Origin of the sequence: Streptomyces sp. NPDC051183 (genome assembly GCF_040682455.1) — a bacterium.
Classification (GTDB): Bacteria; Actinomycetota; Actinomycetes; order Streptomycetales; family Streptomycetaceae; genus Streptomyces.
In genome coordinates this window covers 1-57,671 of sequence record NZ_JBFBBA010000006.1, presented here as the reverse complement: position 1 = coordinate 57,671, position 57,671 = coordinate 1, and the positions used below count along the sequence as shown (strand labels likewise).

At 71.2% G+C, this 57,671-nt stretch carries 46 protein-coding genes and 1 pseudogene (1 of these 47 running past the window's edge); 22 read left to right on the top strand and 25 right to left on the bottom strand.

Annotated features, from left to right (window positions below):
• From AB0M99_RS07070 to AB0M99_RS07045, 6 genes are all read right to left on the bottom strand, one after another.
• A protein-coding gene (locus AB0M99_RS07070; RefSeq protein ID WP_365917640.1) for a serine/threonine-protein kinase crosses the window boundary here: on the bottom strand, positions 1-1,466 show its 5' portion. Its footprint begins 259 nt before the window's first position; only the first 1,466 of its 1,725 coding nucleotides appear in the window; the start codon lies at positions 1,464-1,466; its stop codon lies off the left edge, out of view.
• 131 nt (positions 1,467-1,597) lie between these two features.
• A complete protein-coding gene (locus tag AB0M99_RS07065; RefSeq protein WP_365917778.1) occupies positions 1,598-1,951 on the bottom strand; it encodes a DUF6247 family protein in 354 nt (117 codons plus the stop codon).
• Positions 1,952-2,078: 127 nt separating this feature from the next.
• The gene (gene msrA, locus AB0M99_RS07060; RefSeq protein ID WP_365917639.1) at positions 2,079-2,744 is read right to left on the bottom strand and encodes a peptide-methionine (S)-S-oxide reductase MsrA; all 666 of its coding nucleotides are present in this window, start codon (positions 2,742-2,744) and stop codon (positions 2,079-2,081) included.
• 95 nt (positions 2,745-2,839) lie between these two features.
• Positions 2,840-3,979, bottom strand: coding sequence for a hypothetical protein (locus AB0M99_RS07055; RefSeq protein WP_365917638.1), 1,140 nt, complete (start codon positions 3,977-3,979; stop codon positions 2,840-2,842).
• Positions 3,976-5,577: a M48 family metalloprotease gene (locus AB0M99_RS07050; protein ID WP_365917637.1), complete on the bottom strand. Its 1,602-nt coding sequence runs from the start codon at positions 5,575-5,577 to the stop codon at positions 3,976-3,978. Before AB0M99_RS07050 ends, AB0M99_RS07055 begins: the two co-directional genes overlap by 4 nt.
• Before the next feature lie 159 nt (positions 5,578-5,736).
• Positions 5,737-6,843, bottom strand: coding sequence for a hypothetical protein (locus tag AB0M99_RS07045; RefSeq protein ID WP_365917636.1), 1,107 nt, complete (start codon positions 6,841-6,843; stop codon positions 5,737-5,739).
• 80 nt (positions 6,844-6,923) lie between these two features.
• On the opposite strand from AB0M99_RS07045, the gene AB0M99_RS07040 reads away from it, so the two are divergent.
• Positions 6,924-8,081 (top strand): cystathionine gamma-synthase, encoded by a 1,158-nt coding sequence (locus AB0M99_RS07040; protein ID WP_365917635.1) that lies wholly within the window; start codon positions 6,924-6,926, stop codon positions 8,079-8,081.
• Between the two features lie 173 nt (positions 8,082-8,254).
• Positions 8,255-8,716, top strand: a complete 462-nt coding sequence (locus tag AB0M99_RS07035) for a hypothetical protein (RefSeq protein WP_365917634.1) — start codon at positions 8,255-8,257, stop codon at positions 8,714-8,716.
• A 22-nt stretch (positions 8,717-8,738) separates the two neighbouring features.
• Here AB0M99_RS07035 and AB0M99_RS07030 read toward each other — a convergent pair whose 3' ends face one another.
• Genes AB0M99_RS07030 through AB0M99_RS07020 form a run of 3 tightly spaced genes read right to left on the bottom strand, consistent with a single transcriptional unit; the run spans position 8,739 to position 9,979 of the window.
• Positions 8,739-8,948, bottom strand: a complete 210-nt coding sequence (locus AB0M99_RS07030; protein ID WP_365917777.1) for a hypothetical protein — start codon at positions 8,946-8,948, stop codon at positions 8,739-8,741.
• A gap of 41 nt (positions 8,949-8,989) precedes the next feature.
• Complete coding sequence (locus AB0M99_RS07025) at positions 8,990-9,397, bottom strand: sigma factor-like helix-turn-helix DNA-binding protein (protein ID WP_365917633.1); 408 nt, start codon at positions 9,395-9,397, stop codon at positions 8,990-8,992.
• A gap of 60 nt (positions 9,398-9,457) precedes the next feature.
• Positions 9,458-9,979: a MarR family transcriptional regulator gene (locus tag AB0M99_RS07020; RefSeq protein WP_365917632.1), complete on the bottom strand. Its 522-nt coding sequence runs from the start codon at positions 9,977-9,979 to the stop codon at positions 9,458-9,460.
• A 221-nt stretch (positions 9,980-10,200) separates the two neighbouring features.
• Between AB0M99_RS07020 and ilvA the strand changes: the two genes are divergently transcribed.
• From ilvA to AB0M99_RS07005, 3 genes are all read left to right on the top strand, one after another.
• Positions 10,201-11,433 carry a threonine ammonia-lyase gene (gene ilvA, locus AB0M99_RS07015; protein WP_365917631.1) on the top strand — a complete coding sequence of 411 codons (1,233 nt, stop codon included), beginning with the start codon at positions 10,201-10,203 and terminating at the stop codon, positions 11,431-11,433.
• A 189-nt stretch (positions 11,434-11,622) separates the two neighbouring features.
• The gene (locus AB0M99_RS07010) at positions 11,623-12,651 is read left to right on the top strand and encodes an ATP-binding cassette domain-containing protein (RefSeq protein WP_365917630.1); all 1,029 of its coding nucleotides are present in this window, start codon (positions 11,623-11,625) and stop codon (positions 12,649-12,651) included.
• Complete coding sequence (locus AB0M99_RS07005) at positions 12,648-13,505, top strand: ABC transporter permease (RefSeq protein WP_365917629.1); 858 nt, start codon at positions 12,648-12,650, stop codon at positions 13,503-13,505. The genes AB0M99_RS07010 and AB0M99_RS07005 overlap by 4 nt, the downstream gene beginning before the upstream one ends.
• A 72-nt stretch (positions 13,506-13,577) precedes the next feature.
• On the opposite strand, the gene greA is transcribed toward AB0M99_RS07005, so the two are convergent.
• Together greA and AB0M99_RS06995 are read right to left on the bottom strand one after the other, a co-directional pair.
• Positions 13,578-14,075, bottom strand: a complete 498-nt coding sequence (greA, locus tag AB0M99_RS07000; protein WP_365917628.1) for a transcription elongation factor GreA — start codon at positions 14,073-14,075, stop codon at positions 13,578-13,580.
• 192 nt (positions 14,076-14,267) lie between these two features.
• On the bottom strand, positions 14,268-14,684 hold the full coding sequence (locus tag AB0M99_RS06995) for a DUF4307 domain-containing protein (protein ID WP_365917627.1): 417 nt from the start codon (positions 14,682-14,684) through the stop codon (positions 14,268-14,270).
• Between the two features lie 120 nt (positions 14,685-14,804).
• On the opposite strand from AB0M99_RS06995, the gene mca reads away from it, so the two are divergent.
• Complete coding sequence (gene mca / locus AB0M99_RS06990; protein ID WP_365917626.1) at positions 14,805-15,686, top strand: mycothiol conjugate amidase Mca; 882 nt, start codon at positions 14,805-14,807, stop codon at positions 15,684-15,686.
• A gap of 2 nt (positions 15,687-15,688) precedes the next feature.
• Entirely contained in the window at positions 15,689-15,916 is a 228-nt protein-coding gene (locus AB0M99_RS06985) for a hypothetical protein (RefSeq protein ID WP_365917625.1), read from the top strand.
• Between the two features lie 84 nt (positions 15,917-16,000).
• Here the strand turns inward: AB0M99_RS06985 and AB0M99_RS06980 are convergent, their stop codons facing one another.
• Positions 16,001-19,297, bottom strand: coding sequence for a tetratricopeptide repeat protein (locus AB0M99_RS06980; RefSeq protein WP_365917624.1), 3,297 nt, complete (start codon positions 19,295-19,297; stop codon positions 16,001-16,003).
• Positions 19,298-19,454: 157 nt separating this feature from the next.
• Between AB0M99_RS06980 and AB0M99_RS06975 the strand changes: the two genes are divergently transcribed.
• Positions 19,455-20,804, top strand: a complete 1,350-nt coding sequence (locus tag AB0M99_RS06975) for a DUF4344 domain-containing metallopeptidase (RefSeq protein WP_365917623.1) — start codon at positions 19,455-19,457, stop codon at positions 20,802-20,804.
• A gap of 43 nt (positions 20,805-20,847) precedes the next feature.
• On the opposite strand, the gene AB0M99_RS06970 is transcribed toward AB0M99_RS06975, so the two are convergent.
• The 4 genes from AB0M99_RS06970 to AB0M99_RS06955 form a co-directional block, all read right to left on the bottom strand.
• Positions 20,848-21,387 carry a hypothetical protein gene (locus AB0M99_RS06970; RefSeq protein WP_365917622.1) on the bottom strand — a complete coding sequence of 180 codons (540 nt, stop codon included), beginning with the start codon at positions 21,385-21,387 and terminating at the stop codon, positions 20,848-20,850.
• Positions 21,388-21,476: 89 nt separating this feature from the next.
• Entirely contained in the window at positions 21,477-23,462 is a 1,986-nt protein-coding gene (locus tag AB0M99_RS06965) for a hypothetical protein (RefSeq protein WP_365917621.1), read from the bottom strand.
• A complete protein-coding gene (locus AB0M99_RS06960; RefSeq protein WP_365917620.1) occupies positions 23,459-24,622 on the bottom strand; it encodes a 5'-methylthioadenosine/S-adenosylhomocysteine nucleosidase in 1,164 nt (387 codons plus the stop codon). The genes AB0M99_RS06965 and AB0M99_RS06960 overlap by 4 nt, the downstream gene beginning before the upstream one ends.
• Entirely contained in the window at positions 24,623-25,366 is a 744-nt protein-coding gene (locus tag AB0M99_RS06955; protein WP_365917619.1) for an NUDIX domain-containing protein, read from the bottom strand.
• Positions 25,367-25,707: 341 nt separating this feature from the next.
• On the opposite strand from AB0M99_RS06955, the pseudogene AB0M99_RS06950 reads away from it, so the two are divergent.
• Positions 25,708-25,791: pseudogene (locus tag AB0M99_RS06950) on the top strand (DUF255 domain-containing protein); the annotation flags it as partial.
• Between the two features lie 27 nt (positions 25,792-25,818).
• Here AB0M99_RS06950 and AB0M99_RS06945 read toward each other — a convergent pair.
• The gene (locus AB0M99_RS06945; RefSeq protein ID WP_365917618.1) at positions 25,819-26,226 is read right to left on the bottom strand and encodes a PIN domain-containing protein; all 408 of its coding nucleotides are present in this window, start codon (positions 26,224-26,226) and stop codon (positions 25,819-25,821) included.
• Positions 26,223-26,495, bottom strand: coding sequence for a hypothetical protein (locus AB0M99_RS06940; protein ID WP_365917617.1), 273 nt, complete (start codon positions 26,493-26,495; stop codon positions 26,223-26,225). The genes AB0M99_RS06945 and AB0M99_RS06940 overlap by 4 nt, the downstream gene beginning before the upstream one ends.
• Positions 26,496-26,699: 204 nt before the next feature.
• On the opposite strand from AB0M99_RS06940, the gene AB0M99_RS06935 reads away from it, so the two are divergent.
• From AB0M99_RS06935 to AB0M99_RS06915, 5 genes are all read left to right on the top strand, one after another.
• A complete protein-coding gene (locus AB0M99_RS06935) occupies positions 26,700-28,760 on the top strand; it encodes a thioredoxin domain-containing protein (protein ID WP_365917616.1) in 2,061 nt (686 codons plus the stop codon).
• 231 nt (positions 28,761-28,991) lie between these two features.
• Entirely contained in the window at positions 28,992-30,296 is a 1,305-nt protein-coding gene (locus tag AB0M99_RS06930) for a glycosyltransferase (protein ID WP_365917615.1), read from the top strand.
• A 110-nt stretch (positions 30,297-30,406) separates the two neighbouring features.
• Positions 30,407-32,011 (top strand): phospholipid carrier-dependent glycosyltransferase, encoded by a 1,605-nt coding sequence (locus tag AB0M99_RS06925; RefSeq protein ID WP_365917776.1) that lies wholly within the window; start codon positions 30,407-30,409, stop codon positions 32,009-32,011.
• A 6-nt stretch (positions 32,012-32,017) separates the two neighbouring features.
• On the top strand, positions 32,018-33,196 hold the full coding sequence (locus AB0M99_RS06920) for a glycosyltransferase (RefSeq protein WP_365917614.1): 1,179 nt from the start codon (positions 32,018-32,020) through the stop codon (positions 33,194-33,196).
• Positions 33,197-33,219: 23 nt separating this feature from the next.
• On the top strand, positions 33,220-35,637 hold the full coding sequence (locus AB0M99_RS06915) for a galactose oxidase-like domain-containing protein (protein ID WP_365917613.1): 2,418 nt from the start codon (positions 33,220-33,222) through the stop codon (positions 35,635-35,637).
• Between the two features lie 72 nt (positions 35,638-35,709).
• Here the strand turns inward: AB0M99_RS06915 and AB0M99_RS06910 are convergent, their stop codons facing one another.
• Entirely contained in the window at positions 35,710-36,327 is a 618-nt protein-coding gene (locus tag AB0M99_RS06910) for a hemolysin III family protein (RefSeq protein ID WP_365917775.1), read from the bottom strand.
• A gap of 292 nt (positions 36,328-36,619) precedes the next feature.
• Between AB0M99_RS06910 and AB0M99_RS06905 the strand changes: the two genes are divergently transcribed.
• Positions 36,620-38,461 carry a phosphoenolpyruvate carboxykinase (GTP) gene (locus AB0M99_RS06905; protein WP_365917612.1) on the top strand — a complete coding sequence of 614 codons (1,842 nt, stop codon included), beginning with the start codon at positions 36,620-36,622 and terminating at the stop codon, positions 38,459-38,461.
• Between the two features lie 26 nt (positions 38,462-38,487).
• Here AB0M99_RS06905 and AB0M99_RS06900 read toward each other — a convergent pair whose 3' ends face one another.
• Genes AB0M99_RS06900 through AB0M99_RS06885 form a run of 4 tightly spaced genes read right to left on the bottom strand, consistent with a single transcriptional unit; the run spans position 38,488 to position 43,053 of the window.
• A complete protein-coding gene (locus tag AB0M99_RS06900) occupies positions 38,488-39,150 on the bottom strand; it encodes a hypothetical protein (RefSeq protein ID WP_365917611.1) in 663 nt (220 codons plus the stop codon).
• The gene (locus AB0M99_RS06895; RefSeq protein ID WP_365917610.1) at positions 39,137-40,768 is read right to left on the bottom strand and encodes a substrate-binding and VWA domain-containing protein; all 1,632 of its coding nucleotides are present in this window, start codon (positions 40,766-40,768) and stop codon (positions 39,137-39,139) included. Before AB0M99_RS06895 ends, AB0M99_RS06900 begins: the two co-directional genes overlap by 14 nt.
• Positions 40,765-41,952 carry a toxic anion resistance protein gene (locus AB0M99_RS06890; RefSeq protein ID WP_365917609.1) on the bottom strand — a complete coding sequence of 396 codons (1,188 nt, stop codon included), beginning with the start codon at positions 41,950-41,952 and terminating at the stop codon, positions 40,765-40,767. The genes AB0M99_RS06895 and AB0M99_RS06890 overlap by 4 nt, the downstream gene beginning before the upstream one ends.
• A 12-nt stretch (positions 41,953-41,964) precedes the next feature.
• Positions 41,965-43,053, bottom strand: coding sequence for a hypothetical protein (locus AB0M99_RS06885; RefSeq protein ID WP_365917608.1), 1,089 nt, complete (start codon positions 43,051-43,053; stop codon positions 41,965-41,967).
• 143 nt (positions 43,054-43,196) lie between these two features.
• Between AB0M99_RS06885 and AB0M99_RS06880 the strand changes: the two genes are divergently transcribed.
• The gene (locus AB0M99_RS06880; RefSeq protein WP_365917607.1) at positions 43,197-43,622 is read left to right on the top strand and encodes a hypothetical protein; all 426 of its coding nucleotides are present in this window, start codon (positions 43,197-43,199) and stop codon (positions 43,620-43,622) included.
• A 260-nt stretch (positions 43,623-43,882) separates the two neighbouring features.
• Here the strand turns inward: AB0M99_RS06880 and AB0M99_RS06875 are convergent, their stop codons facing one another.
• On the bottom strand, positions 43,883-44,167 hold the full coding sequence (locus AB0M99_RS06875) for a winged helix-turn-helix domain-containing protein (RefSeq protein ID WP_365917774.1): 285 nt from the start codon (positions 44,165-44,167) through the stop codon (positions 43,883-43,885).
• Positions 44,168-44,497: 330 nt separating this feature from the next.
• Here AB0M99_RS06875 and AB0M99_RS06870 point away from each other — a divergent pair, with 330 nt between their 5' ends.
• From AB0M99_RS06870 to AB0M99_RS06860, 3 genes are all read left to right on the top strand, one after another.
• A complete protein-coding gene (locus tag AB0M99_RS06870; protein WP_365917606.1) occupies positions 44,498-45,649 on the top strand; it encodes an ISAs1 family transposase in 1,152 nt (383 codons plus the stop codon).
• A 390-nt stretch (positions 45,650-46,039) separates the two neighbouring features.
• Entirely contained in the window at positions 46,040-53,158 is a 7,119-nt protein-coding gene (locus AB0M99_RS06865; protein ID WP_365917605.1) for an amino acid adenylation domain-containing protein, read from the top strand.
• 311 nt (positions 53,159-53,469) lie between these two features.
• Positions 53,470-55,656, top strand: a complete 2,187-nt coding sequence (locus AB0M99_RS06860; RefSeq protein WP_365917604.1) for an ABC transporter ATP-binding protein — start codon at positions 53,470-53,472, stop codon at positions 55,654-55,656.
• A gap of 37 nt (positions 55,657-55,693) precedes the next feature.
• Here AB0M99_RS06860 and AB0M99_RS06855 read toward each other — a convergent pair whose 3' ends face one another.
• The gene (locus AB0M99_RS06855) at positions 55,694-55,963 is read right to left on the bottom strand and encodes a DUF5132 domain-containing protein (protein WP_365917603.1); all 270 of its coding nucleotides are present in this window, start codon (positions 55,961-55,963) and stop codon (positions 55,694-55,696) included.
• A 485-nt stretch (positions 55,964-56,448) separates the two neighbouring features.
• Here AB0M99_RS06855 and AB0M99_RS06850 point away from each other — a divergent pair, with 485 nt between their 5' ends.
• From AB0M99_RS06850 to AB0M99_RS06840, 3 genes are all read left to right on the top strand, one after another.
• Entirely contained in the window at positions 56,449-56,712 is a 264-nt protein-coding gene (locus AB0M99_RS06850) for a DUF5132 domain-containing protein (protein WP_365917602.1), read from the top strand.
• Positions 56,713-56,757: 45 nt separating this feature from the next.
• Positions 56,758-56,973, top strand: a complete 216-nt coding sequence (locus AB0M99_RS06845) for an MbtH family protein (protein WP_365917601.1) — start codon at positions 56,758-56,760, stop codon at positions 56,971-56,973.
• Positions 56,974-57,299: 326 nt separating this feature from the next.
• A partial coding sequence (locus AB0M99_RS06840; protein ID WP_365917600.1) for a transposase family protein occupies positions 57,300-57,671 on the top strand: 372 nt, incomplete at its 3' end.

Here is a 57,671-nt window from a genome sequence, read left to right as displayed (position 1 = left end):
CTGGACGCCTGGGGGGTCGAACGGGCCCAGCCGAACTCGGTGTGGCCGCCCATGACCACCCTCGTGCCGCCCTCGACGGCGGTGCTGGCGAGGCCCACCTTGAGCCCGTCGCCGACGTTGGTGATCGCGCCCCAGCCGTCGCCGCCGCAGCCCTGCGGGGCGGTCGGGGCCTGGGTGGCGGGCGGGGGAGCGGGCTTGTTGCCGGAGCCGCCGGGGCCGGTGGAACTGCCGGTGCCGCCGGTGGGCTGGGTGCCGCCGGAGCCGCCGGCGTTGCCCTGAGCCGTGCCCGGAAGCGGGCCCGGGGTCTGGCCCGCTGCCGGGCTGCCGCCGTCGGGGGAGGGCACCGAGCCGGGGCTGGCGGCCGCACTCGCCGCGCCGCCGGGTGACGCCGAGCCGGCGGGGGCCGCCGTGGACACCACGGGACCCGGGCCGGGCGCCTGCGCGTCGTGCCGATCGGCACCCCGGTCGATGTACAGCGTGGTGCCGACGCCCACCACGACCACGACGGGCATGAACAGTGCGACGGTCCGGCCCCGGCGGGCGCGCAGCGCGGGCGCGGATGCGGGTGCGGCCGCGGGCTGGTGCACGGTCGCGGGTACGGGTACGGGTACGGGCGAGGGCGGTACGGGTTCCGGCTCCCCGGCGGCGGCGCGGCGTGCCGCGGCGGCCATCACCGCGGCGTCGGGGTACCGGTCCTCGGGCTGCTTGGCGAGCGCGCGGGCGACGAAGGCCCGTACCGCTTCAGGGAGCGGGGCCGGAAGCTCCGGCGCGGGCTCCCGGATGTGCTTGAGCACGACCTCCAGTACCGAGGAGCCGGGGAAGGGCGCCTCGCCGGTGAGCAGTTCGTAGCAGACGACGCCGAGGGAGTAGAGGTCGGACGCCGGGACGGCCGCGATGCCCTCGGCCTGCTCGGGGGCGGTGTACAGCGCGGTACCGAGCACCGCGTGCGAGGCGGTGAGACGGGTGCCGCCGGTGGAGCGGGCGATGCCGAAGTCGGTGACGGTCACGCGGCCGTCGGGGCGGAGCATCAGGTTCGACGGCTTGATGTCGCGGTGCACGATGCCGCGCCGGTGCGCGACGTGCAGGGCGTCCAGCGTCTGGGCGGCGATGTCCAGCACCTCGGCGACGGGCAGGGTCCCGCGCTCCGCGCGCACGTCCTCCAGCGGCCGCCCGTCGACGAGCTCCATGACGATGTACGCGGCCGCGTCCCGGGCTTCGCCCTCGCCCTCGCCGTAGTCGTGGACGTCCACGATGCCGGGGTGGTTGAGCGCGGCGAGGATCTTGGCCTCCCGCCGGAAGCGCGCGGCGAACGTGGGGTCGTCCAGCAGCGCCGGCAACAGGATCTTGACGGCCACGTCCCGATCCAGCACCCCGTCACGGGCCCGCCAGACCTCCCCCATGGCCCCACTGCCGAGCCGCTCGCCGAGCGTGTACCGCTCCCCGAGCACGGTCCCCTGATCCCACATGTCCCGTCCCCCCGCACCCCTGGCCCGCCCAGGTCCCCCAACCGCAGTCTGTCAGAGTCGAGTTGACACCCGAATCCCGGGCATCACACCGCGTCCGTGATCCGGGTCGTACTCCCAGCGCCAGTCGTGGCTCACGGCCGGTGGGCGGCGAGGGAGGCGTGGGCGGCGTCGAGGTTCCGGCCGATCTCGGCCGCAGCCCGGCGGGCCTCGGCGGCGTCGCCCGTGGCGGCCGTGTCCTCCCAGCGGCGCAGCTCCTCGGCGAGGTGGGGCTGCCGTTGGATCTGGACGTACGCCGCCCACTGGGCGATGAACCGTTGCAACGGGGCGAAGTCGGAGCCCAGCCGGGACTGGTCCGCGGCCTGGTCCAGCTCCCGCGTGAAGGCGGGCAGCGCCGCCGGGCAGATCTGCGCTACAGCCTGCCGCAGCGCGGTCACGGTGGACGGCGGCTGCGGGATGAGCGGCTGCCCGGCGGTGGACGTGGTCACGGTTGCTCCCATGGGCGGGATTCTGGGTCCCTGGCGCCGGCGTACCCAGCGGAACCGTGGCGCTGCCGCCCGAAGGGGTGAGCCCCGCCGAGGGTTCGGCGGGGCGGGGGTCGGGCTCCTGGCGGGGTCAGCCCTCGGCTCGGGCCACGCCGATCGGGCAGGAGACGCCCGTGCCGCCGATGCCGCAGTAGCCCGCCGGGTTCCGGTCGAGGTACTGCTGGTGGTAGGCCTCCGCGGGCCAGAACGGGCGCTCCGCGGCGGGGAGCACCGCCGTGGTGATCGCGCCGTAGCCCGAGGACGTGAGGACCCGCTGGTACGCGTCCCGGGAGGCCTCGGCCGTGGCCTGGTGGGCGGGGGAGTGGGTGTAGACCGCCGAGCGGTACTGGGTGCCGACGTCGTTGCCCTGGCGGAAGCCCTGGGTGGGGTCGTGGGACTCCCAGAACAGCTTCAGGAGCGCCTCGTAGGAGACGAGCGACGGGTCGAAGACCACGCGGACGACCTCGGTGTGGCCGGTGAGGCCCGAGCACACCTCCTCGTACGTCGGGTTCTCGGTGTGGCCGCCCTGGTACCCGGCCAGGGTGGTCCACACCCCGGGGGTCTGCCAGAACTTGCGCTCCGCCCCCCAGAAGCAGCCCAGCCCGAAGTCCGCGACTTCCAGGCCCTCCGGGTACGGGCCGGCCAGCGGGTTGCCGAGCACGGTGTGGCGCTCGGGCACGGCGAAGAGAGGCTCCGCGCGGCCCTTCAGGGCCTCCTCGCGGGTGACGAGCTCGGGCGTGCGGCGGTACGAGAACATGGATTCCCTCCTTGGTAGTCCTCACAACGGCCGGGGGCGGGCCGGGATTCCCCGACCCGCCCCCGACCCGCCCCCACTCCGTCCGTGCTACCCGTTCAGAGGCCCGGCGTGGCCACGCCCACGGCCCAGTCGCGGGCGTACAGGTACCGGCGCTTCGGCGATCCCGCGTAGGACCACGGAAGGGCGCCGATGTACCCGTCGATGTGGCGGAACTGCTCGACCGCCTGCTCGTCGCGGTCCTGCCAGAACAGCAGGTACGCCAGCAGGTGCCGCATCCGCGCCGTCCCGGGGTGATCGTCCCCGGCCGCCGCCAGGTCCAGCAGCGCCGCGTCCACAGCGGCGACGATCTCCGGCTCCTTGAAGAACGTCTCGGCCGCCAGGTCGCTCTCGTCCGTCTCCTGCTCGAAGTACGCGATCAGCGGCAGCAGCGACATCAGGTCGCCGGGCTCCCCGGCGGCAGCCGACTCCCGGGCGAAGGCGAGCGCCAGCTCGTGCGAGCCGCGCCACTTGCGGCACCAGTACTGCAGCCCGCTGATGTGGGACCACAGCACCTTCGGGTCGCGCTCGACGACCTGCTCCCACAGCTCCCGGTACCGCTCGTGCGAGTAGCCCAGGCCCTGCCCGATGGGCTGCTCCACGATGTACGGGGTCGGGTCCGCGGGGTCGGCGAGGCGCTGGGCCTCGTGGGCCGCCTCCTGCGCCTTGATCAGCAGTTCGTGGAAGAGCCGGAACTGCTCCTGGGTGGTGCGGCTGCCCGACTGGCCCCCGCGTACGTTCCACGCCACCATGATCGCGGTGTCGGCGTCGACCAGGGCCGCCGTCGGGTCCGTGGGCCGCGCCGTGCGCCAGGCCAGCAGCCAGGCGTCGTCCTCGGCGGCCGCCTCGGCCAGCGGGCGGACCCGCTCCATGCGCTCGTGCCAGTCCTGCCCGGCCGCCTCGATGTACGCGGCGCCCGCTTCCCAGTCGCCCGACCGGACCGCCTCCAGGGCGGCGGCCCGCTCCGGCGGCACCGGCGCGGGGTTCTCGGTGTCGAGGTCGGCTTCCGCCACGAAGCCCAGCGCGACGACCGCGGCCGCCTTCGCGGCCGCCTGCCCGGCCTCGATCGCTTCCGTACCGGCGTTCAGCGTCCCGATCTCCGCTTCCAGCCGCTTCGCCTTGCGGATGTAGTAGACGCCCCGCAGGACCTTGAACGCGCCGGCCAGCAGGAGCAGGCCGAGGATGTAGAGACCGATCACGGGGCGAGCACCAGCTTTCGCAGAGGTTCGGTGTCGGGCCGGTCCGCCACGGCGGACTCCAGGGCGGCGGTGAGCTGCTCCTCGAAGCCGTCGGCCGGGTAGCTCAGCGTCGCCGAGTCGGCCCAGGACAGCTTCCAGTGGGCGCTGCCGCGAGCCGTCAGCTCGGCGGTGACCAGCTGGTTCAGCGCGCGCCGCAGCACGGGGCGGGCGAACTCGCGGGCCGTGCGGCCGGTCGCCGCGGCCGCCTCCTCGGACTTCGGGAAGCGCTCCGCGATGCGCCAGCGCACCGCCGGGTCGGCGTCGATCGCGGCCAGCAGCGCGGCCAGGTCCGGCCCCGCGCCCTCGGCGGCGAAGGCCTCGCGGATCTCCTCGGCGCCCTCGCCGACGTACCGGGTCATGCTCTCCTGGACCAGGTCCGCCCAGTCCACCCGCTTCAGCGCGAGCGCCTCCGGGGTCAGGACCGCCTGCTCCAGCGCGGCCATCGACGCGTCCGCGTCGGACAGCAGGTCCAGTGACGGGCGGGCCGCCCGGCCGCCGCGGCCGTCGTCGGGCAGGGCCTCGATGCGGGCCACGCGCTCGGCGAGCGCGGGGTGCGAGTCGTACGGGGAGGCGGGCTCGGTCGACAGCTCGCGGCGCAGGTCGTCCAGCTCCGCCGAGCGGGCGTCGAGCAGGTGGCGCAGGCCGCCGAAGACCTGGCCGGGCCGGGGCAGCAGCTGCGCGCCGACGCCGAGCGTGGCGTAGGAGTCCATGTAGAAGTCCTGCGCGGGGCCGATGGCGTTGAGCTCGCGCAGCGCGGAGGCGGCCGAGTCGCGGCCGGCGATCCGGACGGAGGCGAGGTCGGCGGCGAGCTCCTGGCGGCGGGCGCCGGCGAGGGTGGCGCGCTGGTAGAACTTCCCGTACGCCGTGTAGAGCGAGGCCATGGCGCGGTACATGGCACCGTCGCCGGTGGTGTCGATCTCCTTGGCCTTCTTGCCCGCGGCGATCCGCTTGTCGGCCTTCTTCTCCTGCTTCGCACGCTCCTTGGCGACCTTGGCATCGGCCCGGTCGTGGAAGTGCCCGATGGTGCGCAGCAGTTGGGCGCGGCCGCGTGCGATCAGCGGCGTGAGGCGGGTGTCGAGGTTGGCGTAGTGGCCCATCTCGTGCGCGAGCACGGCGCGCAGCTGCATCTCGTCCAGGCCCGTCATCAGGGGCAGTCCGACGTAGAGCCGGCGGGTGCCGGGCCGCAGGCCGAGCAGCCTGGAGTCCTCGCTGACGGCCGCGTTGACCTCGGCGATCAGCACGATCTCGTCGGGTGCGCGGGTGCCGACCTGTTCGGCGACCTCGCGCACCGTGCGCCACAGGACAGGCTCCTGCTGCTCGTTGACGGGGACGCCGGGGATCGGGTCGCCCTTGGGCGTGCGGAGCATGAACATGCCGCGCACGATCGGGACGGCGAGGACGACGGAGACGATGAGGAGCTTGAAGAGGGCCGGGCCGCGCAGCCCCGCCGTCGCGAGCGCGATGTCGATACCGGCGAGTACGGCCAGCAGTGCGACGCCGAGCAGATAGAAGCCTGCGAGCAGGGCAAGGGCGCGCGTGGCGCGCAGTGAAGCGCCCATATGGAACAGATCCCCCCACGGGATGGTGCGGTATTTACGCGCACCTTATGGGTAGGGGTTTTGCCGTTGCGAAGGGGGGTCCACCCCGGAGCCCCCCGTCGGCGGGGCCCCCGTCGGCGGGGCCCGCCCGGGAGCCCCCGTCAGCGCCTCACCCCCGCATCACCGCGGCAGCGTCGCCGGGGAGCCGCCGTTGGCCTCGTAGCCCGCCACCGCCAGCGCCCGGTACACCGCGTACGAGGCCGCCGGGTCCGCCGAGGCCGACCACGGCAGGGCGCCCACGTACCCGTCGACGTGCCGCACCTGCTCCATGGCCTCCGCCCAGCGCTCCATGTTGACCAGGCACCACAGCAGCAGGTGCCGGACGTGCGCCAGCATCGGGTCGTCCTGCCGGGCGGTCGCCACCGCGTACAGCGCGCCCTCCACCGCCCGCGTCACGACCGCGCTCTCCCAGAAGCTGCGCACCATGACGACCTCGGGGATGTGCTCGTACACCGCGAACAGCGGCAGCGCCGCCAGCAGCGAACCCTGCGGGGCGCGCGCCGCGGCCGCGTGCGTGAAGGCGTCGGCCTTCTCCCGCGAGCCGTGCCACTTCTCGCACCAGTAGTTCAGCGCCGCCAGATGCGCGCCCATGTGCTGCGGGGCCCGGTCGATGACCTGCGCCCACAGCGCGTCGTACTGCGCCTCCGAGTAGCCGAGCGCCCGTCCGATCGCGAGCTCGGTGATGTACGGGACCGGGTCGCCGGGGGCCAGCAGCGCGGCCTTGCGGCACGAGTCCAGGGCCTCCTCCAGGATGATCCGGTGGTCGTCGGAGCCCACGCCGCCCGAGTGCCGCCACGCCTGCTGCACCAGCAGCTCCGCGTGCACCTGCGCGCCGCCCGCGTCCTTCGGGGAGTCCAGCCGCCAGGCCTTCAGCCACTGCGCTCCCGCACCCGGCTGGCGCACCAGCTCCAGCGCCGCCGCGCCGCCGAAGGCCTGCACGCGCTGCCAGCGCAGCTCGCCCTCCTTCGGGGTCCCGGCCAGCAGGGCTGAGGCGGCCTGCCACTGCCCGGTGCGCTGCACGTTGTCCAGGGCGTCCATCAGGTCCTGGTCGGGCCCCGGGATCCGGATGTCGAGGTGCTCCTGCAGGTCGAACCCGTAGTCCGCGGGGTCGGCGGCGTCGGGGCTGCCGGGCGCGACCAGGCGCAGCCCGCCCCGCCTGCGCCGTACGTACGGACTGACGGCGGCCACGACCAGGCCCATCGCGAGCAGGAACAACAGAATCTCCATGCCCCCAGCGAACCAGACCCACCCGGCCGAAGGCCAATACGGGGGAGGACCGGGCAGTTCCCGGGGCATAGCATCTGCCCATGAGCGACGACAGCCACGAGCACCAGAGCTTCGAGACCCGCGCGATCCACGCGGGCAACACCGCGGACCCGCTGACCGGCGCGGTCGTGCCCCCGATCTACCAGGTGTCCACGTACAAGCAGGACGGTGTCGGCGGACTGCGCGGCGGCTACGAGTACAGCCGCAGCGGCAACCCGACCCGGACCGCGCTGGAGGAGAACCTCGCGGCGCTGGAGGGCGGCCGGCGCGGTCTGGCCTTCGCGTCCGGGCTCGCCGCCGAGGACTGCCTGCTGCGTACGCTGCTCTCCCCGGGCGACCACGTGGTCATCCCCAACGACGCGTACGGCGGCACCTTCCGCCTCTTCGCGAAGGTCGTCTCCCGCTGGGGCGTCGAGTGGTCGGTGGCCGACACCTCCGACCCGGCGTCCGTACGGGCCGCCCTCACCCCGAAGACCAAGGTCATCTGGGTCGAGACCCCCTCCAACCCGCTGCTCGGCATCACCGACATCGCGGTCGTCGCCGACATCGCGCGCTCGGCCGGGGCCAAGCTGGTCGTGGACAACACCTTCGCCTCCCCTTACCTCCAGCAGCCCCTCGCCCTGGGCGCGGACGTGGTCGTGCACTCGCTGACGAAGTACATGGGCGGGCACTCGGACGTCGTCGGCGGCGCGCTCGTCACCGCGGACGCGGCGCTCGGCGAGGAACTCGCCTACCACCAGAACGCGATGGGCGCGGTGGCCGGGCCGTTCGACTCGTGGATCGTGCTGCGGGGCATCAAGACCCTGGCCGTACGGATGGACCGGCACGCGGAGAACGCGGGGCGGGTCGCCGAGATGCTGACGCGGCACCCGAAGGTGCACAAGGTCCTCTACCCGGGGCTGCCCGAGCACCCGGGGCACGAGATCGCGGCGAAGCAGATGCGGAACTTCGGCGGGATGATCTCCTTCCAGGTCATCGGCGGCGAATCGGCGGCGGTGGAGGTCTGCAACCGCGCGAAGCTGTTCACCCTCGGGGAGTCCCTGGGCGGCGTCGAGTCGCTGATCGAGCACCCGGGCCGGATGACGCACGCGTCGGTGGCGGGCTCGGCGCTGGAGGTCCCGGGGGACCTGGTCCGCCTGTCGGTGGGCATCGAAAACGCCGACGACCTCCTGGCCGACCTGACCCAGGCCCTGGCCTAGGCGCCGGCGGAAGCAGAACCGTCACGAGGTGACGGGTGACGAGGCCGCGGCCCCCGGGCTGCGGCCTCGTCACCTGAACTCGCCCTGGAGGAGCCGGAGTTCGCTGGCCAAAGTCGGTTTTCGTATGTCAATCTCACTTCGCTCGTAAACCCTTCACGAGATTGGCTGTCACGATGCCCAAGAAGCGCGCCGCACGTCTGCTCACCGCCGTGATCATCGCCGGGTTCGGCCTCACCGCCTGCTCGCAGACGACCACCTCCAACTCCTCGGAGGGCAAGGGGGGTTCACCGTCCGCCGCAGCGAGCACTCCCGCGGCGGGCAGCAGCGCGCAGCCCACTCCCGCCCCCAGCGCCACGCCGAGCGTCGTGGTCAACGGCAAGCAGAAGCCGAAGGACCTCCCCGCCGATCTCCCGCTGCCCCAGGGCGAGTTGACCTCGGTCACCGGCACGACCGGCGCCTACGTCCTCACCTACACCGCCTCCGACTCCGCGCTCGACGCCTACGCCACCGCCCTCGAATCCGCCGGATACGAGGTGGTCCGCACCCCGGCCGCCGTCACGGGTACCAAGGCGAAGGTCAACGTAATGGTCACCAAGACCCCGGGCACGCTGCAGGTCGCGATCGCGGTGGAGTAGCGGAGTAGCCGCGCCCCGGGGGCTACCAGCCCTCCAGGGGCGGGGAGATGCCGCTCGGCGGGGTCGCCCAGGGGCGGGTCAGGGTCGCCCAGACCGTAAAAGCGACCACCGCCGCGAAGAGGACGGCCCAGCCGAACCGGCGGAGCGCGCGGCGGCGGCGCAGGAGCCGGTCGCCGCGGGCTGCCGCGCCTGCGGCCAGGCCCGGTGGGACCACCGGGTACGGGCCCTCCATCAGGCTCCGCACCCGGGCTTCCTTCCGGTCCGGGAGCCCGCTCACCGCAGCTCCGCCACGGCCCGGTTGCACAGCACCCGGACCCGCTCGGGCGGCAGGCCCAGCTGCGCCGCCGTGACCTCCTCCGCGACCCCTTCGTAGATCCGCAGGACGAGTACGAGCCGCTCCAGCGGGCTCAGCCGGGCCAGCGGCCCGGCGCCCCGGTGGTGGCGCCGGCCGGTACGGGCGAACGCCGCGCACAGTTCCCGGCGGGTGAAGTCGTACGGGTCGTCGCCGCGCACGCGCTGCCAGTTCGCGTACGTCCGGGCCAGCGCGCCCGCCAGCAGCCCGCGGGCCGCCTGCGGTTCGCCGGTCAGCAGGATCGCGACGTGCAGGAGCCGCCCCGCCGCCCCCGCGACGAAGGCCTCGAACTCCGCGTAAGGGCCCCTCCGTTGGTCCACCGCCCACATGGTTCACATAGTGCGGGCAGCGGGACCGTCCAGGTCAAGGGGTCTGACGGGGATGCCGGCTCAGGAAGCCGGGCCGGCGTCGGCCACGGCCGCCATCAACTCCGACAGCGACAGGTTGAAGCGGGTCAGCAGCGCGGTGAACGACTCGCGCTCGTCCTCGCTCCACCCCTCCGTGACCCGCGCCATCAGCTCGCGCCGCGAGGAGCGGACCTCCTCCAGCCGCGCCAGCCCCCGCGGGGACAGGGCGAGCACCACGGCCCGCCCGTCCTCCGGGTGCGAGGTCCGCTTGACCAGGCCGCTGTCGACCAGCGGCGCGACCTGCCGGGTCACCGTGGAGGAGTCGATGCCCATGCCGCCGGCGAGCGCCTTGACGCCCATCGGGCCCTCCAGGTCGAGCCGGTTCAGGAGCAGGTACGCGGCGCGGTCCATCGAGTTGCGGGCCTGGCCCACGCCGCCCAGGCGGGTCTGCTCGGCGCGCCGGGCGAAGACCGCCACCTGGTGCTGGAGCGCGTCGAGGAGACCGCCTCCGGCGGGCGCTTCGGCCGCCGCGGGCAGGTCGGAATTGGCCTGGGTGGAAGGCATGGCCGTGGGCTCTCTTCGCGTGGGTCCGACAAGGATGGGGCACAGCGTACGCGGCCGTGCGGCGGCTCGTACGCCTCGTACAAGAACTGATACGGGCCGCATCCGAGGCCGCTCCACCGGCGTCCCGGATGGCGGGATTTCGCCCCTTCCGGAGCCGCCCCGGGCGGGCCGCCCCGAGTCGGCCGCAGGCCGCACCGCCGACCGACTGCGAGACTGGCGGCATGAGCTACCGCGTGCCCGAGCCCGTCCCGCAGGTCATCCTCGACGACATCCGGGGAGCCCAGAAGATGCTGTCCGGCGTCTCCCGGGTCACCGCGATGGAGGGCAGCCGGCACCTCTCCTCGCTCACCGGCTCCCCGGTGCACCTCAAGTGCGAGAACCTCCAGCGCACCGGCTCCTTCAAGCTGCGCGGCGCCTACGTCCGCATCGCCGGCCTGCGCCCCGAGCAGCGCGCCGCCGGCGTGGTGGCGGCCAGCGCGGGCAACCACGCGCAGGGCGTGGCGCTGGCCTCCTCCCTCCTCGGGGTCCGCTCCACGGTGTTCATGCCCGTCGGGGCGCCGCTGCCGAAGGTGGCCGCGACCCAGGAGTACGGCGCCGAGGTGCGCATGCACGGGCAGGTCGTCGACGAGACCCTCGCCGCCGCCCAGGAGTACGCGGACCGCACCGGGGCGGTGTTCATCCACCCCTTCGACCACCGCGACATCATCGCGGGCCAGGGCACGGTGGGCCTGGAGATCCTGGAGCAGTGCCCCGAGGTGCGGACCATCCTCGTGGGCATCGGCGGCGGCGGCCTCGCGGCCGGTGTCGCCGTCGCGGTCAAGGCGCTGCGCCCGGACGTGCGGGTCATCGGCGTACAGGCGGCGGGCGCGGCCGCCTACCCGCCCTCGCTGCTCGTCGGGCACCCGGTGTCCATCGACAACCCGAGCACGATGGCGGACGGCATCAAGGTCGGCCGCCCCGGCGACATCCCCTTCAAAATCATTGGCGAGCTCCTCGATGACGTGCGTACGGTCTCCGAGGACGCGCTCTCCAGCGCCCTGCTGCTCTGCCTGGAGCGGGCCAAGCTCGTGGTCGAGCCGGCCGGGTGCAGCACGGTCGCCGCCCTGCTGAGCGAGCCCGAACTGTACGCGGGCGGCCCGGTGGTGGCCGTACTGTCCGGCGGGAACATCGATCCGCTGCTGCTCCAGCGCATCCTGCGCCACGGCATGGCGGCGGCGGGCCGGTACCTGTCGCTGCGGCTGCGCGTGGCGGACCGGCCGGGGGCCCTGGCCGGGCTCCTGGGCGTGTTGTCAGTGGTGGATGCGAACGTGTTGGACGTGAGCCACGTACGGACCGACCCGCGGCTCGGGCTCACCGAGGTGGAGGTGGAGCTGCACCTGGAGACGAAGGGCCCGGAGCACTGCAAGGAGGTCGCGCGGTCGCTGCACGGCGCGGGGTACAGGGTGATGAGCTAGCCGCGCCCCGGCGATCGGCGGGCGCTCACGCGTTCCCGTAGCGGAACGCGATATAACGCGATACGGTGCGGCCCGGGCGGTCGGGGGAGCAGCGGGAGCAGCGGCATGTCCCCCGTTCGGCCGGGCGAGGCTTGCCCGGCGCCCATAACATTTGCGTAGGAAACACCCGAAAACACTGGGAGAATCCATATGCCAGGCGCCATTTACGCCGAAGGGCTGGTCAAGACCTTCGGCGATGTACGGGCTCTGGACGGCGTGGACCTCGATGTCCCCGAAGGCACCGTCCTGGGCCTGCTCGGCCCCAACGGCGCGGGCAAGACCACGACCGTGCGCGTCCTGACCACCCTCCTCCGGCCCGACAGCGGCAAGGCCGTCGTCGCCGGCATCGACGTCCTCAAGCACCCCAACGAAGTCCGCCGAGCGATAGGCCTGTCCGGCCAGTTCGCCGCCGTCGACGAATACCTGACCGGCCGCGAGAACCTCCAGATGGTCGGCCAGCTCTACCAGATGAAGGCGAAGGCGGCGAAGGCCCGGGCCGCCGAACTCCTGGAGCGCTTCAACCTCTCCGACGCCGCCGACCGCACCGCCAAGACCTACTCCGGCGGCATGCGCAGGCGCCTGGACCTCGCGGCCGCCCTCGTCGTCAGCCCGCCCGTGATGTTCATGGACGAGCCGACCACCGGACTCGACCCGCGCAACCGCCAGCAGCTGTGGGGGATCATCCAGGAACTGGTCGCCGGCGGCACCACCCTGCTGCTCACCACCCAGTACCTGGAGGAGGCCGACCACCTCGCGCACGACATCTGCGTGGTCGACCACGGCAAGGTCATCGCCCGCGGCACCTCCGACGAGCTCAAGGCCCGTACGGGCGGCGAGCGCGTGGAGGTCGTCGTCCACGAGCGGGAGCACATTCCCACCGCGCGCGAGGTGCTCGCCGGTTTCGGCAAGGGCGAGACCACCTACGAGGAGCACACCCGCAAGCTCACCGTGCCCGTGTCGGGCGGCGCCAAGCTGCTCGCCGAGGTCATCCGCGAACTGGACGGCCGGGGCATCGAGATCGACGACATCGGGCTGCGCCGCCCCACCCTCGACGACGTGTTCATCTCCCTGACCGGCCACGCGGCCGAGCTGGAGGCCGAGGACAACGGCGAGTCCGGCGAGGGCCCCGCGCAGACCAAGGGCAAGGGCCGCAAGGCGCACAAGGAGGCGGCCAAGTGACCACCACTTCCCCGACCCCGGAACTGGCCGCCCCGCGCCCGCGCGGCGGCATCGCCCAGGGGGTCAACGACTCCCTCGTGATGGCCAAGCGCAACCTCATCCGGATGTCCCGGATCCCCGAGATGATCATCTTCGGCGTGATCCAGCCGGTGATGTTCGTGGTCCTCTTCAGCTACGTCTTCGGCGGCTCGATCAGCGTCGGCGGCAACACCTCGCCCGCCGCCTACCGCGAGTTCCTGATGGCGGGCATCTTCGCCCAGACCGTCACCTTCGCCACGGCCGGCGCCGGCGCGGGCATCGCGGACGACATGCACAAGGGCCTCATCGACCGCTTCCGCTCACTGCCCATGGCCCGCGGCGCGGTCCTGACCGGCCGCACCCTCGCCGACCTCGTCCAGACGGCGCTCACCGTGGTCGTCCTGGCCATCGTGGCCCTCATCGTCGGCTGGCGCACCCATGAGAACCTCGGCAAGGTGCTCGCCGGCTTCGGCCTGCTGCTCCTGCTCGGGTACGCCTTCTCCTGGATCGGCGCCCTGATCGGCCTGTCCGTACGCACCCCGGAGGCGGCCACCTCGGGCGGGCTGATCTGGCTCTTCCCGCTGACGTTCATCTCGAACGCCTTCGTCCCCTCCGACAACATGCCGACCTTCCTGCGGCACATCGCGGAGTGGAACCCCTTCAGCGCCACCGTCCAGGCGGCCCGCCAGCTCTTCGGAAACCTCCCGCCGGGCTACGAGGCCCCGGCGGCCTGGCCGATGCAGCACCCGATCCTGGCCTCCGTGCTGTGGTCGCTGCTGATCATCCTGGTCTTCCGCACCCTGGCGGTCCGCAAGTACCGCTCGGCGACGGCGTAGGAGCAGAGCGCGAGAAGCCCGGCCGGGACACCCGGCCGGGCTTCTCTCATGTCTGGACCGTGCGGGGACCGCTCAGCCGGTGAAGGGCTTGACGTCGAGGATCCTGACGGAAGCCTTCTTGCCGTTCGGCAGCTCGTACTGGGCGTCCTCGCCGATCGTCTTGCCCATGACGCCGGTGCCCAGCGGGGACTGCGGCGAGTACGTCTCGAAGTCCGAGGACGCGTACTCGCGCGAGGCCAGCAGGAACTCCATCGTGTCGTCCTCGTCGCCGTCGAAGGCGATCTTGACCAGGGTGCCGGGGGCGACCACGCCGTCGGACGCGGGCGCGGTGCCGACCTTGGCGTTCTCCAGGAGCTGGGTCAGCTGGCGGACGCGGAGCTCCTGCTTGCCCTGCTCCTCCTTGGCCGCGTGGTAACCGCCGTTCTCACGCAGGTCACCTTCCTCACGGGCGGCAGCGATCTTCGTCGCGATCTCCGTGCGTGCGGGACCAGAGAGGTAGTCCAGCTCTGCCTTCAGCTGGTCGTACGCCGCCTGGGTCAGCCAGGTGACGTTCTCGCTCGTCTGGGTCACGGGTGCTCCTCGTCGGTACAGGGGGACTACATGTCCGCCAGCGGCGGACGAAACCACGAGCCTAACAATTCGGGAAGAAAAGGGGGAGGACCCGAAGGTGTCCTGGCGTTCCTCGAACACCCCGCCGCCGAAGCCGGAGCACCCGTGCGGAACCGTGCGGAACCGGGCCGTCCGGGGAGCGCGCCCGCTCCGTCAGCCCCGCGCGTCGCCGGTCGGCCGACAGGCGACCAGCTCGATCATCGTGGCCCGGCCGGTGGTCTTCAGCGAGACCATCTCGTCCACGCGCGCCGCCTTCTGCGGGAAGGTGAAGTCCGCGCGGCCGACCTCGCCGTGCTGCTCGTCCTGCGAGCTCAGGGTGCACACCCCGGCGACCGAGGCGTCCTTGCGCACCTCCAGGTGCACCTTCACCTCGCTGTCCGAGACGACCTGGAACTTGATCACCTCGGCGCTGACGGTCTGCCCGGCCACGTAGTCCCAGCCGATCCAGCCGACCACGCCCAGCAGCCCGACGCCCAGCACCGACCCGACGATCTTGAGCTTGCGGTCCGCACGCTCGTCCGCCGACCGGCCGTACCGGCCTTCGGGCAGTCCCTCGCGCACCGCGCTCATCGATCAATCCTTCCGAGAGGGCCGGGCGGCGCCGTCACAGGCATACCCCCGGAATTTTCCGTCCCCCGATTCGGTCACTATAGAAGCCGCCCACCCTGACGAATCACAGAGGATCCTGTCTTGACCGAGCAGCTTCGACTGATGGCCGTCCACGCCCACCCCGACGACGAGTCGAGCAAGGGCGCGGCCACCATGGCCAAGTACGTGTCCGAGGGCGTGCCCGTGCTCGTGGTGACCTGCACCGGTGGCGAGCGCGGTTCCGTCCTGAACCCCAAGCTCCAGGGTGACAAGTACATCGAGGAGCACATCCACGAAGTCCGCGCCAAGGAGATGGACGAGGCGCGCGAGATCCTCGGTGTGCAGCAGGAATGGCTGGGATACGTCGACTCCGGGCTCCCGGAGGGCGACCCGCTGCCGCCGCTGCCCGAGGGCTGCTTCGCGCTGGAGGACGTCGACGAGGCGGCCGGCCGGCTGGTGAAGAAGATCCGCGCCTTCAAGCCGCAGGTCGTCACCACGTACGACGAGAACGGCGGCTACCCGCACCCCGACCACATCATGACCCACAAGATCTCGATGGTGGCCTTCGAGGGCGCGGCCGACACCGAGAAGTACCCGGAGGCCGAGTTCGGCCCGGCCTACCAGCCGCAGAAGCTGTACTACAACCAGGGCTTCAACAAGCCGCGCACCATCGCCCTGCACGAGGCACTGCTCGCGCGCGGCATGGAGTCCCCCTACGGGGAGTGGCTGGAGCGCTGGAAGGAGTTCGAGCGCACCGAGCGGACCCTGACCACGCACGTGCCCTGCGCGGAGTTCTTCGAGATCCGCGACAAGGCGCTCATCGCGCACGCCACGCAGATCGACCCCGACGGCGGCTGGTTCCGCGTCCCGATGGAGATCCAGAAGGACGTCTGGCCGACGGAGGAGTACGAGCTGGCGAAGTCGCTCGTCGACACTTCCCTCCCCGAGTCCGACCTCTTCGCGGGCATCCGGGAGAATGCGTAGCTATGAGCGCTACGCAGGCAGCAATCGTCCAGTTCCTTCCGCTGGCCGGCGACACCTTCGACAAGAACAAGGTGACCCCCGGAATCCTGGGCTTCATCGTGTTCGCGGCCCTCGCCCTCGGGGTGTGGGGCCTGATGAAGTCGATGAGCCGGCACATGGGCCGGGTGGACTTCAAGGAGGCCCCCGAGCCCGCCGCCCCGGCCGCGGGCCGGGACGGCTCCCAGCCGTAGGGAACCCGCCCCCGCGCGACCGCAGCCGCGCCACCGCCGCCACCGCCCCGGAAGAAGGGGTGGGGCGGCGGAATCCGGCGTGCCTCAGGCGGGCACTCCCATGATCTCCTGCGCGTGCAGGTTCGGGACCAGTGAGAGCCGCCAGGCCTGCCAGCCCTCCGAAGGGTCGACGCCGCGGGCCAGGATCACCCCGTACGTCTCCAGACAGTCCTCCAGGCGCCCGTCCCGCAGCGGATGCGGGGCGCCCGCCAGCCGGGCCAGTTCGGCCCGCGCCTCCTCCGGGGCGCCCGGGAGCGTGTACGGGAGCAGGGTGCAGCGCAGGAAGCGGGCCCAGTCCTCGCCGCGCCGGTCCCCGTACGAGATGAACAGCCGGACCGCCTCCTCGCACAGGCTCAGCGCCTGCGCGGCCTTGGCGTTGCCCGCGTCGACGACCGCGAGCTCCAGGCAGGTCCAGGCCTCGCCGTGGGCCAGCCCGATCCGCCGGAAGTCCGCCCGCGCGTCCACCAGGAGCTGGCGGGCGAAACCCGAGTTCTTCAGGTTCCCCGTCTGCGCGGCGCGCTGGTCCCGGCTCACCCGGCCCGAGTGGTGGCGGGCGTGGGCCAGCCCGTACACGTCCCGCATCCGCGAGAACATCGTGCGGGCCCGCTCCAGCTCCCGTATCGCCCGGTCGCGCTCGCCGGCCTCCTCCAGCGCCTGCCCGAGGTAGTACAGCGTCCACGCCTCGCCGCGGGCGTCCTCCGCCTCCCGGTGCCGGGCGAGCGCCTCGCGCAGCCGCTCCACCGCCGCGCCGGGATCCCCGTCGACCACCCGGGCGCGGCCCAGCTGGGTCAGCGCCCAGGCCTCGCCGCGGTCGTCGCGTGTGCGCCCGTACAGGTCGAGGGCCAGGCGCAGCTCGGCCTCCGCCCGCTCCACCTCGCCGAGGCGCAGGTGCACCTGCCCGAGCTGGAAGTGCGCCCAGGCCTCGCCGTGCACGCTCTCGCTCTCCCGGTGCAGGGTCAGGGACTGGCCCAGCAGCCGCCGCGCCTCCGCCAGGCGCCCCAGGTCGCGCTCGACCGCGGCCAGGGCGTGCAGCCCCCAGGCACGGTCGCCCGCCAGTTCCTCGGAGGCCTGGAGGGCGAGGGCCTCTCGGATCCGGGCCGCGGCCTCGGGGAGGTTGCCCTGGTGGTGCAGGGTGATGCCGAGGGAGATCAGCGCCATGCCCGCGCCCGCTTCCTGGCGGGCCTCCATGTACTGGTCGACGACCGAGGTCAGCGTGGTGCGGGCCTTGTCGAGGTCGCCGAGCTGGCGGGCCGCGATGCCCGTGCGCCACTGCACCGAGCGCCCCAGCCGCCCGTGCCGGCCGGCCTCCACCGCCTGGGTGAGCTCGTTGATCTCCCCGAGGCGGTACAGGTCCCCGCGCAGCAGGCAGAAGTCGCAGAGCGCGCCGAGCAGGTCCAGCACCGCCTGCTGGTCGACGCCCTCCGAGTGGCGCAGCGCCGCGGTGATGAAGCTCGACTCGTCGTCGAGCCAGCGCAGCGCCGCGTCGAGGGAGGCGAAGCCGTGGCCGCCGAAGTGGTTGGCGCGGGTGGACATCTTGCCGTCGACCATGCGGATCACCGAGTCGGCGAGCTGCGCGTAGTTGCGGATCAGCCGCTCGTGCGCGGCCGCCGCCCGGGCCCGGTCCTCGTCCGCGGCCAGGCGCGCCGCCGCGTACGAGCGGACCGCGTCGTGCATGCGGAACCGCTCCCCGCGCACGTGGTCCAGCAGCCCCGCGTCCGCCAGTTCGCGCAGGTGCCGCCCCGCCTCCGCCCGGTCCGCGTCGATCAGCGCGGCGGCCGCCGCCGCGCCGAGCGAGGCCCGGCCGGCCAGCGGGAGACGGCGCAGCAGCCGGCGCCGGTCCTCGGGCAGGCGTGCGTAGGCCAGGTCGAGGGCGTGTTCCAGGGAGGACCCCGGGCCCCCGTCCGAGGCCCGCGCCGAGCCGAGGGGCGCCAGCACGCGCAGCGCCAGCGGCAGCCCCGCGCCCAGCGCCAGCAGCCCGGTCTCCGCCGCGGCCTCCGGTACGGGCCCGCCCGCCGCCCGCGCCCCGGAGCGCAGCACCTCGGCGGCCTCCGGCCCGGCCAGGCGCTCCACCGGCAGCTGGTGCACCCAGGCAGACAGGTCCGCGGGCAGCTCCAGCGGCTCCCGCGCGGTGACCAGCACGAGGCTCTCGGAGCGCTCCGGTACGAGGAGCCGTACCTGGGCCGCGTCCACGGCGTCGTCGAGCACCACCGTCACCGGGAGCCCTTGCAGGTGCTGGTGGTACAACTCGCTGAGCCTGCGCACCTGTTGCTCCGCGGACGCGCCGTCGCGGAAGAGCAGCTGCTCGCGCGGGGCGCCCAGCCGGTTCAGCAGGTGCAGCAGCGCCTCCCGGGTGGGCAGCGGGGCCTCGGCGCTGCCGGTGCCGGTGCCGGTGCCACCGCTTGAGCCGGAGCTGCTTGTGTCGGTGCCGCTTGTGCCGGTGCCGGGGTCGGTGCCTCCCGGGCCGGGTCCCGTGGAGCCGCCCCGCAGGTCCACCACGCAGGCGCCCCGGAACTGGTCCCGCAGCTCGTGCGCGGCCCGCAGCGCCAGCGTGGTGCGGCCCACTCCCGGCTCGCCGTGCAGCACCACGACCACCGGCCGGGTGTCCGTACTGGCCCGCGCGGCCTGCACCCACTGCGCGATACGGGTCAGCTCGGCCCTGCGCCCGGCGAACGCCTCGCCCTGGCGCGGGAGTTGCCCGAAGGACTGCTCCAGGGCGCTGCGCCGGCGGGCCTCCGCGCTGCGGTCCACGGCACGGCGCGGCGGGATGCCGTTGGCGGCCCGGGGCGCCCGCGCCGCCGCGGCCACCGTGCGCTGCTGCTCCAGGAACGGGCGGATCCCGCGCACCTCCAGGGCGGTCAGCCACTGGAGCCGGAGCTGTTCCGCGCCGCCGGGCCGGCCGAGCTCCCCGGCGCGGCGGTTCGCCGCGGGCAGGTGCAGGGCCGTGACCTTGGCGACCGTGGCCGTCGCCCCGGCGACCGCGGCGATGGTGCCCGCCGTCAGCGAGGTGCCCACCGCGACCCCGAGGGCGAGGTCCGCCCCGGCCGCGGCGAGTGCGGCAACGGCCGTCACCAGCAGCGCCGTCGAGGTGTTGGTGCGGCGGAAGGCGTCGCCGATCGACTCGTCCCCGGCCGCCGCCTCGTCCAGGGCCCGTACGTACGCCTCATACTCGGGGGCCGCGCTCGCCGCGAGGGCGTCCAGCGCCTCCTTGCCGCGGGCCAGCAGCGCCGCCCGGTCCACGGAAGCTCCCGATCCGCCCGCCGCCGCGGGCATCGTCCGCCGGGCCTCCTCCTCCACGGCCCGCCCCAACAGCCGTTCGGCCTCACTGCGATGGCTGTCCCGCATCGGCATCCCCCTCAGAGAGCTGGCTCCGCAAACGTGTCCCAAGTGTCCGCCGGGACGCCCGCGAGCGCGAGAGAATCTGAGCTAGTTCAGAGGGAGTTGTCGCGCCAAACCCCGGCCAATCCCCCTGGTGACGTAGAGTATTGACACGATCACCGGTATGAAGATCGTCGCGCGGGTGAAGCTGATGCCGGAGGCCGACCAGGCCGCCGCGCTGCGCTCCACTCTGCGCACGGTCAACGAGGCCGCGTGCCGGGTATCGGCGGTGGCGTTCGAGCGCGGTGTCCCGCGTGAGTACGAGCTGCGCGAGCACAGCTACGCAGAGCTCAAAGCCCGTGGTCTCGGTGCGCAGGCCGCGCAGCACGTCATCAGGAAGACCCGCGACGCGTACACCGCCCTCAAGGCCAACATCAGGGCCGGGAACCTGGGCGGGCCCGGGTCGAAGCGCCGGGTCAGGGCGGAGTCGAAGCCGGTCGCGTTCCGGCCCGAGGCCGCGCAGCCGTATGACGACCGGTGCCTGTCCTGGCAGTACGACCAGCGGACCGTATCGATCTGGACCACCGGCGGACGGCTCAAGAACCTCCGCTTCGCGTGTGCGCCCGACGCGCTCAAGATGCTCCCCGAGCACCGCAAGGGTGAATCCGACTTGATCGAACGCGACGGTGTGTTCTACCTGACCGCCGTCTACGACATCCCCGAGCCCAGGGAGTTGAATTCGGTCAACTATGGTGGCCGGATGGGGAAGCGTTGGGGGACGTGGGGACTGTGCGGGGCGCTGCTGTCGCTGTTGTCGGCGACCGGGTGCGAGCTGCCGCTGCCGGAGCAGGGTTTCCAGGTGCGGCACGAGAAGCCCGTGGCCGCCGATGCCGAGAGCGCCCGGCTGCTGACGCAGTGGCGGTTCGACCAGATGGCCGCCGACCAGCTGAACGCGTACGTCGACCTCCCGTACCGGGTCACCGTCGTCGGCCTCTCCTGCGAGGGCGAGGGCACCGCGTACGACTCCCGGACCCACCGCATCGAGCTCTGCTACGACGACCTGACGCAGGTCCGCGACCTCTTCCGGCGCGCCGGGGCCGGGGCGGGGCGCACCGAGGAGGAAGTGCTCGGCGACCTCGTCCGGGAGACGCTCTTCCACGAGGCGGGCCACGCGCTGATCGACGCCCTGGACCTGCCGGACCAGGGGGACCGGGCCGAGGAGGACGCCGCCGACGACTTCGCCCGGCTGATGCTGCTGGACCAGGGCGCGAGCGGCGAGGAAGCCCTCCTGACCGCCGCCACGGGCTACGACCTAGAGGCCGCCGAGGACCCCGACCCCGACCCCGACCAGCAGGACGTGCACGCCCCCGACGCCGAACGCGCCGAGGCCCACCGCTGCGCGGTCTACGCCGCGTCCCCCGCCCGCCACGAGGCCCTCGCCACCGAACCCCGCGCCACCTGCCCCGCGACCTGGACCCGTACCCGCGACACCTGGACCCGCGACCTGGCCCCGCTCCTGCGGCACTCTCCCTGATCCGGGGGACCGGGGAGAACGGCGCGGGGCCGGGATGGCGGTGCTATCGCTCCGTGTAGCGAAGGAACTGCCAGGCCAGTACGGCCAGAGCGAGCGTCTGCGCGAGCGAGACGATCACGAGAAGGGGGTGAGCGGCGCGAGAGCACCAGAACGCGGATACGCAGACCATCGGCAGGGCCAGGTACGTGAACAGGTCCACGGTCGTCTGAAGCCGCTTGCGCGCGGTGCGGCCCGCATCGCCGCGGTGATAGACCTCCCAGCCGAACACCGTGTTGCGGGCGGCAGTGAGCTCACCCAGCCGTGGTCCCAGCTGGTCGCGGATGTAGCAGCCGATCGCCGAGATCTTCTCGTCGTTGACCAGGTAGGTCCAGCCCAGGATCAGGGAGATCACGGGGACGGCGAGCAGTAGTTGGGCCTGCCCGCTCTGGACGCTGATCGCCACGACCCCGGTGGCGGCGGCGAGCGTGAAGTAGAGCAGATTGTCACGGAAACCTATCCGGGTCTGCTGTTCCTGCTTGATGGAGCCGTACTCGGCCAGTAAGAGCTTGCTCTCGGTGAGGTCATCTGTGGTGGTCACGGTCATTCCTAGGCTCGGGGCGCGGCCGGGTCGACGAGTGGGCGGGCAGGACACCGGGTTTCCGGCCCCTTGCCCGCCCCGAGGGCCCGGAGCACTCAGTCGTCAGTGTGGAAGGACGGCAGGTTGTTGGGGTTGTTCCGGTCGATCCAGCCCTTTCCGTCCGCCGCGATTCCTTCCAGGAGGCGGAAGGTGTGGATGAAGCCGGCCGCATTGAGGTTGATCTCGGAGATTTCCCGGGCGTTCTCGTCCGGCGCCAGTTGATGGGCGTCGGCGTCCTTGACGCGGATGTTCCTGGCCGGGCCGTTGGTGAGGACGAGTTCCAGGTCGTAGCCCGTCTGGGCGCTTTCCGTCACCTGCACGGAGGACAGCGCCTCGAACCGGTAGTTGCTCCGCTGCTCGTTGTCGCGCTTCGCATCGGTGAAATCGAATTCCGAGCTGATCTCGCGAACTCCGTCCTGGGTGACCAGGAACAGCCGGAAGCTGTACCGCGAGTACCGCCAGGGACCGCGCCTCGCGCGCCCCCGCTTGTAGGGGCGTGCGGGCGTCACCAGGATGGTGTGGGTGATCAGGTCGCGCCAGGTGAGCTGGTAGTGCCGGAGGGCTTCGTCGATGAACAGGGTCTTGTCGCAGTTGAGCCAGGTCTCCATTTCCAGCTCGGTGGGGCGCGTGGCGTCCAGGAACGACTTCCAGTTCTGGTGGGCGATCTGACGCTCACTCAGCTTGGTGTCGTGTTCCCGGGTCTCCCTGGCCAGTCGGTGCTCTTCACGCCGGGCCTCCAGCCACAAGGAAGCGGCGGCGTGTCCGGACCAGCCCGCACCGGCCGCGGCCAAGAGGGTCAGGAACATCCGCGACGCGCCGGCATCCGAGGCCGCTGTCGCGAGCATGGCCAGAGCCGTGAAACCGAGAACGCCGAGGGCGACCGCGGACAGGGCCTTCGACGTCGCGGGAATCCGGTCCTGGGGGCCCTGGTCGAACAGGGTGCCCCTGTTGTGGCGGTCCCGGGCGTCCTCGGCGAGGTAGCGGATCAGCCAGGTGACCCGGTCCACATTGATGCGGTTCTCGCGGTAGAGGAGCGCGATCTCGGCGCTGAGGCCGTACCGGATGTGGACGGTATGGCCGAGCCATTCCTGCGGGGCGAATCCGTGCGGCGTACGGATCGCGAAATAGTGGTCGAACGCGTGCCGGACGCGGTTGGTGAACCCGTCCCCGGTGGCGTTGGGGTCGGCCAGGTGCGGGACGTGGGCCTCGGCGGTGGCGTTCGGCCGGCGTTCTCGGCACCACCATCGGCGGCCGAAGCGGACTGCGGTCCAGCCCGCGCAGAGCGCCACCAGCAGCTCGATGACCGCCTCGACAGGTTCCGAGACCAGTGCCGAGATCCAGAGGGCCGCGCTGCCGACGGTGAACAGGACGGCTCGGGCCGGGAAGGCCGCCTGGGCGGCGGCGATGGTGGTGCTCGGGCGGGGCGGCAGGGCCCGCGGCCCGATGGGGTCGGGCTCGAAGTAGGCCCAGATCCGCTGTACCCGGTCGTTGCCGAAGCGGTCCGCCTCGGCCCGCTCGCGGTTCTCTGCCCACAGGGCGTCCTTCAGCCCTCCCGTGAGTACGAGGTCGAGGTGACGCAGGATCGCCTCGCGCTGGCGGGGCGGCAGGGCCCGCAGCCGTTGCAGTACGAGCCCGGTGTCGCTGTCCGCGGTGCTGAGCATCGCCAGCAGTTCGAACGTGATGCGCAGGGCGCTTCGCCACTCTCCCGCGGCGTAGTTCCGCACGAGCCCGGAAGCACGACGCAGCCGCTGGAGCTCTTCGGTGTTGAGGTCGTGGTACGAGCGCGCGCTGAGCATGGCGAGCACCCAGTGGAACTGGACCTCCGCGCTGTCGTGCCCATGAGCGATCGCGTCAGTGATCATGTCGCGGGCACGGCTCGGGATGCCGTCCTCCAGGAACCGCACACCCACCCTGTACTTCTCCGCCGGAGAGGCATCCGGATGGACGAAGTAGACATTGGAATTGTGCACGGTCTCGGCCTGGATTCCGACGGTGGAATCGTATGCCGCCGAGTGGTGCGTGAAACCGCCGTTGTCGTTCATGCCGAGCCACCCGCCGCAACGACCAGGGGCGCCAGCCTGTCCGCCAGCAGGGGGTGATCCGCGATCAGACCGCGCAGCCTCTTGAGCGCCATGGCCGTTCGCTTGGACGATCCGGGGGCGTCCTCCCTCGCCGTCCGGCGGGCGGAGTCCAGATCGACCAGTGCCTCCCGGCAGGTGTCCTCGTCGAGGGCGCCCTCGGCGAGGTGGCGCATCAGGTGTTCGCGGAAACCGTCGAGTTCCGCGACCAGGTCCTTCGGGGCGGACGGCTTCGGGTCCGCGCTGAAGTAGACGTTGCTGTTCTTGACCGAGCCCGCCATGATGCCGACGGTGCTGCTGTGGGCCGTGTTGGTGACGTGCCCGGGGAGTTGGCCGGTCGAACCGGCTCCGTCGGCCGGGCGCGTGGCGAACTGCTGCTGATCACGGACCAGTTCCACGGCCAGCCGGGTGGCGAACGCCGCGGCGTTCGCGGCGGCCCGCGGCTGCCAGCTGCGGTCCGTCGTGCTGCTCTTCGTGCCGTCCGCCCGATCGCTGATCCCTCGGACGATCGCGACCGGCGCCCCGCTGAGATGCCCGGCCTGCGCCACGCCCGCGGCCTCCATCTCGATCGCGAGGGCGTCGTTGTAGTGATGCCGGATCCACTGCGCCTGGGCCGAGATCTTCGAGTTCTGCACGATCTCGCCGGCGGCGATCGGACCGAAGCGCACCTGCGGGGCGTCTCCCTCGCCGGGTACGTCGTCAGCCCAGTCGTTCATGCGGGCCAGGTGCGAGGCGAGCTGGCTGATCTCGTGGGGTGCCTCCCATGCCCGGGGGCGGGCCTTGAGCCCGTCGTCCTCGCTGGTCCCGCCGTGGTAGGCGTACACGTGTGTCGCCATGACCACGTCGCCCAGTCGGGCGCTGTCCCACAGGGCGCCGGCGACACCGACGAATAGCACGGCTGCTGGCGAGAACTCCTGAATCGCGCGCTCGGCGATCACGGCGGCGGATTGGTTCCCCTTGTTCGTCAGGCCGAGCGCAATACGGCACGAGGTGCCCTGCACGGTCCCCACCTCGAACCGCGTCCCGCGCTCATGACGGTGTAACTGAGGACCGGCCAGCCTGCGATGCACTGCCTGGTACTCGAGATTGAGGGCGGTGAGGATCACCACCAGGTCTTGCGACATCTATTTCCCTTCCCCTTTCGGGTTCTCTTCCGTCGTGGATGGCGCAGGTCGGATCAGCGGCGGGAACAGTACGGTCTGCGGTCCGGCGCGGTACAGCCGCGCGGGCCTTCCTCCGGTGGTTCTCCGGCTTGAGCCGGCGGGGACGATGAACCCCTTCGCGGCCTGGACCTTCCTGTAGAAATTACGAGTGTCGAGTTCGGCTCCCCAAACGGCTTCGTACACCTGCTGCAACTCGACTATCGTGAAGCTTTCTCTGCAAAATGCCGTGGCCAGGGGAGAGAATTCGAGCTTGGTGCGGGCCTTTTCGATTCCGTCCGCCGCGATCCGCTGGTGATCGAATGCGAGCTCCACCTTGCCGGACAGAATGGATTCCGCCGGAACCCATGCGGCGTCGCTGGCATCCGTTCCCGCTACCGGGTCTGGGAGTTCCGGCGCGATCGCCAAGTGGGCCACGGAGACGACCCGGCCCCGCGGGTCGCGACCCGAGTCCCCGTAGGTGCCGAACTGTTCGAGGTGCACCCTGCTCGCGGTCAGGGCGGTCTCCTCGTTCAGCTCGCGGTGGGCGGCGTCCAGGATCTCCTCGGTTTCGTGGTTCAGGAATCCACCGGGCAGGGCCTGCATGCCCCGAAAAGGCTCTTCGCCCCGCTCCACGAGGAGGACGCACAGCCGACCTTCATGCAGCGTGAGGATCACGAGATCGACCGTCAGCAGTACAGGCGTGGGTGACCATGCGTCAGCTTGCATGCCAAGTACGCTACTTCAGTTACTGTCACTTGCACAAGAACTAGGTCACCGAGCTCCCGGCCGCCGCAGCGCGAAGGAGGGGGCGCCGGGGTCGGCGGCCAGGCCCGGCTGTGCCCAAGTGCCCGGTGGCCTGGACTGCGACCGGTCCGGAGGAAGGTGCGGGGATACGCAAAGAGGCCCTGGACGGACCGCCCGGTCCCTCCAAGGCCTGCGAATGGGGCGGGTGTCACTCCACGCGGTAGCGGTGGGCTTCGACCAGCTCGTCAGGGCTGAGCTCGGTGCCGTTCCTTACATGTCCCCGAGATCGACCGTGAGGGAGAACGGCACGGTGGCCCTGGACGCCGGAGGCGTTCGAGGAAGCGCGGCGGCGGAATGTGCCTGTTCTGCTGTCGGTCGGATACTCCGCGTGCCACTCGTGCCAGTGAGTTCGCGAACCCGGTAGCCGGCGGTGCTTACACGTCTCTGATGATCACGCGCTTCCCGCAGAGCTTCGACCAGTCGTCACGGTCGGAGGTCAGAACGATCACAGGAGCCGGGGCGCGGAGCGCGAGTGCGGAGACGAGGGCGTCGATCGCGTACTTGTGCCCGTGCAGCCCGCCTGCGTCCTGAAGCAGCTCTACGGCAGTCAGGGAGTCCTCCTGGCTGACCGGTTCCACTCGCAGTCGGGAGAGCACCCACTTCAAGCGCGCTAGATCGGTCTTCCCGTGCACGGCTTCAACAATGGTCAGCGCGGACACGAGGACGGGAACCCCAGCCTGCCGGGATGCCTCGATGCGAGCCGCCATACTGCGGTCGTTGCGCAGGAGCAGAGAGAGCGCCTCGGAATCGAGCACCAGCGAGCGGGCCGGCTGCTCCTTCACGCGGCGCCCCGCTCGACATCCTCGGCATTCACGTCTCCGAACAGCTCGCGACGAGCGGCTTCGATCTCCTGCTCCGTGAGCGCGCCGTGCTCCTCCTCGTGGGACGCCACGATCTCGGCGAGCCCGTCCATGGCGAGCTGGTGCCTGACGGCTTCGGTGATGTAGCTGGACAGCCCGCGGCGGCCGGTTCGGGAGCGGAGCTCGCTGACCAGTTCGGTGGGCATGGACACGGAGATGTTCTCCGTGGTCCCGGCTCGATTCTGCTTCATATCGGAAGTGTAAGACGGCATCTATTACAACGAGAAGGTTTGAGGTATCGGCACGGGCGAGGGGGTGACGGCGGAGGCGCGCGGCCGCCCTCGGGGGCGGTCGCGCCCGTCGTGGTGACGGCCCCCTGGAGGTTCCGATGTTCCGAGGCCCGGGCCCGTGAGGGTTCCATCGGTCGCGTCAGGCGTTGTGAGAGGCTGGGCCGTATGAACCGGTTGGCTGGTGTGACCTCGCCTTATCTGCTTCAGCACGCTGACAATCCCGTCGACTGGTGGCCCTGGACGCCGGAGGCGTTCGAGGAAGCGCGGCGGCGGAATGTGCCTGTTCTGCTGTCGGTCGGATACTCCGCGTGCCACTGGTGCCACGTCATGGCGCACGAGTCCTTCGAGGACGAGCTGTCCGCCGCGTACATGAACGAGCACTTCGTGAACATCAAGGTGGACCGCGAAGAGCGCCCCGACATCGACGCCGTCTACATGGAGGCCGTCCAGGCGGCCACCGGGCAGGGCGGCTGGCCCATGACGGTCTTCCTGACCCCCGATGCCGAGCCGTTCTACTTCGGGACCTACTTCCCGCCCGAGCCCCGGCACGGGTCGCCCTCCTTCATGCAGGTCCTCGAAGGCGTGCGGACCGCCTGGGTGGGACGCCCCGAGGAGGTCGCCGAGGTGGCGCAGCGGATCGTACGCGACCTCGCGGGCCGGCAGCTGGACTACGGCAAGGCCGGCACCCCGGGGGGCGAGGAGCTCGCGCAGGCGCTGCTCGGCCTGACCCGGGAGTACGACGCCGTGCGGGGCGGGTTCGGCGGCGCGCCGAAGTTCCCGCCGTCCATGGTGCTGGAGTTCCTGCTGCGCCACCACGCCCGGACCGGGTCCGAGGGGGCGTTGCAGATGGCCGCCGACACCTGTGAGGCGATGGCCCGCGGCGGGATCTACGACCAGCTCGGGGGCGGCTTCGCGCGGTACTCGGTGGACCGGGAGTGGATCGTCCCGCACTTCGAGAAGATGCTCTACGACAACGCGCTGCTGTGCCGGGTGTACGCACACCTGTGGCGGGCCACCGGCTCGGACCTCGCGCGGCGGGTGGCGCTGGAGACCGCCGACTTCATGGTGCGGGAACTGCGCACCGGCGAGGGCGGTTTCGCCTCCGCGCTCGATGCCGACAGCGAGGAGCCGCTGAGCGGCAGGCACGTGGAGGGGGCGTACTACGCCTGGACCCCGGCGCAGTTGGCCGAGGTGCTGGGAGAGGGCGACGGGGCGCTGGCCGCCGCGTACTTCGGGGTGACGGACGAGGGGACCTTCGAGCACGGCAAGTCGGTGCTCCAGCTCCCCTCCGACGGGCCCGTCGCCGACGCCGGGCGGATCGAGGAGATCAGGGCGCGGCTGCTGGCCGCGCGCGGTGAGCGCCCGGCGCCCGGCCGGGACGACAAGATCGTGGCCGCCTGGAACGGGCTGGCCATCGCGGCCCTGGCCGAGTGCGGGGCCTTCTTCGAGCGGCCCGACCTCGTGGAGCGGGCCACCGAGGCCGCCGATCTGCTGGTCAGGGTCCACTTCGACGTCTCCGCCGGGCGGGCCCGCCTCGCGCGGACCAGCAAGGACGGCAGGGCCGGGGCCAACGCGGGGGTGCTGGAGGACTACGGCGACGTCGCCGAGGGGTTCCTGACGCTCGCCTCCGTCACCGGCGAGGGGGTCTGGCTGGAGTTCGCCGGGTTCCTCGTGGACCTGGTGCTGGACCTGTTCACCGCCGAGGACGGGTCGCTGTACGACACCGCGCACGACGCGGAGCAGCTGATCCGCCGCCCCCAGGACCCGACCGACACCGCGGCGCCCTCCGGCTGGACCGCAGCCGCGGGCGCGCTGCTCTCGTACGCCGCGCACACCGGCTCGGAGCCGCACCGCACGGCGGCCGAGCGGGCGCTCGGGGTGGTGCAGGCCCTCGGGCCGCGCGCCCCGCGCTTCATCGGGCACGGCCTGGCGGTCGCCGAGGCGCTGCTCGACGGGCCGCGCGAGGTCGCGGTCGTCGGGCATCCGGAGGATCCCGCGTGGGCGGAGCTGCACCGGACCGCGTTGCTGGGGACGGCTCCCGGGGCAGTCGTGGCGGCCGGTCTGCCGGGTGCGGCGGACGGCAGTACGGGGGAGTTCCCCCTTCTGGCCGAGCGCACGTTGGTGCGCGACCTTCCGACGGCGTATGTATGTCGACATTTCGTCTGCGCGCGGCCTACGACCGATCCGGCCGAACTGGCCGAGCAGTTGGGGACGGTTCGCCCCTGAATGAGGCGGAGTACCGTCAATTCCGGTTGCTTGCGCAGGTTTTCAGAAACGTCGTTTTTATCAATGCGGGGTCTGGTCTTCACGTTCGGTATCTAGTCTCATGACTTCCGGTGTCACCGTGACACCGTGACAGCGCACTGGGGGGTGCGCTTCGGGGGAATCGGGGGCGGCGGGCCGGGGGGCCCGCCGTGAGCCCCGGGGGGTTTGACGATCGCCGCCGGGGGTTGCGGCATGTCTACGGGGGATAATGTGTACACCTCTGTGTTCATATCCATCGTTTCGTTTGCGCTCTTCTGGATGGCCGCGTTCACGCTCTGGTGGCAGATGCACGCCTGGCGGACGCCCGAGACGCTCGCGTCCACCCGCTTCGACCGCCCGGACGGCGGCGGCCGGCTGGCCTTCTCGCTGCTCCTGCCCGCCCGCCACGAGCAGGCGGTTCTGGAGCACACCATCGAGCGGCTCCTCGAATCGAGCCACACCGACTACGAGATCATCGTGATCGTCGGCCACGACGACCCCGGGACGGCCGCCGTGGCCGAGCGGGCGGCCGCCCGCGCACCCGGCCTGGTCCGGGTGATCACCGACCACAACGAGACGAAGAACAAGCCCAAGGCCCTCAACACCGCGCTCCCGCACTGCCGGGGCGACATCGTCGGGGTCTTCGACGCCGAGGACCAGGTCCACCCCGAACTGCTCGCCCACGTCGACCACGCCTTCCGCGCCACCGGGGCCGACGTGGTCCAGGGCGGGGTCCAGCTCATCAACTTCCACTCCAGCTGGTACAGCCTGCGCAACTGCCTGGAGTACTTCTTCTGGTTCCGCTCGCGCCTGCACCTGCACGCCGAGAAGGGCTTCATCCCCCTCGGCGGCAACACCGTCTTCGTCCGCACCGACGTCCTGCGCGAGGCCGACGGCTGGGACCAGAACTGCCTCGCCGAGGACTGCGACCTCGGCGTGCGGCTCTCCTCCGTCGGCAAGAAGGTGGTCGTCGCCTACGACTCCGACATGGTCACCCGCGAGGAGACGCCGGGCTCGCTGGTGAGCCTGCTCAAGCAGCGCACCCGCTGGAACCAGGGCTTCCTCCAGGTCTACCGCAAGAAGGACTGGCAGCAACTGCCCGGCCGGGGCCAGCGCTGGCTCGCCCGCTACACGCTGATGACGCCGTTCATGCAGGCCGCCTCCGGCGTGATCATCCCGCTGAACTTCGCCATCGCGCTCTTCCTCGACGTGCCCGTCGGCATCGCGATCATCACCTTCCTCCCCATGATCACGGCGTTGGTGACCTTCGTGTTCGAGATCGTCGGCCTGCACGACTTCGGCCGCCAGTACGGCCTGCGCGTGCGCTTCGTGCACTACCTCAAGCTCGTCGTGGGCGGCCCGTTCTACCAGGTGATGCTGGCGGGCGCCGCGATCCGCGCGGTCTGGCGCGAGCAGCGCGGCCGCAACGAGTGGGAGCTCACCAGCCACACCGGCGCCCACCTGACGCCGAGCGCCGGCGCCACCCCGACTGCGATCCGAGAGGACGTCAACCAGTGACCGCCACCCTGCCCACGGCCACTGATCCCCAGTCCGCCACCGAGACCGCCACCGCCACCGAGACCGCCACCCAGACCGCCACCGCCACCGAGACCGCCACCGCCCCCGCCATCGAGGCGGCGCCCCGCGTCCCCGCCCGACCGCTCGTCCGCTTCCGCTCCTCCCGCCCCGACCTGCTCCTGTGCGGGGTCCTGCTCCTGGTGATCCTCCTCGTGCAGGGCTGGAACATCACCAACTTCCCCACCCTCAGCGACGACGAGGGCACCTACCTCGCCCAGGGCTGGGCCGTCCAGCAGGGCCGCGGCCTCGCCCACTACACGTACTGGTACGACCATCCGCCCCTCGGCTGGATACAGATCGCGGGCCTCACCTACCTGCCGTCCCTCTTCGTACCGGACTCGATGACCGTCGCGCCGATGCGGTTCTCGATGCTCGCCGTCTCCGCCGCCAGCGCGGTCCTGATGTACGTCCTGGCGCGCCGGCTCTGGCTGCCGCGCTGGGCGGCCGGCCTCGCGATGGGCCTGTTCGGGCTGTCCCCGCTCTCCGTCGTGCTCCAGCGGGAGATCTTCCTCGACAACCTCGCCGTGATGTGGATGCTGCTGGCCTTCTGCCTCGCCGCGTCCCCCAGCCGCCACCTCTGGCACCACTTCGGAGCCGGGCTGGCGGCCGCCACCGCGGTCCTGACCAAGGAAACGATGCTGGTGGTGCTGCCGGCGCTGCTGGTGACGATGTGGCGCCACAGCCACCGCGACACCCGGAAGTTCGCCGTCACCGGCGCCATCACCGCCTGCACGCTCATCGGACTGTCGTACCCGCTCTACGCCCTGCTCAACGGCGAGCTGCTGCCCGGCTCCGGGCACGTCTCCCTCATCGACGGCATCACCTACCAGATGGGCCGCGCCGGCTCCGGATTCATCCTCGACCCCGGCTCCGGCTCGCACGGCGTGTTCCGGTCCTGGCTGTACTACGACACCGTCCTCCCGCTCGGCGGACTGGCCGGCGCGGTGCTGCTGCTGGCCACCACCAGGTGGTCGGTGACCGCCCGGGCGCTGGCCGGGCCCGCGCTCGCCGCCGTCATCCTCGCGCTCGTCGCGATGCGGCCCTCCGGCTACCTGCCCGCGATGTACGTGATCCAGGCGCTGCCGTTCCTGGCGCTGGTCCTCGCCGGGGGCGCGGCCAGCGTCACGCACGCCGTGCTGCGCCGCCGCCGCCGCACGCCCGGGGAGCGCAGGCGGACGGTGTACGCGCGCCGGGTGCTGGTCGGCGCACTCGCCGCCGCGGCCGCCCTGTACGTACTGCCGCGCTGGTACGAGGGCAACCGCACCGCCCTCACGGTCGACGCGAACGCCCCGTACCGGCAGGCCGCGGCCTGGCTCGGCCGCGAGGTCACCGACCCCGCGAGCACCCGGGTCCTGGTCGACGACGCGCTCTGGCTGGACGCCGTCCACCACGGCTTCGAGCCGGGGCTCGGCGCCATCTGGTTCTACAAGGCCGACCTCGACCCCGCCGTCACCAGGACCATGCCGCGCGGGTGGCAGGACATCGACTACGTCGTCTCCTCGCCCACCGTGCGCCGCGACGCCGCGCAGCTGCCCAACGTCAAGGCGGCGCTGGAGCATTCGACCGCCGTGGCCGTCTTCGGCTCGGGCGAGGACCGCATCGAGATCCGCCGCATCGAGATCCGCCGCACCGACGTCCCGCAGAGCGGGAGCTGAGCCGGCATGAGCGAGGACCTGTGGACCCCGCACGCCCTGGGCGATCCGGAGCTGAGCCCTCCGCACACCTCCGCGCCCGGCAGCGTCACCCTCATCATCCCGACCTTCAACGAGGCGGGGAACATCCGCGAGCTGCTGGCGCGACTCGGCGCGGCCCTGCCCGCGCACCTGCCCTGCGAGGTGCTCTTCGTGGACGACTCCACGGACGACACCCCGGCCGTCATCGAGAAGGCCGCCCGGGAGTGCGCCTTCCCGGTGTCCGTCCTGCACCGCGAGAGCGCCGGGGGCGGGCTCGGGGGAGCCGTCGTCGAGGGCCTCGGGCGCGCGGCCACCGACTGGATCGTCGTCATGGACGCCGACCTCCAGCACCCGCCCCACCTGGTCCCCGAGCTGGTCGGCGAGGGCGAGCGCACCGGCGCCGACCTCGTCGTCGCCTCCCGCTACATCGCCGGCGGCAGCCGGGCCGGACTCGCGGGCAGCTACCGGATCGCCGTCTCGCGCGGCGCGACCTGGCTCACCAAGGGGCTCTTCCCGCGCGCCCTGCGCGGGATCAGCGACCCGATGAGCGGCTTCTTCGCGATCCGCCGGGCGGCCGTGACCGCCGAGGCGCTGCGGCCCCTCGGCTACAAGATCCTGCTGGAGCTGGCCGTCCGCTGCCGGCCCGCCGAGGTCGCCGAAGTGCCGTTCGTCTTCCAGGACCGGTACTCCGGCGAGTCCAAGTCCACCGCCCGCGAGGGCATGCGCTTCCTGGCCCACCTCGCCGCGCTGCGCTCGGCGAGCACCCCGGCCCGGATGATCGGCTTCGGGCTGATCGGCCTCTCCGGCTTCGTCCCCAACCTCCTCGCGCTGTGGGCGCTGACCCGCGCCGGGATGAACTACCTCGCCGCCGAGGTCGTCGCCAACCAGGCCGGCGTGCTGTGGAACTTCCTCCTCATCGAGACCCTGCTGTTCCGCGACCGCCGCCACCACCGGCGCCGGGCGGACCGGGTCGGGCGCTTCGCGCTGCTCGCCAACGCCGACCTCCTGCTGCGCATCCCGCTGATCGCGGTGTTCGTGGCCAGGCTCGGCATGGCCGTGCTGCCCGCGACCGCCCTCGCGCTGGTCACCACCTTCGTCCTGCGCTTCGCCGCGACGGAGGCGCTCGTCTACCTCCCGCGCAGGGCAGTCCGTACCAACAGGAGTTGAGCCGCACCGAAGGGAATCCCTCCATGCCACTGAAGATCCGGCGCCGGACCGGGCGGCGGGCCGCCCTGCTGGCCGTCGGGGCGATGACCGCGGGCCTGCTGCTGACCGCACCGCAGCAGGCCACGGCCGGACCGCCCAACCTGCTCACCAATCCCGGATTCGAGACCGCCGGTGCGCCCGGCGCCGACATGCCGTCCTGCTGGACGAAGTCCGGCTGGGGCGACAACGACTTCTCCTTCGCCACCGTCGCCGACGCACACGGCGGCACCAAGGCCATGCAGGTCTCGCTCACCCGCCGCGTGAACGGCGACCGCAAGGCCCTGGTCACCGAGAACGCCACCTGCGCGCCGACCGTGGTGCCGGGCAAGCAGTACGACCTGTCCGCCTGGTACAAGTCGAACACCCCGGACGTGTCGGTGACGGTCTTCCGGCACGACACCACGACGGGCTGGCAGTACTGGACCGACCTGCAGAACCCGCCCGTCAGCGCGGGCTGGGCGCGTACGGAGGTCCGTACGCCAGCCGTACCGCCCGGCACCGACAAGATCACCTGGGGGCTCTCGGTCTACGGGGTCGGCACCCTCACCACCGACGACTACGCGCTGGAGGAGGTGGGCGCCGTACCGCCGCAGCCCGTGTGCACCGGGACCCCGGAGCAGTGCGCGAAGGGCAAGTGGGAGGTGATCCCGGCCAAGAACCCGGTCCGCTCGATGCACGCGGTGGTGCTGAAGAACGGCAAGGTGCTCCTGATCGCGGGCTCCGGCAACGACATCGACCAGTTCAACGCGGGCACCTTCACCTCGGCCGTGTACGACCCGGCGAACGGGTCCTTCAAGACGGTCCCGACACCGGTGGACATGTTCTGCTCGGGCCACGTGCAGCTGTCCGACGGCCGGGTGCTGGTGATGAGCGGGAACAAGGGGTACCCGTCCGCCGACGGCAAGATCGGCTACCAGGGGCTGAAGGACAGTTACGTCTTCGACCCGGCGACCGAGAAGTACACGAAGACCAACGACATGAACGGCGGGCACTGGTACCCGTCCGCAACGGTCCTCGGCAACGGCGACGTGATCTCCTTCGGCGGCCTGAAGGAGGACTCGACGGGCAACGTGACCGCGGAGAAGTTCTCGGCGGCGCAGGGCAAGTGGCTGCCGATGAACGAGGTCAACCAGACCTGGTCGTACTGGGGCCTGTACCCGTCGATGATCCTGATGCAGGACGGGCGGCTCTTCTACTCGGGCAGCCACACCTTCGGCAACGGCACCCAGGGCAGCGGCGCGTCGGTCTACGACTACGCCGCCAACACCATCACGGACGTGCCCGGGCTCAGGAAGAAGGACGAGCGCGACGAGTCGGCGAGCGTGCTGCTGCCCCCGGCGCAGGACCAGCGGGTGCTGACGATCGGCGGCGGCAACAACGAGTCCAACCCGGCGGCGAACCGGATCACCGACATCATCGACCTGAAGAAGCCGAGCCCCGCCTACACGGCCGGCCCGGACCTCCCGCAGGGCCTCGTCGACACCGGCACGGGCAAGCGGCCGCAGACCGGAGCCGAGGGGAAGATGTACGTGTCGGCCGTGCTGCTGCCGGACGGCAAGGTCCTGGAGACCGGCGGCGGGCTGCACGACCGGGCCGACCCGGTCTACGAGGCCTCGTTCTTCGACCCGGTGACCAACACCTACCAGTCGGGCCTGGCCGCCGACCCGATCCCGCGCACGTACCACTCGGCGTCGTTCCTGATGCCGGACGGCCGCGTCATGTCGGTCGGCGACAACCCGGGCAACGGCACGTACAACCACAACGTGTCGCTCTATAGCCCGCCGTACCTCTTCAAGGGCGCCCGCCCGCAGATCACTTCGGTGATCGACACGCAGTGGGTGTACGGGGACACGCAGCGGATCACCGTGGACCGGCCGGTCGCCAAGGCCGAGCTGATCCGCCCGGCGGCGGTCACCCACTCCTCGGACCCCAACCAGCGGTTCGTGGACCTGCCGATGACCGTCGTCAACGGCACCACCATCGACCTGGGCGTCACCAGCAACCCCAACCTGGCGCCGCCCGGCTGGTACATGCTCTTCGCGGTCGACGCGAACGGCGTCCCCTCGATCGCGCAGTGGGTGCACGTGGGCGGGGCTCCGGCCCTGGCCGCCGCGCAGGAGCAGCCCTCGGCGCACCAGCACACCTTCGCGGACAAGCTGGGTCCGGCGAAGGAGAACCCGGCAGCGCGGGCCTCGGTCCCGGTCGCGCCCGGCGTGGCCGGCTGCGACCGGCACTACGGGACGGTCAACCTCTGCGTGCCGACCCGCTTCCCGGCGGAGGTGAAGGAGACGACCAGGGCCCGCTGCGACTGGCTGGCCTCGCACAAGTACCCGGCCCGCATGAAGGTCAACGGCAGCGACCCGCTGCGCCTGGACCACGACCGCGACGGGTACGCCTGCTGACCGCTCCGGCTCCCCGGCGGCCGTCCTCCGGGCGGCCGCCGGGGGCACGGCTGACGCCGCCGGCTGACGCGGCTAGTGCGAGTACGCGGCCAGCGAGATGCCGACGTAGTGGGCCACGAAGGCCGCCAGCGTCAGTGAGTGGAAGACCTCGTGGAAGCCGAAGAAGCGCGGGGAGGGGTTGGGGCGCTTCATTCCGTAGATGACCCCTCCCACGCTGTACAGCAGCCCGCCGACGATCACCAGGACCAGGACGGCGATGCCGCCGGTGCGCATGAAGTCGGGCAGGAAGAAGACGGCCGCCCAGCCCATGGCGATGTAGCAGGGCGTGTACAGCCAGCGCGGGGCGCCGACCCAGAAGACGCGGAAGGCGATGCCGGCGGCGGCCGCGATCCACACCGCCCACAGCAGGGTCCGCCCGGTGGAGGGCGGCAGCAGCAGGACGGTCAGCGGTGTGTACGTGCCCGCGATGATCAGGAAGATGTTGGCGTGGTCGAGCCGCCGCAGGATGGCCTCGCCGCGCGGGCCCCAGGTGCCCCGGTGGTAGACCGCGCTGACGCCGAACAGCAGGCAGGCCGTGAGGACGTAGACCCCGCAGGCCACGCGCGCCCGGGTCGAGTCGGTGAAGGCCATCAGTACCAGGCCCGCGATCACCACGGCGGGGAACATTCCGGTGTGCAGCCAGCCGCGCATCAGCGGCTTGGCCTCGGGTTCCGCCGCACCCGGCACAACCGGTGCGGCCACGGCAGCGGCGTCAGAAGTCATGCCGACCATGCTACCTACGGGTCCGTAGGTTTCCGTTAGTGCGCTTTACGGAAGATTGACCGGAGTGGCGATGCTCACGTGAGAGGCCCCCTGGACATATGCGCACACGCACCGGATGATCAGATGAGTGCGGTCGACACCGGATGAGCGGAGCGCGAAGCATCCGGGTCGCAGCCCCCACGGGGCCAACACCAAACAAACCCCTCAACAAGGAGCAATCGTGGCGCGCGACAACGCGGCTCCCACTTCCGGTACGACTCGTCCCACCGAGCACGCAGGGCTCATCTCGTGGGTCGAAGAGATCGCAGCGATCACCGAGCCCGACCGGATCGTCTGGTGCGACGGCACCGAGGCCGAGTACGAGGCCCTCTGCGAGGAGCTCGTCGCCAAGGGCACGTTCAAGAAGCTCGACGAGACCAAGCGCCCGAACTCGTACTACGCCGCCTCCGACCCGTCCGACGTCGCGCGCGTCGAGGACCGGACCTTCATCTGCTCCGAGAAGGAAGAGGACGCGGGCCCGACCAACCACTGGAAGGCCCCGGCGGAGATGAAGGACCTCTTCTCCGGTGAGAAGGGCATCTTCCGCGGCTCCATGAAGGGCCGGACGATGTACGTCGTCCCGTTCTGCATGGGCCCCCTGGGCTCGGAGCTCTCCGCCATCGGCGTCGAGATCACCGACTCCGCCTACGTCGCCGTCGCCATGCGCACCATGACCCGCATGGGCAAGCCCGTCCTCGACGAGCTCGGCACCGACGGGTTCTTCGTCAAGGCCGTCCACACCCTCGGCGCACCGCTCGCCGAGGGCCAGGCCGACGTCCCGTGGCCCTGCAACACCACCAAGTACATCTCGCACTTCCCCGAGACCCGCGAGATCTGGTCCTACGGCTCGGGCTACGGCGGCAACGCCCTGCTCGGCAAGAAGTGCTACGCCCTGCGCATCGCGTCCGTCATGGCCCGCGACGAGGGCTGGCTCGCCGAGCACATGCTGATCCTCAAGCTCACCCCGCCGGCCGGCGAGGGCGAGGCGAAGTACATCGCCGCCGCCTTCCCCTCAGCCTGCGGCAAGACGAACCTCGCCATGCTGGAGCCCACGATCCCCGGCTGGACCGTCGAGACCGTCGGTGACGACATCGCCTGGATGCGCTTCGGCGAGGACGGCCGCCTGTACGCGATCAACCCCGAGGCCGGCTTCTTCGGCGTCGCCCCCGGCACCGGCGAGCACACCAACGCCAACGCCATGAAGACGATGTACGCCAACACCGTCTTCACCAACGTCGCGCTCACCCCGGACGGCTCCGACGTCTGGTGGGAGGGCATGACCGAAGAGGCGCCCGCGCACCTCATCGACTGGAAGGGCAACGCCTGGACCCCGGAGTCCGAGACCCCGGCGGCCCACCCCAACGCCCGCTTCGCCGTCCCGGCCTCCCAGTGCCCGACGATCGCCCCCGAGTGGGAGGACCCCAAGGGCGTCCCGGTCTCCGCGATCCTCTTCGGCGGCCGCCGCGCCTCCGCCGTGCCGCTGGTCACCGAGTCCTTCGACTGGAACCACGGCGTCTTCATCGGCTCGAACATCGCCTCCGAGAAGACCGCCGCCGCCGAGGGCAAGGTCGGCGAGCTGCGCCGCGACCCCTTCGCCATGCTGCCGTTCTGCGGCTACAACATGGGCGACTACATGGCCCACTGGGTCAAGGTCGCGGCCGACAAGGACCAGGCCAAGCTCCCGAAGATCTACTACGTGAACTGGTTCCGCAAGAACGACGCGGGCAAGTTCGTGTGGCCCGGCTTCGGCGAGAACAGCCGCGTCCTGAAGTGGATCGTCGAGCGCCTCGAAGGCACCGCCGAGGGCGTCGAGACCCCCATCGGCGTCCTGCCGACCGTGGCCTCCCTCGACACCGACGGCCTGGACATCCCGGCCGAGGACCTCGACTTCCTCCTCACGGTCGACAAGGAGGTCTGGCGCGAGGAGGCCGCCCTGGTCCCCGGACACCTGAACACCTACGGCGACCACACCCCCAAGGAGCTGTGGGACCAGTACCACGCGCTCGTCGAGCGCCTGGGCTGAACCCCGGCCACCCCAGCCACGGCCGACTAGTCCCCGGCCGTTAGACGCGGGAGTCCCCGACCGGATTCCCCACGACCTTCCAAATAGGTCGTGTGCGTCTGCTGACGGCGGGCCTCCGCATCGCGGAGGTCCGCCGTCATGCGTTCCGCCTCCTCGTGCAGCACCGACAGCTGCCGCTCCAGGTGCCGCTCCGGCGACTCGCCGCCCGCCGTGAACCGCGTCCACCAGCGGGTCCGGTCGTACGTGTGCACGCACTCCGGTACGTCCTGCGCGATGGCCCGCGACAGCGCGTGCACCGCCTCCGGGTGGGTGGCCAGCGCGTCGGCCACCCACCCCGGCTCCAGCAGCGCCCCGTACAGCTCCAGCAGCCCGGCGAGCGGGCCCGCGGCGGCAGCGGGCAGGTCCACCTCGGCCACGTACTCCCGCAGCCGCTCGAACTGCCCGCGGATCGCGTCCAGTTGCCGCCCCGGCTCCGGGGGCGGCGGCGGGACCCGCTCCGGCGGGGCGATCAGCGCGCCCGCGCCGTACAGCCCCGCGACCACCACCGGCCAGTACGTGCCCGCCACCCCCGTGACGGTCAGGCCCAGGCCGGCCACGCCGCACGCGCAGCCCGCCAGGTTCTTCTTCGACTCCAGGTAGCCGAGCACCCGGGCGCCCGCACCGGGCCTGCTGTGCCTACTGGTAGCCACGGATCTCCTCGAAGGCCCCGTTCAGGGAGCGGTCGTCACCGCCCGTCGCGTCGAAGAGCCGCCCGCCGGTGAGTTCGGTGATGTGCGTGAGCTCCTTGCGGTCCGAGTCCCCGAAGAGCACCGCGAAGACCGGCGTGCGCTTCTGGTCCTCGGGCAGGCCGGCGTAGAAGGAGTCGAAGTGCTTGGCCCCGACGCCCTCGGTGTTCTGGCCGTCCGTCATCAGCACGATCGAGGTGAACGCGTCCCCGCCGCCCTTGCCCAGGTGCTGGTAGGCCGCCTCCAGGCTGCTGTAGACCGCCGTACCCCCCTCCGGCGACAGCGACTTCACGTCCCCGCGGATCGCGTCCAGGGCGGGCCCGGGGTTCCCCGGCTCGACGACGTGCGTCAGCACCTTCTTCACCTTGCCGCCGAAGGGGAGCAGCGTCACCTCCTCGCGGTCACGGAAACGCTGCCCGGTCCCCGAGCCGCCCGTCCCCGTCAGCTCGGTGAGCGCCGACTTCAGCCGCCCGATCCGGTCCTGCTCGGACATCGAGCCCGAGGTGTCCAGGACGTACACGGTGCGCGAGGGCCGGCGCAGCTCGTTCTCGTAGCTGGACAGCAGCCCGTCCGCGACCGAGCGGGTGCCCGGGAAGGGCAGCTCGCGCCGCTTGTCGGCGTTCAGCCCGGCCGCCGGGGCGACCCCGGGGGCCACCGGCCGGCGGAAGGTCCGCTCGGTGATCGACTTCTGGGCCTCGGCGCCGCGCAGGTAGTCGGTCAGCGCCCGGCCCGACTCGCGGGCCCCGGCCGGGGCCGAGGTCAGCAGCGTCAGCGGGTAGTGGGCCGTGACCACGCCGTCGAGCGGCCGGATGACCGTCAGGTCCGTCTTCGAGTCCCGGTTCATGGAGAGCAGTACGGACTCGTAGTTCACGAGCGCGTCCACATCCCCGCGCTTCGCGTACGCCGTCGCCAGCCAGCCCGAGGAGCCGGAGGTCAGCTTCTGCCCCGTGAAGAACTGCTTCAGCCGCGGCTGCGCGCCCTTCACGTCCGCCTCGGTCAGCGCGGCCTGCGCGCCGGACAGCCCCGAGGCCACCGATACGAGCGCGGAGAAGCCGGAGTTGGAGCGCACCGGGTCGGTCATGCCGTAGCTGAGCTTCCCGGCGGCGACGGCCTCGTGGACCGCCGACCAGGTGACCTCCTCGGGCTTCCACCCGAGCCGCGCCAGCGCCTGCGGCTTCACGCCGAGCGCGACGGGCGAGGACATCACCGGGGACTCGCTGGAGAGCTTCCCGGCGGCCTCGGGGCGCAGGCGCAGGTAGTCGTTGGAGGAGAGCCAGATGGCGTCGTACTGGCCGTCGGCCTTGCCCGAGGCGATCTGCTCGACGGCGTCGAGGGTGCCGGACGAGGTGAGCTTCACGCTGACCCCGGTGGCCTTCCTGGCCTGGTCCAGCACCGGCTGCATGTCGGCGAGTTCGCTGGAGGCCAGCACCCGCAGCGTGCCCTCCTTGTACGCGGTCTGCTTCGGCTCGGCCGGCTTGTCGGGGGAGGGGGAGGTGCAGCCCGCCGCGGCGAGCGCGGCGAGCGCGGCGGCACAGGCCACCGCGGCCAGGCGGGTCCGGGCGGAGCCCGTGGTCGCCCTCACCGGGCACCGCCCTCAAGCGCACCGGCGGTCCGCGTCCGCGCGAGATAGGCCGAGGCGCTCCGGAGCTCACCGGTCAGGGACTCCACGGTGGCCGCCATGTTCTCGGTGGCCTGCACCTTGAAGGTGTCGATCGCGTCCAGCGTCTTGTAGATCTGTGCGAACGCCGCCCGCAGGGTCTCCGCGCCCACGGCCGGATCCGCGGCGATCCGCTGGATCTCACCGCTCTGCGTGGACAGCATCTCCGCATTGCCGCGGATCAGGTCCTCGGTCGTGCCCTTCAGCGCGTTGACCTGCTCGACCACCTTGCGCTGGCTGTCGAGCGCGGAGGCCAGCATCACGGCGATCCGCAGCGCGGAGACGGTGGTGGTGGCGGCCCGGTCGACGCCCTTGATCAGCTCGTCGTTGTTGCGCCGCACCACGTCCATCGCCAGGTAGCCCTGCGCGCAGACGGCCAGCTGGGTCAGCAGGTCCTGGTGCTTCTGCCGGACGGGGAAGAGCACGTCGGCCCGCATGGCGTCGGCCCGCTGCGGGTCCGAGTGCCCGGTCTCGGCGATGCGCTGCTCGACGGCCGCGTCGAGGGCCTCGGTGAGGACCGCGTACTCCTGGAGCTTGCCCATGGTCTCCCACAGGCGCGCCCGCTCGGTGTGCAGGGCGGCGTTGTCGCGGCGCAGCTCGTCCTGACCGCCGCGCAGGGCGCCGACGATCTTGTCGAGGGTGGCCTGCGAGGAGGCGTACTTGGCCACGTGGTCGCGGAACCTGTTGCCCCCGGGCAGCTTCGCGAGGAGCTTGCGGGCGCCCTTGGCGGGCGTGTCGCGCGGGTCGAGGTCCTCGACCGTGCGCCGCAGTTCGACGAGCGATCCGGCGACGCGGGCCTGGGCGTCGCCGCCGCCGTCCGCGCCGAGGGAGCGTACGGCGCGCTCCAGCATCCGGTTGGACTGCTGGGCGGAGCTGCGGATGTCGGCCGAGCCGAGCGCGGCGATCTCGCCGATGCGGGTGGCGAACTCGGGGGAGCGGCTGTCGATCCCGGCGAGCGAGCCGACGTACTCCCCGGCCCGGCGGGCCATCTCCTCGTGCACCCCGTCCTGGAGCGGTACGAGGCCGGAGGCCTGCTCCCGCTTGACGGGGGCGACGGGCCCGGGAGCGGTGAGGACGAGCGGACCGTCCTCGGGCGGTGTCAGTGTCATCTGTGGTGTCCCCTAGCCCTTGGCGCGCGCGGCGAGCGCCATCAGGATCTTGACGGTGGGTGCTCCGACCTGGCGGATGCCGGTCAGACCGGGGTTGAGGTACGCGGCGTGCGGGGCGGTCGCGGCGGTGAACTCGGCCAGGCCCTCCTGCGGGCGGAAGCCGTGGCGGACGGCCAGCTCGCGCAGTCTGGGGTCGGTGGCGAGCAGCGAGCCGAGCTCCCTGGCCCTGTCGCTGATCGGTACGAAGGTGTGCGGGGAGTTGACGGTGGTGTCCGGGTAGAGCACCACCATGTTGTCGGCGGTCCCCGCTCCCTGCTTCTGCTGGAGCATGGCCGCCACCTGGGACTCGTAGGCCAGGATGAGCGGTTCGCCGCTGCCGCTGATGAAGGACCGGAAGGGGTCGTCGGTGCTCTGCTCCAGGGAGCCCTGCACGGAGATCAGCTTGCGCATCAGGGGAGCGGTGCGCTCGATGCCGGGATCGTCCTCGACGACGCTGAGGTTGTTGGCGACGTTGGAGGTCGCGGCGAGGAAGAGCGCGCCGGAGTTGGAGGTGGCCGGGTCGGTGGTCTTGATGAACACCTTGCCGATCAGCTCGGGGTAGGCGGAGGTGCCGCCTTGCAGGGCCTGCCAGGTGCGGCCCTCGTCGGCGGCCTTGAGGTAGGGGCCGAGGAGGAGCGTGCCGGAGCTCTTGCCGGTCATCTTCACGAGGTTGTGGTCGGAGAGGACCTTGGCCGCGTTGGAGCGGGCGATGACGACGAGCGGGGAGAAGAAGGGCTTGGTGTTCTGAGCGCCCTTCAGGCCGGCCGCCGCCTCGATCTCCTTGGCGGGTTCACTGCTGCTGGGGAAGGCGAAGTCGAACTCCTTGAGGGCGAGTTGGTCCATCGCCCAGGAGCCGGAGGTCTCCGTCTTCACGGTGTAGCCCTTGTCGGCAAGGGCCTTGACGACGTCCCGGTCGCGGAAGAATTCGGACTTCTCCGATCCGATGACGCCTCGCACGGTCTTCGTTGCCGTGCCTTCCTGCTTGTTCCCCCCGATGGCGATGACGGCTGCGACGCCGCCGATCAGGAGGACCGCCAGGGCGATTCCCAATATGCGTCTCACGGGTGCAGCGTGCTCGCGGAAACCCACATTCCGCGACGTGTTGAATGAACGTCAGGTGACCAGGCGGTCCCACTTCGAAATGCTGTGTGGGCCCGTGGGTGCTGGTGGGCGGGGCGGGTGCCGAGGAGGATCGTGCCATGGGCGTGAGCGCGTTGAAGTGGCAGGGCTGGCTCGTCGGGCTGGTGGTCCTCGCGGGACTGCTGGTGTTCGCCCCGCTGGGGCTGTACGTCTGGGCCAGCGGCGAGCCGGGCGGCGCGGAGCCGCCGCGGGCAGCCGTGGAGGACGTACGGGTCACCGGGTGCCGAATCGATCCGGCGAGCCGGCGCGTGGTGGCGGCCGTCGAGGCGACGGGCCGGCCGGAGGGGCTCGGGGCGTACGTCGTCACCGTGGAGTTCCGCGAGGAGGCGGACCCGGCCCCGGGCGACCGCACGGCCCAGGCCCTGGTCAAGATCCCGGGCGTGGCCCCGGGCGCGACGGAACACGCGGAAGCCCTGGGCCCGGTCTGGCCCCCGAACACCACCCCGTGGTGCGGGGTGGCAGCGGCGGAGTTCCGGGCAGCCCCCGGCTGAACTGCACCGCCCGGCGCCGGCCTGGGCGCCGAGGTCCAGCCCCACCCCCCTTCGGGACAAGCCACCGATCACCGGCCGCCAAGCAGTAAGCTCCGCACATGCTGCGAGCCGCAGCAGCTCGCCAAAGAGATCGTCGGCCGCAAACGGAGCAGCATCATCGATGCCACCGGCCTGATACTGACCTTGCTCGTCACCGCTGCCAGCATCCAGGGCTCCGTCGCTGCTGGACGCCTCCTCAACCGCATGGCCGCCGACTGCGGCTACCGCGAGTACCTCGTTGACCACGGCGCCCGCGACCTCGGCCTCGTCCGCGAGGCTGCCCACGCGCCCAGGAGCTGGGCTGTCCGCTTACCTCTGACCAACTGCTTCCTCCGCCACCCGGCGACGGCCTGTCCGTCGCGCTTGACGGCTCTGTGTGCGGGCACCTGCGGTGACCAGCCCGGCCGGTGCATCAGGTACGACACCCCGCGCGGGGTGGACCGGAAATCGAACAGGTGATTGATCGGCTCCGCCGCCAGCGCCTGAGTCCAGCGCTGGTAATCCATGCAGCCGTGCGCGGCCGGGCCAGCATCCAGATCAACCTGCCGCCGGTCACCGACTTTTCCCACCTCGGCTTCAGTGATCACGCCACGGGCCGGTCTTGCGAGACGGGGAGCCGCAACGTCCGGAGATTCTGGACCGAAAGACATGCGCCTCCCGGACGGGTCTTGAGAACTGCCTCGGTCTCGACATCAGGGCGATTGCAAAGTCGCGGTGATCTCGTGAGTGTGCAGGTCACGGCGGTGTGACGATGGTGGATGGCCGCGCGACCGGATGCAACGAAGCTCCGTTGTGGAGGTGACCTTCCCAAGTCGCCTTCGCCCAACGGAGCTTCGATGTGCCGCCAGTCTGCCACCGTCTGCCTGATCAAGTCGCCCACGCGTCAACACCGTGAGGTCCCGAATCTGGACGGCCGGCTGCGGATGCTGCCGGACCCGCGCAAGCGCCGTGGACGACGTCACCCTCTGGTGTCGGTGTTGCTGACCGCCGCATGCGCGGTCCTGGCCGGAGCCCGCTCCTACTTCGCGATCGGCCAGTGGGTCCGCAACGCACCGCAGGACACCCTCGCCCGGCTCGGCATCCGCGAAGCCGGGCCGCTCGCTGTCCGCCGCGCGCCCAGCACCTCGACCATCCGGCGCGTCCTGCTCGCCGTGTGTCCCGGGGGACTCGCCGACCTGCTCGGCGCCGACCCGTCCACCGTTGCGAGCCTGGCCGTGGACGGCAAGACCGCCCGCGGCTCACGCACCGCCGCCGCCCCGGCGACGCATCTGCTGGCCGCTGTCTCCGGCGGTGGGCAGACCGTCAGCCAGCTGCGAGTACCGGACAAGACGAATGAAATCACCGCGTTCACGCGACTGCTGGCGCCCTTCGATCTGGCCGGTGTCGTGGTCACCGCCGATGCCCTGCACACCCAGCGCGGGCACGCCCGGTTCCTGGTCGAGCAGAAGCAGGCGCACTACCTGCTGGTGGTCAAGGCCAACCAGCCGACGCTGTTCACGCAACTGCGGGCATTGCCGTGGAAGGAGGTGACTGCCCGGCGTTATGACCGAGAGGCCGGCCACGGCCGCAAGGAGACCCGGGCCACCAGATGTCTGACCGTCACCGGCCTGGGGCTCGACTTCCCGCACGCCGTGCAGGCCGCCCGCATCCTGCGGCACCGCACCGACCTGAAATCCGGGAAGGTCACCCGCCAGACCGTCTACGCGCTCACCGATCTCACCGCGCGTGAGGCATCACCGCTCCGGATCGGGCGCCTGGCCCGGTCACAGTGGGTGATCGAGAACCGGCTGCACTTCGTACGCGACACCACTTTCGCTGAGGACGCCTCGAAGATCCACACCGGGCACGGCCCGGAGAACATGGCCACGCTGCGGAACCTGGCTATCAACACCCTCCGCGCGGCCGGACACCGCAACATCGCCGCGGGCCTGCGCGAGGTCTCCTACCACCCCTTCACCCGCCCACTCGACCTCATCGGCCTGCCCTGACCTGCACCACCACATGATCACCAGGACTTTGAATCAGCCCTGGGTGTCGCGCAGCGCCAGGCTTCGGCTCTGCCACGGAGCGACGCGAGGGTGTCTCGCCACCGCCACTTGTCCGCGACGCACGCAGTCCTGGCCAAGCGGGCCATACGAGGGACTTGTCCGCCGACGAATCGATCCAGTGCCCGTGCGGCTGGCACGATAGAGGGCGCGAGCAACGACCTATTCGCGCGGGTTTGTCATTGTCGGGCTGCACGCAGCACCGCCCCTGGATTCCCAGCGAGCTGCCGGGCGGTCGCCGTCCTCCGGGCGGTTGGAACATCGGGGGTACCGCCTCTGGTGGAGTTCGGACACTCAGGAGGTTTCCCCTTGTCCCGTCGTCACGTCTCCGCCATGAGCGCTTCCGACCCGGCGCCCACACCGGAAGCCACGGCGGAAGCATCGACACACGTACTGGCGCCGACTGCGGCACAGCGCGAGGTCTGGTTCGCCGAGCAGCGGTCCCCGGATGCGGGCGCGGCACCTCGCATCGGCGAATACCTGGAGATCCACGGGCCAGTCGACCCGGCAGTGTTCGAGGCGGCGCTGCGCGGCGTCGTCGACGAGGCCGATGCGCTGCTGGTGCGCCTGGTCCCCAGTGAGGACACTGTGGCGCAGGTCTTCGAGCACGAGCGGTCCTGGGCGCCGGCGGTCGTCGACGTGTGCCACGAGCCCGACCCGCGGGCAGCGGCACACGAGTGGATCGCCGCGGATCTGGCCCGGCCCATGGACCCGGCTCGTGATCCGCTGTTCAGCTTCGGATTGATCAGGCTGGCACCTGACCGATTCTGGTGGTGCCACACCTACCACCATGCGGTGATGGACGGTTTCGGCTTTGCTCTCGTCGCGCGTCGCGTTGCCGAGGTGTACACGGCTGCCGCGGCCGGTCGGGCGGCCGGTCCCAGTCCGTTCGGTTCTCTGTCGGCTCTGGTGCAGGCAGATCTGGAGTACCGGGCGTCGCCGGACCATGCCGCCGACCGGGAGTACTGGACAAGGCAACTGGCCGACTGGCCGGGGGCGGCCGTGATCCCGCCCCGGCCAGGACTCTCCGGCGCGGACGCCGCCCCCGTGGCGGAGTGCGCGGCTACCGGACAGCGGACCCCGGGGGCCGTCCGCACGACCGGGCTGCGTTCGCTTCCGCGCCCGGAAGTGTTGGGGGCCGCAGCCCGGCGCGCGGGGGTCCCTTGGTCCCGGTTCGTGGTCGCCGCAGTGGCCCTGTACCTGCACCGGTTGACGGGCGCGGGAGACGTGTCGGTCGGGCTGGTCGTGACGGGCCGCCTGGACGAGGCCACCCGTTCGACCCCGGGACTGCTCGCCAATGTGGTCCCCGTACGGCTGGCCGTGCGGCCCGGTGCGCCGCTGGCGGAGCTGCTGACCCAGGCTGATGACCGGATCCGTGAGGCCGTGGCCCACCAGCGATACCGCGGCGAGGACCTGCGCCGCGATCTCAGGCTGCCAGGCGGAACAGGCACCGCATTCTCGCCGGTGGTCAACATCATGCGATTCGACTACGACATCAGGTTCGCCGGCCACCGGTGCACCGCGCACAACATCTCCCGCAGGCTGGGAGCCGACCAGGTCATCGCGGTGTCGGATCGCCGGGACGGAGCCGGGCCGCAGCTAAACCTGCAGGCCCCATCCGACGTCTACGGCGACGCCGATCTCGCTGACCACCAGCAGCGGCTGCTGCGCCTGCTGGATGACATGGCAGAGCTCGACCCCCGCCTGCCCGTCGGAATGCTCGACCTGCTGGCCGACGATGAGCGGCGGCACCTGCTCCGGGCGGGCGACGCCACCACGGCCGCTGTTCCGGGCTCGCCGCTGCCGACTCTGCTCGAGGCCAGAGTACGCATCGCGCCCGACTCGGTCGCGGTGGTGGCCGACGACACGACCCTGACGTACGGGGAGCTCAATGAGCGGGCCAACCGGCTCGCGCACGCGCTGATCACCCGAGGCATCGGCCCCGAGGACGTCGTGGCTCTCGCCCTACCGCGCTCGGTGGAGCTGATTGTGTCCATCGTGGGGGTGCTCAAAGCGGGGGCCGCGTACCTTCCGGTGGATCCGAAGTACCCCACTGCGCGCATCGACCACATGCTCGCCGATGCGCGCGCTGCCCTGGTGATCGATGACATGGACGCCCTGGCCGCCCTGTCGCAGGGGCAGCCGGACTCCGATCCGGGGATCGTCATCGATCCCCGGCACCCTGCCTATGTGATGTACACATCGGGATCGACCGGGCGTCCCAAGGGGGTTGTCGTGACCCATACCGGCATCGCCTCCCTGACCGCCGCCCAGGTAGAGCATCTGGCCCTCACTCCCGACAGCCGCGTACTGCAGCTGGTTTCGCCCAGCTTCGATGTGTCCGTGTGCGATCTGTGCAGCGCCTTGCTGACAGGTGCCGCGTTGGTGCTCGCCCCCGCGGCCGATCCGCTGTCGGCCCTCATCCAGCCGGGCACGGCTGTCACGCACGCCGCCGTACCGGCATCGGTACTGTCGGCCGTGGAGCCCTCTTCGGTGTCGGTGCCGACGCTCACTGTCGGGGGTGAGGCGTGTTCGCCCGGGCTGGCAGCGCGGTGGGCGCCAGGCCGACGCCTGGTCAACGCCTACGGGCCGACAGAGGCCACGGTGTGCGCGACGATGAGCAGGCGGCTGACCCCCTCGGCCTCGGCGCCGCCGATCGGCCGGCCGGTCGCAGGCACTCGGGTCTATGTGCTGGACGCCGCGTTGCAGCCGGCGCCGCCGGGAGTGGTGGGGGAGCTGTACATCGCGGGGGCGGGGCTGGCCCGCGGATATCTGAACCGGGCCGGTCTCACCGCGGAGCGGTTCGTGGCCGACCCGTACGGTGCGCCGGGGACACGTATGTACCGCACGGGTGACCTGGCGAAGTGGCGTGCCGACGGGGAGCTTGAGTTTGCGGGCCGGGTGGACGACCAGGTCAAGGTACGGGGGCACCGCATCGAGCCCGGCGAAGTCGAAGCTGTGCTCGCCGCCCATCCTGGTGTCGCCGGGGCCGCCGTCGCTGCGCACGATGACCGGCTCGTGGGCTATCTCGTAGCAGCGACGGGCGCCGTAATCGATACCGGGCAGATGCGCGAGCATGCGCGGGCGCAGTTGCCCGCGCAGATGGTGCCGGCCGTGTTCGTGATCGTGGAGGCGCTGCCGCTGACTGCCAGCGGAAAGCTGGACCGTGCCGCTCTGCCTACGCCGGACCTTGGGACGGCCGCAGGCGGCCAGGCGCCGCGCACCCTGCCCGAGCGGGTGCTGTGCGAACTGTTCGCCGAGGTGCTGGGCGTGCCGCGGGTCGGCGCAGACGATGACTTCTTCTCCTTGGGTGGCCACTCGCTCCTCGCCACCCGGCTCATCAGCCGCATCCGCACCACCCTCGGCACCGCCATCGACCTGGGCACCTTTTTTGAGTCGCCCACGGCCGCCGGTCTGGCCGGACGCCTCGACTCCACAGGACAAGCCTGTCGGGCACCGAGTCCCCGGCGGCGGCCCGAGACGATCCCTCTGTCGTTCGCGCAACAGCGACTGTGGTTCCTGCACCGCGTGCAGGGTCCTGGCGCCGTCTACAACATCTCCCTCGCCCTGCGCCTGACAGGCGACCTCGACCGGGAAGCCCTGAAGCTGGCGCTGGCGGACGTGGTGACCCGGCATGAGAGCTTGCGCACCCTCTGCCCGGAGACCGGCGGCGTCCCCCGTCAGCAGATCACCGACGTGTGCACAACAGGCCTGACGGTACCGGTCTCCCGGGTGGACGAGGGCGGACTTCCGTCGAGACTGGCAGAGGCAGCCTCCTACGCGTTCGACCTGATGACGGAGGAGCCGCTACGGGCTCACCTGTATGAACTGGGTTCCGCCGAGCACGTACTCCTGCTGGTCATGCATCACATCGCGGGCGATGGCTGGTCCATGGAACCGCTGGCCCGGGACCTGGGGGCCGCCTACGGCGCCCGGCGCCGCGGCGGGGAACCGGGGTGGGCGCCGTTGCCGTTGCAGTACGCCGACTACACCCTGTGGCAGCAGGACCTGCTCGGCGACCGCTCCGACCCCGACAGCCTGGCCGCCCGCCAACTCGCGTACTGGGCACATGCTCTCACCGGTCTGCCCGCCGAGCTGGCGTTGCCGTACGACCGTCCCCGCCCTGCCATCGCATCGCACCGCGGCGCAGAGGTCGCTGTCCGTATCGATGCGGACCTTCACGCGGGGCTGGCGGAGCTGGGGCGCCGGTGCGGGGCGAGTCTGTTCATGGTCCTGCACGCGGGTCTGGCCGCGCTGTTCACCAAGCTCGGCGCGGGCACGGACATTCCGATCGGCAGTCCGATCGCCGGGCGCACTGACGGCGCCCTGGACAACCTCGTCGGTCTCTTCGTCAACACCCTGCTGCTGCGCACCGACACCTCGGGTGACCCCACGTTCGCCCAACTCGTCGAACGAGTCCGTGAGACGGCGTTGGCCGCCTACGCTCACCCGGACGTACCTTTCGAGCACGTGGTGGAGGAGGTCAACCCCCCCAGGTCGCTCTCTCACCACCCGCTGTTCCAGACCATGCTCTCCGTCGACGCGGCCCCCACCGGCGCGTTCGGACTCCCAGGCCTGGAGGTGTCGGTTACACCGGTACCGACCGGAACGGCCAAGTTCGACTTGGACATCTCCCTGTCCGAACGGCACTCCGAGGACGGTAACCGCCTTGGCCTCGACGGGTCCATCCGCTACTCCACCGATGTGTTCGACCACGCCACCGTGGAGGCGTTGGCCGCGCGCTGGCTGCGGCTGCTGAACAGATCAGTGCAGCACCCGGACCGGCCCTTCAGTCTCATCGACGTGGTGCTTCCGGAAGAGCGCCGCCTCCTGCTCCAGACGGACGCTGTCACGGAGCATCCCACGCTGACCGCCACAGTGCCGGAACTGTTTCAGGCACAAGTACGAGCTGTACCGGACGCTGTCGCGGTGGTGGCCGGTGACACCACGCTGACTTACGGAGAGCTGAACGGCCGGGCCAACCAGCTTGCTCACGCGCTGAGTTCACGCGGCATCGGCCCCGAGGACATCGTGGCCCTTGCCCTGCCCCGCAACGCCGACCTGATCGTGGCGATCCTCGCCGTACTCAAGTCCGGGGCCGCCTACCTGCCTCTCGACCCGGAATACCCCGCGGCGCGCATCGCCGCCATGGTCGGGGACGCCCGGCCGGCGCTGCTGCTGACCGACACCCGCACCGCCGCCACCACAAAGGGCCTCGACCACATCGCGCCGCACACGCCGCGTCTGCTGCTCGACACACCAGAGACCGCCCAGGTGCCGGCGGCGCTTGCGGACACTGACCCTGCAACGGGCCTGCTGCCCGACAGCCCTGCGTACGTCCTCTACACCTCAGGGTCGACCGGCCGCCCCAAGGGGGTCGTTGCCCGGCACGCGAGCGTGGTCAACGTGGCTGCCAACTACCGGTCCACCGTGTTCGGGCCCGCGGCGGAGCGGGTCGGCCGACGCCTGAGGGTGGCCTTGACCGCGTCGGTGTCCTTCGACGCGTCGTGGGCACAACTGGCAGCCCTCATGGATGGCCACGAGCTGCATGTGGCCGACTCCGATACCTGGGCGGACGCAGACCGGCTCACGGCGTGGCTGGTGGACAACCGGATCGATTCGGTGGACGCCACCCCCTCGTACATGCGCGTACTGGCCGACAGGGGCCTGTTCACCAACGAGCGGTGGCGGCCCGGCGTGGCCGTACTCGGTGGCGAGGCATTGCCCAGCCGACTGTGGCGGGAACTGCGGGTCGTGGACGGGCTGACGGCGTACAACATGTACGGGCCGACCGAGTGCACGGTCGACGCGGTCGCTGCCCGGCTGCGTGACACCACGACCCCGGTCATCGGCCGTCCAGGCGGCGGTGCGCGGGCGTATGTACTGGACGCCGCATTGCAAGCGGTGCCACCGGGAGTGGTAGGGGAGTTGTACATCGCCGGGCCCGGGCTGGCGCGGGGTTATCTGAAGCGGCCGGCCCTGACCGCGGAGCGGTTCGTAGCCGACCCCCGTGGTGGGCCGGGAGCCCGCATGTACCGCACCGGCGATCTGGCGAAGTGGCGGGCCGACGGCGTCCTTGAGTTCGTCGGGCGGGCGGACGACCAGGTCAAGGTTCGGGGGCATCGCATCGAGCCCGGCGACGTCGAAGCCGCCCTGACCGCACACCCCGGTGTCGCCCAGGCCGCGATCACCGCGCGAGGGGACCGGCTCGTGGCCTGTGTGGTGCCCGCGGCCGGAGCCGATGCCGAGGCAGGGCCGCTGCTCGAGTATCTGCGCGGGCAGCTGCCGGCACACATGGTCCCCGCGGCGTTTGTGTTCATGGAGGCGCTGCCGCTGACTGCGAACGGGAAGCTCGACCGGGCGGCGCTGCCCGCGCCCGACTTCGGGGCGGTCGTGGCCGGACGACCTCCGCGCACCCCGCCCGAGCGGGTGCTGTGCGAACTGTTCGCCGAGGTGCTGGGTGTGCCCGGCGTCGGCATCGACGATGACTTCTTCGCGTTCGGCGGCCACTCGCTGCTGGCCGCCCGCCTCATCTCCCGCATCCGCAATGCCTTCGGCACCGACATCGGCCTGCGCAGTCTCTTCGAAGCCCCCACCGTTGCCGGCCTGGCCGGTCGCCTGGGGACTGGACGTCTCGACGACGCCCTCGAGGTCGTGCTGCCGCTGCGCCCGCAGGGTAACCGGCTGCCCCTTTGGTGCATCCACCCGTCCTCCGGTATCGGCTGGTCCTACAGCGGTCTGCTCCGTCATCTGCCCCCCGGCCAACCGCTGTACGCCATCCAGGCTCCCACCCTCGCACAGCCCGAGCGACGGGCGACGTCGATCGGGGACATGGCAGCCGACTACGCCCAACACATCCGCAAGGTCCAGCCTCAGGGCCCCTACCAGCTTCTTGGCTGGTCCGCCGGCGGACTCCTCGCCCACGCCGTCACCGCCGAACTGAACCGACTCGGGGAGACCACCAGCCTGCTCGCGCTTCTCGACTCCTACCCCGCACCGCGGCCGGCGACCAGTGAATCCACCGCGCCCACCATGCCCACCGAGCGCGAGGTACTCGTCAACGCCCTTGGCTGCGCCCCCGATGCGCTGCCCTTCGGACCGCTGCCCTCGGGCCTGGCCGCCGAAGCGCTGCGCGACTGCGGCAACTCACTCGCCGGCCTGACACCACACCACATCAACGCGGTCGTCGCCACAGCACGGCACATCATGCTGCTGGCTGACCTGCACACACCCGACCGCGTCCACGCCGACCTGCTGCTGTTCACCGCGACCCGCGAAGACCACCCGGAATCCCCCCGTCCAGAGGTCTGGCGGCCATACGTCACCGGGCGCATCGAGACACACCCCGTACCCGTCGGCCACCACCGGATGACCGAACCGGACGCGCTCACCCGCATTGCCCCGATCCTCGCCGCGCACCTTGACCAGGCCACCACCTGGCCGGCGACCTGACTCCGCCCCTCGCACACCTCTCAGGGCCGCTCCGCTGCGGGACGCGGCCCTTGCCACGCCCCACAGCGGGCCAGACCTGGAACCGGTGATTGCCCGACATGCCATCGCTCGCAGAGCCGACGACCGGGAAGGCGATCTCCCGTCCCCTCGTCGCCCGAGGACTGCTGAGGCCCCGCTCGATCATCCCGGGCCGCCAGCGCTGGGACGCGGAGGTCATCCGCGGAAGGCCGGCCCTCGCCCGACTGGTTGAGGCCACGCTCCGGCAGGCGCCGGGTATCACAGACGCACACGCCAACCCCATCACCGGCCGAGTGCTCGTGCGGCACAGCCCCGGCACCAGCCCACGGCAGGCAGCCTGGGCATTGCACCTGGCGGTCGACCGGGCCCTCACCCATCTCTGCGATCCCTCGGCCGACGGTTCGGCTCTGCCTGTCGCCGCTGTGCCCGCCGCACGGCCGGGCAAGGAGAGCGGGGTCCGTCGCCCGATCCTCGCTTCCGAGCACAGCACCGGCAGGCGCGTTCGCCGCGGCGTGGCCCGACGGACGCCGATCGCGGCGGCGGGCACCGGGGTGGGCGTGGCGGCGGCAGTGGCTCTGGGCTGCGGAAGGCTCTGCCTGGGACTGCTGGCCCACCCTCTCGTGGGCCTGGGCCTTGCCGCCGCGGCGACGGCGGCCATCGTAAGACGCGCCTGGCGGCGATCCGACGGTGCGCGGCCATCAAGCGGGACGGCCACGCGCGGCCACCCGCTACGACGCATCATCGGTCGACACAAACGCCAGTTCGCCATGGCAACGCTGCTGTCCGTACTCTCCATGCTGGCGGAGATGACCCTGTTTGCGCTGGTCCCCTCAACCGTGCTGCTGCTCGCGCGCGGCGAAAGCGCGACACTGGCCCGTCTGGGCGTGGCCGGTGCGAAGGCCCAGCTGTCCGTACTCGCCGGCGCGATCGGACTGTCCTGCCTGACCACGACGGCCATGGGATACACGGCCGACGTCGCCTGGCGCAGGCTGGGACACACCGTCGAGGACGACTGGCGCAGGCGCACCTACGACCACGTGCAGGCCCTCGCGCCGGCTGATCTCGAGGACGAGCGCACCAGCAGGGTCACCGGCGTGCTGACCGAGGACATCAGCCAGCTGGGATCCTTCATCGGCTCCCACATGCACGACGTGGTTCAGCTGGTCACCAGCATCGCCCTCCTCATCCCGGTCTACCTCCTGCTCGCTCCACAACTCGCCTGGATGGCCTTCGCGCCGATCCCCCTGGTCACGTGGCTCTCCTTCCGCTTCCACGAGCGCGCGGTCGCCGACCACGGCGTCTCCGGCGAGCACCGGACGCGGTTGAACAGCCGGATCGCCGACAACCTCCAGGCCCACACCACGGTGAAGGCCGCGTGCACCGAGAAGTGCGAGACCTCGCGCATCGCCGAGCTGAGCCGGGAGAACCGTGAGGCCAACCGTCGCACCGACCGCAGTTCGGCGGCGCAGGGTCAGATCGTGCGCTTGTGCGCGGCCTCGGCGCTGAGCGGGACGCTGCTGATCGGCGGCCGGGCCGTACTCAATGGCGTGCTGCCCGCCTCGGCCTTCGGACCGTTGATCGAGATGCCGGGGATGGCGGTGGCCCGGCTGTCCCGGCTCGGTGCCATCACCGCGCAGTACCAGCGCACGCTCGCGGCCTTCGACCGGGTGCAGCGCCTGAACGACCTGCCGGTCGAGCCCGGCACGGACGGCCGCCGACTGCCCGCTCAGCAGGTCAGGGGAGAGATCGAGCTTCGGAGGGTGACCTTTGCCTACCCCGGCCGCCCACCGGCACTGTGCGATACGTCCCTGGCCATCTCCCCCGGCAAAGTCACCGGCATCGTCGGTGCCACCGGCGCCGGCAAGACCACCATCACCAAACTGCTGATGCGCTTCAGGCACGCCGACAGCGGACTGGTCCTTCTCGACGGCTTCGACGTGCGCGAGCTCGCACTGCCTTACCTGCGCGGCGCGATCGGCTATGTCAGCCAGGAGCCGTTCCTTTTCGACGCGACGATCGCGGAGAACATCCGTTACGGCACGTTCGACGCCACCCAGCAGCAGCTCATCACCGCCGCACACACCGCCGGGGCGGGCACGTTCATCGAGGCCCTGCCCGACGGCTACGACACCATGGTCGGACAGCACGGCGCGGCGCTGTCCGGCGGGCAGAAGCAGCGTATTGCCCTGGCGCGCACCATCTTGAAGAACCCGCCGATCGTGATCCTCGACGAGGCCACCTCCGCGGTCGACAACGAGACCGAGGCCGCCATCCGGCACGCCCTGCAGTCCTTCGGAGTGAACCGCACGATGGTCGTCATCGCCCACCGGCTCTCCACCGTCCGCGACGCCGACCAGATCTACGTCCTGGGCCCTGGCGGCGTCGTGGCCGAGCAGGGCACCCACGACGACCTGGTCGCGCTCGCAGGCACGTACGCCGGGCTGTGGAGCTTGCAGGCGGGCCAGAGAGTGCTCTCCTGATCCGGCAGGGCCTCGGCCGAGGTCGGGGGCGAAACAGTCACCGGCCCTTGGTGGGGTCGCTCCGCACCTTGGCGGGGACGGCCCTGTCCGCAGCACTGGGGGCCTTTGCGATCTCGACGGGGCGGCTACCGCCGGCCGCCTCGGCTGCGGCATGGCGTACCTCGTCGCGGACCGAGAGGGACGCCTGCTTGACGTCCATGGCCAGTCCCACTGAGGTCTTCACCACCCCTCGCACGATGGGCTTGACGATCCGCTTGGCGAACGGTGACACGATCACACCTGCGAGGAAGGGGGTGACAGGCAGCATGACGGTCTCTCCTTGAGTCTTGCCCGGAGCATGAGGCCTTCCGGCGTTCCAGCCACCTTCCGGGCATAGGCAGGGCTCGGCGGCGCACCGCTGCGATCGGCATTCGCCGTGCTGAACAACGGCCGGCCGTCGAGCGTCATGTACCCGCGCCGGCCGTGAAGCGGCGCGTGATATCCGCTGTATGAGCCACCCGGGGCCGGGCATTCACTCCTTCAGCTCTCCACGCGGAGAGAACGGCCCGGACATCCCTTTGGGTGGAATCCGATCATTGCTTCACTCGATGTGGCGAAGGTGATCGCTGAACGCCGCGCGGCCGGCACGCGAGTGCAACCATGCTGCTGACAGGTCTCTGATATCAACAGGGCCTTCGCCATCGAAGCTGTCGACGGGGGGAGAAAATATCATCTTCATGATGTTAGTGGCCGCATTGTTTTTATCGACAGCTCAAAAATGGTGAGTCCCGCGCACAAAGAGAGGGAAGTTACATGCTGCCTGTAGTGCCCCCGTTCTTGATCGGTCTCCTCGCCGCTCCCCTGGTCAAGAGAATCGCCAAGCCGCTCATGCGGGGCGTCGTCAAGACGTCGGTCGGGCTCGTCATGGAGGTAAAGCGGGTCGCACATGAGACCAACGAAGAAATTCAGGACCTCGCTGCCGAGGTGACAGCAGAGGTGATCGCGGCCGAGATGTCGCGCGGGTCCGAATCCAAGGACACTGCCAAGGCGCGCCCCGCTGGAGCCGCCAAGCAGTGAGCAGGGTATGCGGCGGCCGACGCACCGACGAACCGGGAGACGAGCATGATCAACCCATTCGAGGACAGCGATGGCACCTTCCTCGTCCTCGTCAACCACGAGGCCCAGTATTCTCTCTGGCCGTCCTTCGCGGACGTGCCGGACGGCTGGACCGTCGCCCACCCCGTGGGCACCCGCGAGGCGTGCCTGCAGTACATCGAGCGCACGTGGATTGACATGCGCCCGAAGAGCCTCGTTGACGCCATGAACGCCGAGCGGTAAGGCGAAAGACCATCGGCCCGCACCGCACCGCACCGCACCGCGACACGACACGACACGACACGACACGGATGTATCGATGCAATCACTTCTGTACTCGGCCGAGCTCATCGAGGAGGACGGCATCTATTGGCTTACGGTGACGGACCACATGCGCGACTCTGTGCAGACGGCCGAGGTCTCGAAGAGGGCGGTGGAGAAACTCCCCGTGTTTCTTTCCATGCTTAACTCCGAGCGGCTCGGCTCCTTGCGGTAACAGGGGAGCAGGGCGATTGCAAAGTCGCGGTGATCTCGTGAGTGTGCAGGTCACGGCGGTGTGACGATGGTGGATGGCCGCGCGACCGGATGCAACGAAGCTCCGTTGTGGAGGTGACCTTCCCAAGTCGCCTTCGCCCAACGGAGCTTCGATGTGCCGTCAGTCTGCCACCGTGTGTCTGGTTAAGTCGCCGACCCGTCAGCATCGCGCGAGGGGTCCGCTGGCTGAGCGGCTGGCCACGCTGACCGATCCGCGGTGCCGGCGCGGGAAGCGTCACCCCTTCGTGGCAGTACTGCTGATCGCCTGCTCCGCCGTGGTCACCGGGGCGAGGAGCTTCGTGGCGATCGACGAGTGGGCCACCGAGGCCCCGCAGGACGTTCTGGCCCGGCTCGGCGCCCGTACCGCGACCGCCCTGGCCGTGCGCATCCCACCCAGCGGCGCGACG

Bases quoted from the DNA above. Each gene is read 5' to 3' on its own strand.
- msrA (WP_365917639.1), bottom strand. From the start codon at position 2,744: ATGTTCTCGTACCGCCGCACGCCCGAGCTCGTCACCCGCGAGGAGGCC.
- AB0M99_RS07050 (WP_365917637.1), bottom strand. From the start codon at position 5,577: ATGGGCGCTTCACTGCGCGCCACGCGCGCCCTTGCCCTGCTCGCAGGC.
- AB0M99_RS07045 (WP_365917636.1), bottom strand. From the start codon at position 6,843: ATGGAGATTCTGTTGTTCCTGCTCGCGATGGGCCTGGTCGTGGCCGCC.
- AB0M99_RS07040 (WP_365917635.1), top strand. From the start codon at position 6,924: ATGAGCGACGACAGCCACGAGCACCAGAGCTTCGAGACCCGCGCGATC.
- AB0M99_RS07035 (WP_365917634.1), top strand. From the start codon at position 8,255: ATGCCCAAGAAGCGCGCCGCACGTCTGCTCACCGCCGTGATCATCGCC.
- AB0M99_RS07030 (WP_365917777.1), bottom strand. From the start codon at position 8,948: ATGGAGGGCCCGTACCCGGTGGTCCCACCGGGCCTGGCCGCAGGCGCG.
- AB0M99_RS07025 (WP_365917633.1), bottom strand. From the start codon at position 9,397: ATGTGGGCGGTGGACCAACGGAGGGGCCCTTACGCGGAGTTCGAGGCC.
- AB0M99_RS07020 (WP_365917632.1), bottom strand. From the start codon at position 9,979: ATGCCTTCCACCCAGGCCAATTCCGACCTGCCCGCGGCGGCCGAAGCG.
- ilvA (WP_365917631.1), top strand. From the start codon at position 10,201: ATGAGCTACCGCGTGCCCGAGCCCGTCCCGCAGGTCATCCTCGACGAC.
- AB0M99_RS07010 (WP_365917630.1), top strand. From the start codon at position 11,623: ATGCCAGGCGCCATTTACGCCGAAGGGCTGGTCAAGACCTTCGGCGAT.
- AB0M99_RS06995 (WP_365917627.1), bottom strand. From the start codon at position 14,684: ATGAGCGCGGTGCGCGAGGGACTGCCCGAAGGCCGGTACGGCCGGTCG.
- AB0M99_RS06985 (WP_365917625.1), top strand. From the start codon at position 15,689: ATGAGCGCTACGCAGGCAGCAATCGTCCAGTTCCTTCCGCTGGCCGGC.
- AB0M99_RS06980 (WP_365917624.1), bottom strand. From the start codon at position 19,297: ATGCGGGACAGCCATCGCAGTGAGGCCGAACGGCTGTTGGGGCGGGCC.
- AB0M99_RS06975 (WP_365917623.1), top strand. From the start codon at position 19,455: ATGAAGATCGTCGCGCGGGTGAAGCTGATGCCGGAGGCCGACCAGGCC.
- AB0M99_RS06970 (WP_365917622.1), bottom strand. From the start codon at position 21,387: ATGACCGTGACCACCACAGATGACCTCACCGAGAGCAAGCTCTTACTG.
- AB0M99_RS06965 (WP_365917621.1), bottom strand. From the start codon at position 23,462: ATGAACGACAACGGCGGTTTCACGCACCACTCGGCGGCATACGATTCC.
- AB0M99_RS06960 (WP_365917620.1), bottom strand. From the start codon at position 24,622: ATGTCGCAAGACCTGGTGGTGATCCTCACCGCCCTCAATCTCGAGTAC.
- AB0M99_RS06955 (WP_365917619.1), bottom strand. From the start codon at position 25,366: ATGCAAGCTGACGCATGGTCACCCACGCCTGTACTGCTGACGGTCGAT.
- AB0M99_RS06940 (WP_365917617.1), bottom strand. From the start codon at position 26,495: ATGAAGCAGAATCGAGCCGGGACCACGGAGAACATCTCCGTGTCCATG.
- AB0M99_RS06935 (WP_365917616.1), top strand. From the start codon at position 26,700: ATGAACCGGTTGGCTGGTGTGACCTCGCCTTATCTGCTTCAGCACGCT.
- AB0M99_RS06930 (WP_365917615.1), top strand. From the start codon at position 28,992: ATGTCTACGGGGGATAATGTGTACACCTCTGTGTTCATATCCATCGTT.
- AB0M99_RS06920 (WP_365917614.1), top strand. From the start codon at position 32,018: ATGAGCGAGGACCTGTGGACCCCGCACGCCCTGGGCGATCCGGAGCTG.
- AB0M99_RS06915 (WP_365917613.1), top strand. From the start codon at position 33,220: ATGCCACTGAAGATCCGGCGCCGGACCGGGCGGCGGGCCGCCCTGCTG.
- AB0M99_RS06910 (WP_365917775.1), bottom strand. From the start codon at position 36,327: ATGCGCGGCTGGCTGCACACCGGAATGTTCCCCGCCGTGGTGATCGCG.
- AB0M99_RS06890 (WP_365917609.1), bottom strand. From the start codon at position 41,952: ATGACACTGACACCGCCCGAGGACGGTCCGCTCGTCCTCACCGCTCCC.
- AB0M99_RS06875 (WP_365917774.1), bottom strand. From the start codon at position 44,167: ATGGATTACCAGCGCTGGACTCAGGCGCTGGCGGCGGAGCCGATCAAT.
- AB0M99_RS06870 (WP_365917606.1), top strand. From the start codon at position 44,498: ATGTGCCGCCAGTCTGCCACCGTCTGCCTGATCAAGTCGCCCACGCGT.
- AB0M99_RS06865 (WP_365917605.1), top strand. From the start codon at position 46,040: ATGAGCGCTTCCGACCCGGCGCCCACACCGGAAGCCACGGCGGAAGCA.
- AB0M99_RS06855 (WP_365917603.1), bottom strand. From the start codon at position 55,963: ATGCTGCCTGTCACCCCCTTCCTCGCAGGTGTGATCGTGTCACCGTTC.
- AB0M99_RS06850 (WP_365917602.1), top strand. From the start codon at position 56,449: ATGCTGCCTGTAGTGCCCCCGTTCTTGATCGGTCTCCTCGCCGCTCCC.
- AB0M99_RS06845 (WP_365917601.1), top strand. From the start codon at position 56,758: ATGATCAACCCATTCGAGGACAGCGATGGCACCTTCCTCGTCCTCGTC.